At 37.1% G+C, this 57,671-nt stretch carries 49 protein-coding genes and 1 tRNA gene (1 of these 50 running past the window's edge); 21 read left to right on the top strand and 29 right to left on the bottom strand.

Going from position 1 to position 57,671, the window contains the following annotated elements; all coding sequences use genetic code 11:
• Nucleotides 1-776: the 5' portion of an acyl-CoA reductase gene (locus BLR30_RS04070; RefSeq protein ID WP_089855160.1), read on the bottom strand. 259 nt of this gene lie to the left of the window's left edge; the window shows 776 of its 1,035 coding nt (coding positions 1-776); it begins with the start codon at nucleotides 774-776; its stop codon lies off the left edge, out of view.
• 59 nt (nucleotides 777-835) lie between these two features.
• Between BLR30_RS04070 and BLR30_RS04065 the strand changes: the two genes are divergently transcribed.
• The 7 genes from BLR30_RS04065 (at nucleotide 836) to BLR30_RS04035 (ending at nucleotide 8,074) form a co-directional block, all read left to right on the top strand.
• Nucleotides 836-1,186 carry a 4Fe-4S binding protein gene (locus BLR30_RS04065; protein ID WP_089855157.1) on the top strand — a complete coding sequence of 117 codons (351 nt, stop codon included), beginning with the start codon at nucleotides 836-838 and terminating at the stop codon, nucleotides 1,184-1,186.
• Nucleotides 1,187-1,304: 118 nt separating this feature from the next.
• Entirely contained in the window at nucleotides 1,305-2,369 is a 1,065-nt protein-coding gene (gene serC / locus BLR30_RS04060; RefSeq protein ID WP_089855154.1) for a 3-phosphoserine/phosphohydroxythreonine transaminase, read from the top strand.
• A 111-nt stretch (nucleotides 2,370-2,480) separates the two neighbouring features.
• Nucleotides 2,481-3,443 (top strand): D-2-hydroxyacid dehydrogenase, encoded by a 963-nt coding sequence (locus BLR30_RS04055; protein ID WP_089855151.1) that lies wholly within the window; start codon nucleotides 2,481-2,483, stop codon nucleotides 3,441-3,443.
• A 3-nt stretch (nucleotides 3,444-3,446) separates the two neighbouring features.
• Entirely contained in the window at nucleotides 3,447-4,691 is a 1,245-nt protein-coding gene (locus tag BLR30_RS04050; RefSeq protein ID WP_089855148.1) for a DUF1015 domain-containing protein, read from the top strand.
• 53 nt (nucleotides 4,692-4,744) lie between these two features.
• The gene (locus BLR30_RS04045) at nucleotides 4,745-6,151 is read left to right on the top strand and encodes a M28 family peptidase (RefSeq protein ID WP_089855145.1); all 1,407 of its coding nucleotides are present in this window, start codon (nucleotides 4,745-4,747) and stop codon (nucleotides 6,149-6,151) included.
• A 75-nt stretch (nucleotides 6,152-6,226) separates the two neighbouring features.
• Nucleotides 6,227-6,694: a hypothetical protein gene (locus tag BLR30_RS04040; protein WP_228400704.1), complete on the top strand. Its 468-nt coding sequence runs from the start codon at nucleotides 6,227-6,229 to the stop codon at nucleotides 6,692-6,694.
• A gap of 24 nt (nucleotides 6,695-6,718) precedes the next feature.
• On the top strand, nucleotides 6,719-8,074 hold the full coding sequence (locus BLR30_RS04035; protein ID WP_089855142.1) for a M20/M25/M40 family metallo-hydrolase: 1,356 nt from the start codon (nucleotides 6,719-6,721) through the stop codon (nucleotides 8,072-8,074).
• A 193-nt stretch (nucleotides 8,075-8,267) separates the two neighbouring features.
• Here the strand turns inward: BLR30_RS04035 and BLR30_RS04030 are convergent, their stop codons facing one another.
• From BLR30_RS04030 to BLR30_RS04020, 3 genes are all read right to left on the bottom strand, one after another.
• Entirely contained in the window at nucleotides 8,268-9,002 is a 735-nt protein-coding gene (locus tag BLR30_RS04030) for a DNA-binding domain-containing protein (protein ID WP_089855139.1), read from the bottom strand.
• Nucleotides 9,003-9,043: 41 nt separating this feature from the next.
• Entirely contained in the window at nucleotides 9,044-10,489 is a 1,446-nt protein-coding gene (locus tag BLR30_RS04025; protein ID WP_139164584.1) for a hypothetical protein, read from the bottom strand.
• Between the two features lie 284 nt (nucleotides 10,490-10,773).
• Nucleotides 10,774-11,319 (bottom strand): hypothetical protein, encoded by a 546-nt coding sequence (locus BLR30_RS04020; protein ID WP_089855131.1) that lies wholly within the window; start codon nucleotides 11,317-11,319, stop codon nucleotides 10,774-10,776.
• 536 nt (nucleotides 11,320-11,855) lie between these two features.
• On the opposite strand from BLR30_RS04020, the gene BLR30_RS04015 reads away from it, so the two are divergent.
• Both BLR30_RS04015 and BLR30_RS04010 read left to right on the top strand, forming a co-directional pair.
• The gene (locus tag BLR30_RS04015; RefSeq protein WP_228400703.1) at nucleotides 11,856-12,911 is read left to right on the top strand and encodes a sodium:calcium antiporter; all 1,056 of its coding nucleotides are present in this window, start codon (nucleotides 11,856-11,858) and stop codon (nucleotides 12,909-12,911) included.
• A gap of 118 nt (nucleotides 12,912-13,029) precedes the next feature.
• Nucleotides 13,030-13,470 carry a DUF305 domain-containing protein gene (locus tag BLR30_RS04010; RefSeq protein WP_089855125.1) on the top strand — a complete coding sequence of 147 codons (441 nt, stop codon included), beginning with the start codon at nucleotides 13,030-13,032 and terminating at the stop codon, nucleotides 13,468-13,470.
• 59 nt (nucleotides 13,471-13,529) lie between these two features.
• Here the strand turns inward: BLR30_RS04010 and BLR30_RS04005 are convergent, their stop codons facing one another.
• Entirely contained in the window at nucleotides 13,530-14,561 is a 1,032-nt protein-coding gene (locus BLR30_RS04005; RefSeq protein ID WP_175443597.1) for an AI-2E family transporter, read from the bottom strand.
• 434 nt (nucleotides 14,562-14,995) lie between these two features.
• Here BLR30_RS04005 and BLR30_RS04000 point away from each other — a divergent pair, with 434 nt between their 5' ends.
• Complete coding sequence (locus BLR30_RS04000; protein ID WP_089855120.1) at nucleotides 14,996-15,367, top strand: YidH family protein; 372 nt, start codon at nucleotides 14,996-14,998, stop codon at nucleotides 15,365-15,367.
• Between the two features lie 105 nt (nucleotides 15,368-15,472).
• Nucleotides 15,473-16,366: a cation diffusion facilitator family transporter gene (locus tag BLR30_RS03995; protein WP_089855117.1), complete on the top strand. Its 894-nt coding sequence runs from the start codon at nucleotides 15,473-15,475 to the stop codon at nucleotides 16,364-16,366.
• 100 nt (nucleotides 16,367-16,466) lie between these two features.
• Here the strand turns inward: BLR30_RS03995 and BLR30_RS03990 are convergent, their stop codons facing one another.
• The 7 genes from BLR30_RS03990 to BLR30_RS03960 form a co-directional block, all read right to left on the bottom strand.
• Nucleotides 16,467-17,708, bottom strand: a complete 1,242-nt coding sequence (locus BLR30_RS03990; protein ID WP_089855114.1) for an RNA polymerase sigma factor — start codon at nucleotides 17,706-17,708, stop codon at nucleotides 16,467-16,469.
• Nucleotides 17,695-18,051 carry a YciI family protein gene (locus BLR30_RS03985; protein WP_089855111.1) on the bottom strand — a complete coding sequence of 119 codons (357 nt, stop codon included), beginning with the start codon at nucleotides 18,049-18,051 and terminating at the stop codon, nucleotides 17,695-17,697. The genes BLR30_RS03990 and BLR30_RS03985 overlap by 14 nt, the downstream gene beginning before the upstream one ends.
• A 398-nt stretch (nucleotides 18,052-18,449) precedes the next feature.
• Nucleotides 18,450-18,537 (bottom strand) — tRNA-Ser (locus BLR30_RS03980).
• A 145-nt stretch (nucleotides 18,538-18,682) separates the two neighbouring features.
• Nucleotides 18,683-20,482, bottom strand: a complete 1,800-nt coding sequence (locus BLR30_RS03975; RefSeq protein WP_089855108.1) for a hypothetical protein — start codon at nucleotides 20,480-20,482, stop codon at nucleotides 18,683-18,685.
• A 218-nt stretch (nucleotides 20,483-20,700) separates the two neighbouring features.
• On the bottom strand, nucleotides 20,701-21,696 hold the full coding sequence (locus tag BLR30_RS03970) for an SDR family oxidoreductase (protein ID WP_089855105.1): 996 nt from the start codon (nucleotides 21,694-21,696) through the stop codon (nucleotides 20,701-20,703).
• Nucleotides 21,697-22,152: 456 nt separating this feature from the next.
• Entirely contained in the window at nucleotides 22,153-22,371 is a 219-nt protein-coding gene (locus BLR30_RS03965) for a hypothetical protein (protein WP_139164583.1), read from the bottom strand.
• 89 nt (nucleotides 22,372-22,460) lie between these two features.
• Nucleotides 22,461-23,075, bottom strand: coding sequence for an alpha-ketoglutarate-dependent dioxygenase AlkB family protein (locus BLR30_RS03960; RefSeq protein ID WP_089855099.1), 615 nt, complete (start codon nucleotides 23,073-23,075; stop codon nucleotides 22,461-22,463).
• Nucleotides 23,076-23,248: 173 nt separating this feature from the next.
• Here BLR30_RS03960 and BLR30_RS03955 point away from each other — a divergent pair, with 173 nt between their 5' ends.
• Nucleotides 23,249-23,482 carry a hypothetical protein gene (locus BLR30_RS03955; protein ID WP_089855096.1) on the top strand — a complete coding sequence of 78 codons (234 nt, stop codon included), beginning with the start codon at nucleotides 23,249-23,251 and terminating at the stop codon, nucleotides 23,480-23,482.
• 2 nt (nucleotides 23,483-23,484) lie between these two features.
• On the opposite strand, the gene BLR30_RS03950 is transcribed toward BLR30_RS03955, so the two are convergent.
• Nucleotides 23,485-23,949 (bottom strand): NUDIX hydrolase, encoded by a 465-nt coding sequence (locus BLR30_RS03950; RefSeq protein WP_089855093.1) that lies wholly within the window; start codon nucleotides 23,947-23,949, stop codon nucleotides 23,485-23,487.
• A 4-nt stretch (nucleotides 23,950-23,953) separates the two neighbouring features.
• Nucleotides 23,954-24,703 (bottom strand): NUDIX hydrolase, encoded by a 750-nt coding sequence (locus BLR30_RS03945; RefSeq protein ID WP_089855090.1) that lies wholly within the window; start codon nucleotides 24,701-24,703, stop codon nucleotides 23,954-23,956.
• Between the two features lie 549 nt (nucleotides 24,704-25,252).
• Here BLR30_RS03945 and BLR30_RS03935 point away from each other — a divergent pair.
• From BLR30_RS03935 to BLR30_RS03910, 6 genes are all read left to right on the top strand, one after another.
• A complete protein-coding gene (locus tag BLR30_RS03935) occupies nucleotides 25,253-27,517 on the top strand; it encodes a TonB-dependent receptor (protein ID WP_089855085.1) in 2,265 nt (754 codons plus the stop codon).
• Nucleotides 27,518-27,528: 11 nt separating this feature from the next.
• On the top strand, nucleotides 27,529-29,820 hold the full coding sequence (locus tag BLR30_RS03930; protein WP_089855082.1) for a glycoside hydrolase family 3 protein: 2,292 nt from the start codon (nucleotides 27,529-27,531) through the stop codon (nucleotides 29,818-29,820).
• Between the two features lie 253 nt (nucleotides 29,821-30,073).
• A complete protein-coding gene (locus tag BLR30_RS03925) occupies nucleotides 30,074-31,240 on the top strand; it encodes an esterase (protein ID WP_089855079.1) in 1,167 nt (388 codons plus the stop codon).
• A 208-nt stretch (nucleotides 31,241-31,448) separates the two neighbouring features.
• Complete coding sequence (locus tag BLR30_RS03920; protein WP_089855076.1) at nucleotides 31,449-32,327, top strand: alpha/beta hydrolase; 879 nt, start codon at nucleotides 31,449-31,451, stop codon at nucleotides 32,325-32,327.
• 217 nt (nucleotides 32,328-32,544) lie between these two features.
• Nucleotides 32,545-35,001, top strand: a complete 2,457-nt coding sequence (locus BLR30_RS03915; protein ID WP_089855072.1) for a glycoside hydrolase family 3 N-terminal domain-containing protein — start codon at nucleotides 32,545-32,547, stop codon at nucleotides 34,999-35,001.
• A 214-nt stretch (nucleotides 35,002-35,215) separates the two neighbouring features.
• Complete coding sequence (locus BLR30_RS03910; protein WP_228400702.1) at nucleotides 35,216-36,637, top strand: sugar MFS transporter; 1,422 nt, start codon at nucleotides 35,216-35,218, stop codon at nucleotides 36,635-36,637.
• A 211-nt stretch (nucleotides 36,638-36,848) separates the two neighbouring features.
• On the opposite strand, the gene BLR30_RS03905 is transcribed toward BLR30_RS03910, so the two are convergent.
• Nucleotides 36,849-37,142 (bottom strand): hypothetical protein, encoded by a 294-nt coding sequence (locus BLR30_RS03905; protein ID WP_089855065.1) that lies wholly within the window; start codon nucleotides 37,140-37,142, stop codon nucleotides 36,849-36,851.
• A 391-nt stretch (nucleotides 37,143-37,533) separates the two neighbouring features.
• Between BLR30_RS03905 and BLR30_RS03900 the strand changes: the two genes are divergently transcribed.
• Nucleotides 37,534-38,226 (top strand): DUF6261 family protein, encoded by a 693-nt coding sequence (locus BLR30_RS03900; RefSeq protein ID WP_089855062.1) that lies wholly within the window; start codon nucleotides 37,534-37,536, stop codon nucleotides 38,224-38,226.
• A gap of 86 nt (nucleotides 38,227-38,312) precedes the next feature.
• On the opposite strand, the gene BLR30_RS03895 is transcribed toward BLR30_RS03900, so the two are convergent.
• From BLR30_RS03895 to BLR30_RS03875, 5 genes are read right to left on the bottom strand one after another with little or no spacing between them, the layout of a single operon-like run.
• Nucleotides 38,313-39,026, bottom strand: coding sequence for a lycopene cyclase domain-containing protein (locus BLR30_RS03895; RefSeq protein WP_089855059.1), 714 nt, complete (start codon nucleotides 39,024-39,026; stop codon nucleotides 38,313-38,315).
• Nucleotides 39,026-39,481 (bottom strand): sterol desaturase family protein, encoded by a 456-nt coding sequence (locus tag BLR30_RS03890; RefSeq protein ID WP_089855055.1) that lies wholly within the window; start codon nucleotides 39,479-39,481, stop codon nucleotides 39,026-39,028. The genes BLR30_RS03895 and BLR30_RS03890 overlap by 1 nt, the downstream gene beginning before the upstream one ends.
• A gap of 18 nt (nucleotides 39,482-39,499) precedes the next feature.
• Nucleotides 39,500-40,336, bottom strand: coding sequence for a phytoene/squalene synthase family protein (locus tag BLR30_RS03885; protein WP_089855053.1), 837 nt, complete (start codon nucleotides 40,334-40,336; stop codon nucleotides 39,500-39,502).
• A 5-nt stretch (nucleotides 40,337-40,341) separates the two neighbouring features.
• Nucleotides 40,342-41,811 (bottom strand): phytoene desaturase family protein, encoded by a 1,470-nt coding sequence (locus BLR30_RS03880; RefSeq protein ID WP_089855050.1) that lies wholly within the window; start codon nucleotides 41,809-41,811, stop codon nucleotides 40,342-40,344.
• 2 nt (nucleotides 41,812-41,813) lie between these two features.
• Nucleotides 41,814-42,482: a MarR family winged helix-turn-helix transcriptional regulator gene (locus tag BLR30_RS03875; RefSeq protein ID WP_089855047.1), complete on the bottom strand. Its 669-nt coding sequence runs from the start codon at nucleotides 42,480-42,482 to the stop codon at nucleotides 41,814-41,816.
• Nucleotides 42,483-42,647: 165 nt separating this feature from the next.
• Here BLR30_RS03875 and BLR30_RS03870 point away from each other — a divergent pair, with 165 nt between their 5' ends.
• Nucleotides 42,648-43,097 (top strand): PA2169 family four-helix-bundle protein, encoded by a 450-nt coding sequence (locus BLR30_RS03870; protein ID WP_089855044.1) that lies wholly within the window; start codon nucleotides 42,648-42,650, stop codon nucleotides 43,095-43,097.
• Between the two features lie 167 nt (nucleotides 43,098-43,264).
• On the opposite strand, the gene BLR30_RS03865 is transcribed toward BLR30_RS03870, so the two are convergent.
• The 3 genes from BLR30_RS03865 to BLR30_RS03855 all read right to left on the bottom strand — a co-directional run bounded on the left by BLR30_RS03865 (nucleotide 43,265) and on the right by BLR30_RS03855 (nucleotide 46,431).
• On the bottom strand, nucleotides 43,265-44,317 hold the full coding sequence (locus BLR30_RS03865) for a UDP-glucose--hexose-1-phosphate uridylyltransferase (RefSeq protein WP_089855041.1): 1,053 nt from the start codon (nucleotides 44,315-44,317) through the stop codon (nucleotides 43,265-43,267).
• Nucleotides 44,301-45,488 (bottom strand): galactokinase, encoded by a 1,188-nt coding sequence (gene galK / locus BLR30_RS03860; RefSeq protein WP_228400701.1) that lies wholly within the window; start codon nucleotides 45,486-45,488, stop codon nucleotides 44,301-44,303. The genes BLR30_RS03865 and galK overlap by 17 nt, the downstream gene beginning before the upstream one ends.
• A 70-nt stretch (nucleotides 45,489-45,558) precedes the next feature.
• Nucleotides 45,559-46,431 (bottom strand): AraC family transcriptional regulator, encoded by an 873-nt coding sequence (locus BLR30_RS03855; protein WP_089855038.1) that lies wholly within the window; start codon nucleotides 46,429-46,431, stop codon nucleotides 45,559-45,561.
• A 162-nt stretch (nucleotides 46,432-46,593) separates the two neighbouring features.
• Between BLR30_RS03855 and BLR30_RS03850 the strand changes: the two genes are divergently transcribed.
• Nucleotides 46,594-47,190, top strand: coding sequence for a hypothetical protein (locus BLR30_RS03850; protein ID WP_089855035.1), 597 nt, complete (start codon nucleotides 46,594-46,596; stop codon nucleotides 47,188-47,190).
• A 120-nt stretch (nucleotides 47,191-47,310) separates the two neighbouring features.
• Here BLR30_RS03850 and BLR30_RS03845 read toward each other — a convergent pair whose 3' ends face one another.
• The 6 genes from BLR30_RS03845 to BLR30_RS03820 all read right to left on the bottom strand — a co-directional run bounded on the left by BLR30_RS03845 (nucleotide 47,311) and on the right by BLR30_RS03820 (nucleotide 57,462).
• Nucleotides 47,311-49,296 (bottom strand): alpha-glucuronidase, encoded by a 1,986-nt coding sequence (locus BLR30_RS03845; RefSeq protein ID WP_228400700.1) that lies wholly within the window; start codon nucleotides 49,294-49,296, stop codon nucleotides 47,311-47,313.
• Between the two features lie 185 nt (nucleotides 49,297-49,481).
• The gene (locus tag BLR30_RS03840; RefSeq protein WP_089855029.1) at nucleotides 49,482-50,453 is read right to left on the bottom strand and encodes a glycoside hydrolase family 43 protein; all 972 of its coding nucleotides are present in this window, start codon (nucleotides 50,451-50,453) and stop codon (nucleotides 49,482-49,484) included.
• Nucleotides 50,454-50,567: 114 nt separating this feature from the next.
• On the bottom strand, nucleotides 50,568-51,683 hold the full coding sequence (locus BLR30_RS03835; protein WP_089855897.1) for an endo-1,4-beta-xylanase: 1,116 nt from the start codon (nucleotides 51,681-51,683) through the stop codon (nucleotides 50,568-50,570).
• Between the two features lie 8 nt (nucleotides 51,684-51,691).
• Entirely contained in the window at nucleotides 51,692-53,140 is a 1,449-nt protein-coding gene (locus BLR30_RS03830; RefSeq protein ID WP_089855026.1) for an MFS transporter, read from the bottom strand.
• Nucleotides 53,141-53,168: 28 nt separating this feature from the next.
• On the bottom strand, nucleotides 53,169-55,079 hold the full coding sequence (locus BLR30_RS03825) for a sialate O-acetylesterase (protein WP_089855023.1): 1,911 nt from the start codon (nucleotides 55,077-55,079) through the stop codon (nucleotides 53,169-53,171).
• Nucleotides 55,080-55,089: 10 nt separating this feature from the next.
• Nucleotides 55,090-57,462, bottom strand: coding sequence for a glycoside hydrolase family 127 protein (locus tag BLR30_RS03820; protein WP_089855019.1), 2,373 nt, complete (start codon nucleotides 57,460-57,462; stop codon nucleotides 55,090-55,092).
• Nucleotides 57,463-57,671 lie beyond the last annotated feature (209 nt).

Here is a 57,671-nt window from a genome sequence, read left to right as displayed (position 1 = left end):
TCCTGATTTAAAAGATAGACAGCTCTGTTATAGTCGTAATTATTGGCGTATTTATTATGGTTAATAATATCCTGGAAATCCAGGAAACTTTCAAATAATCTGTCGATTACATAATCCTGAGGAATAAAAAGTCTCGTAACATTACGGCATCCCAATCCGAAATACCTGAAAATATCCTCTGCGAGAAGTCTCAGTTCCTCTTCGGTTTCGTCTCCTTTTAAAACAGCTATTGAAGTTCTGTTTTTTCTGATAATGTTCAGATGATTTTTAAAGTAATATTCCAGATATCTAGCGGTATTATTACTGCCTGTAGCAATAACTGCGTCAAAGTTTTCAAGCTTTTCAACAAATTCAAACTTCACATTTCCATCGGAAAATTCATTCCACTTTTTAAGAAGAAATGGGATCATGTATCGGTCTTTTGATGATAATTTAATCACCGGAATATGATTGCTTAAAATGACTGAAATCACATCATGAAATCCAACCAAAGGAATGTTACCCGCCAAAATAAGCCCTACTCTTTTTGATGTTTTTGAGATAGAATACTCTTTAAGCCAGTTATTTATATTTTGCTCCGTAAGCAGATCTGACCACTGTCTCAAAGCAAATTTCTGATTTTCAGCTGTAAACCACGGATTCTCAATTTCAGACTTTTTTATTAAAAGTTCAAAATCAACATCATTTTCATTATAATCCTCGTTTTTTTTTGCTAAAAATTCCGATATATAACGGCTAAGTTCTATAAGTCCTAAAACTTTATTTTCAATATTCATAAGTACTGTAAAATTGGGGAATATTTTGTAATTTTGTGCAAATTTAAAAAAAATTAGCGATGGCTATTAAAATAACTGATGAATGCATTAATTGCGGGGCATGCGAACCAGAATGTCCGAATAATGCAATTTATGAAGGAGCAGTAGATTGGAAAGCTTCAGAGGGTACCGAATTGAAAGGTACCGTAACATTGCCATCAGGTCTTACAGTTGATGCAGATGCACCACAGGAACCTGTAAGTGATGATGTTTATTTCATTGTAACAGATAAATGTACAGAGTGTAAAGGATTTCATGAAGAGCCTCAATGTGCCGCAGTATGTCCGGTAGACTGCTGTGTTCCGGATGAAGATCATGTAGAATCTGAAGAAACACTGCTAAATAAAAAAGCATTCTTACACGGAGAATAAAAACTGCCGTCTCATACAGCATGAGACGGTTTTTTATATACTGAAATCTGTAATTATTACCAACAACTATAAATGAGGCCGTAAGTTTATCCTACGGTCAATCAAAAAAAATAAAAATATGAGCAAAAAGCACAACTTTAGCGCAGGGCCATGTATCTTACCTCAGGAAGTTTTCGAAAAATCGGCACAGGCCATTTTAGATTTTAACGGAATCGGTTTGTCACTTCTTGAAATTTCACACAGAAGTAAAGATTTTGTGGCCGTAATGGATGAAGCCCGCGCCATCGTAAAAAGACTGATGAACTTAGGTGATGATTACGAAGTTCTATATTTAGGCGGTGGAGCAAGCTTGCAGTTTGCCATGGTTCCATACAATTTAATGAAAGTTGGTGGAAAAGCCGCTTATCTTGATACGGGAACCTGGGCTGCCGGAGCTATTAAAGAAGCAAAAAAAGTAGGAACGGTAGATGTTGTAGGATCTTCAAAAGAAGAAAATTATTCATTTATTCCTAAAGACTATAAAGTAGGTGCTGAATACGATTATTTCCACTGTACTTCCAATAATACGATTTATGGAACGCAGATGAAGTCATTCCCTGAAGTGGATACTTTAATGGTTTGCGACATGAGTTCCGATATTTTTTCAAGACAGCTTGATTTCTCAAAATTTGATTTGATCTATGCCGGAGCTCAGAAGAATATGGGACCTGCAGGAGTAACGTTGGTTGTTATTAAAAAAGAAATTCTGGGTAAAACAGGAAGAGAAAATATGTTCTCTATTCTTGATTATTCACAGCATATTGCCAAAGAATCGATGTACAACACACCACCGGTTTTCCCTGTTTATGCTTCTTTACTGACACTGCAGCATCTGGAAAACAATGGAGGAATTGCTGGTGCTGAAGCAAGAAATGAAGCCAAAGCAAAACTTCTGTATGATGAAATCGACAGTAATCCCCTATTTGAGACGTTCTGCGTAAAAGAAGACCGTTCTTTAATGAATGTTTCCTTCAAAATTACCGATGAGAGTAAAAAAGAAGAATTCGACAATGCATGGAAAGCAGCAGGTATCAGCGGACTGAACGGCCACAGAAGCCTTGGAGGATACCGCGCAAGCCTTTACAATGCCTTACCGATCGAGAGCGTTCAGGTTTTGGTAGACGTAATGAAATCTTTTAAGTAAGTAATTATTAAACCAAATTTCAGCAGATTATTGAGCATTATTATAAAATTTCTTAATTTGCGCAACTATTTAAAATTTAATCATTGAATTTTTAAATTAAATAAAAAATCCATGAAAGTTTTAGCTAACGACGGTATTTCAAAAGCAGGCGAACAGGTATTGAAAGATGCCGGGATTGAAGTTTTGGACAACAGGGTTGCTCAGGATCATGTCATTAAATTCATCAACGACAATAAGGTTGATGTTCTGCTGGTAAGAAGCGCCACTAAAGTAAGACAGGATCTTATTGATGCCTGCCCCGGGCTTAAAATCGTCGGAAGAGGCGGTATCGGAATGGACAATATTGATGTCGAATACGCTATCGAAAAAGGATTATATGTCATCAATACACCTACAGCATCATCAAAATCTGTTGCAGAGCTGGTGTTCGGACATTTCTTTTCTTTAGCCCGGTTTCTTCACGAATCCAACAGACTAATGCCGCTGGAAGGAGAAACTCATTTTGATGCCATGAAGAAATCCTTCAGCAAAGCATACGAACTTTCAGGGAAAACATTAGGGGTTATCGGCTTTGGAAGCATCGGTCAGGAAGTCGCAAAAATGGGAATTTCTCTGGGAATGAAAGTCATTGTTCTTACCAGAAAACCTCAGACAAAAGTTCTTACGCTTGAATTTTTCGACGGACAGTCGGTACAGTTTGAGATTACTTCCACCAATGATATGGATGCTTTTTTAAAAGAAGCAGACTTCATTAGCATCAATACCCCAAAAACAAATGAATATATCATAGACACGCCACAGTTTGAAAAAATGAAAGACGGAGTCTATATTGTAAATACTGCAAGAGGCGGCGTGATAAATGAAGTGGCACTCATCGATTTTATTGAATCGGGAAAAGTGGCCGGCGCTGCACTGGATGTTTTTGAAAAAGAACCCAACCCGGAAGTACTACTGCTCATGAACCCAGCCCTCTCGCTCTCACCGCACGTAGGAGGAAACACGGTGGATGCTCAGGAAAAAATCGGAGTAGAGCTTGCAGAACAGATTATCAAGATAAAAGAAACTATACAATAAAATATGCCTGTTTTTAAACCTTTTCGCGGAATAAGACCTCATAAAGACTATGAGAGTACTTTCCCTACTCATCCTTTGGACAATTTTACACAGGAAGAGATAGCGGAAAAAGCTCAAGTTGAAGATACTTACATCAATATGATAAAACCCTATGTAGTAAGTAAATCTAAAGATATCGACCGGAATCTGAGAAAAATCAGGTCGACGTTTGAAGAATTGATGGATGAGCATAAACTCGTTCAGGACAATTCGGCATATTATCTTTATGAGCAGATCTATCCCGACAAACAGGTTTTCAGGGGGCTTTTAGGGCTTGCCAGCATTGAAGATTTCTGGAACGGAAAGATCAAAAGGCACGAAAGTACCATTCCGCAGAAAAAAGAAAAGCTGGCTCATTATCTTGAAAAAGTTAATCTTCAGGCAGAACCTGTGTTACTCACCTACCCTGCCAATTCAAAGATTGAGCTTTTAATGAACCATGAAGAGAAGAATGTTCCGATCTTCAATCATGTAGATACCAAAGGGATCAGGCATAAGATATGGAGAATAGATAACCGTCTTAAGCTACAGCAGTTTAAAGAAGTAATCGATCAGATTGATGCATTTTATATTGCCGACGGTCACCACAGAATCGGGTCGACGGCCCTGAATGCCAAACATCAGAAAGATAAAAACAAAAGACATAACGGAACCGAGCTTTACAATTTCGTCTACAGCTTTATCGTATCCAACCAGTCCATTAAAATTCATGATTACAACAGGATTGTGACTGACCTTAACGGACTTTCCAATGAAGAGTTTTTAAGTGAACTGGAAAAATACTTCCTTATTCACGAAAAAGGAGAAACGGCATATTTCCCTTCACAAAAATTCCACATATCAATGTATATGGATGGTAAATTTTATTCCCTTCACGTAAAGCATGATCTCCGCTCACAGGAAATGTCTCTGGATAATCTCGATCATCACCTTCTCGACAAGTATATTTTTAAAAATATCTTACAAATTGAAGATCCCGACAGTTCTGAGAAAATAGATTACATAAAAGGAACTTCAACCATTGAAGGCATCAGCTATCTTAAAGAAAGAATAGATAACGGAGGAGGAAAAGCAGGATTCGGGGTGTATCCCGTAAGCTTTAATGATATGATTAAAATTTCTGATCTCAAGCTTATCATGCCGCCCAAATGTACCTTTATAGAGCCTAAACTCGTTACAGCTCTTTTAATGTACGATATGAAACAGTAAAAACTGACCAATTTTTCATACTTTTAGCATGGAAAAAGAAAGGTAAAAAATAAATGAAAAAGATCTTCATTATCATTCCACTCTTTTTGAGTGGATTTTTATTTTCTCAAAAAAAACCACTGAGGAGACCGGTAAAGAAAACCGGCATTACGGAAAAGTTTAACTATCATGATGAGTTTAAAAAGATCTCGGATGAAATCATGATGAACGGAACCGCCTATAATAACTTGGGCGAACTTACAAAAGGGATCGGGCCACGATTCAGCGCTACTCCCGGTTATACGAAAGCCGTGCAATGGGCAGAAAGAAAGCTCAGAGAAATTGGTGTGGAAAAGATCTGGAGACAGGAAGCCAAAGTTCCGGTATGGATAAGAGGAAAAGAATCACTACAGATAAAGACAGAGAACGGAACATGGAAAAATATCAGGATGCTGTCTTTCGGAAATTCCGAAGGTACACAGGGAAAAGACCTTACCGGAGAAATCGTACTCATTAACACGACTTCTGACTTTAACGAAATGTCCTGGGGACAGCTCAAAGACAAAATAGTATTTGTAAATCTTCCCCTGGATCCGAGAATTATCAATACCAGCGATTCTTACCTGATTACTGCAAAATCAAAACTCATTTCCCCTTCCGTCATTGCAACTACAGGCGCAAAAGCTTTAATCATACGGTCATTAACTACGGCGAACGATGATATCCCACACGCCAAAATGATCTACTATGAACCGGATGATAAAGTAAAAATCCCTGCCATGACCATCGGGGCAAAATCTGCGGATGAGCTTGAGAAACTGCTCAAAAAACAAAAAGTAACCGCTAAAATCAATATGACCGCCGAAGCAAAAGGGGAAACAACCAACCCAAACATCATTGCCGAAATACCGGGAAAGAAAGACGATAAAGTGATCGTACTCGGCGCGCAATTAGACTCCTGGGACTTCGGGGAAGGTGCCATCGATGACGGAACCGGAGTGGTACAATGTATAGAAGTTTTGAGAACTATAAAATCTCTCGGCATCGACAACAATCATACGATCCGGGTTGTGTTATATGCCAATAGTGAAAACGGTGGGCAAGGCCGTGAAATGTATGCTGCATATGTAAAAAATAAAGATGAAAAGCATGTTTTTGCACTGGGAACCGATGCAGGAGGGTATTCTCCGAGAGGATTTTCATTAGATATGTCTCCCCAACGAAGAAGACAGATCTTTGAATGGAAAAACTATTTCCTTCCTTATGGAGTTTATGATTTTGACCAGACGGAAGCCATTCAGGATATTTCTCCGTTAAAAAAGATCAATGTCCCTCTGGCTGAACTGGTCGTAGATACCCAAAGATATTTCGATTACCATCATTCGGTAGAAGATACTTTTGACAAGGTGAATAAAAGAGAACTTCTGCTCGGAGCCGTTGTCATGACACAGATGATCTTTATGATCGATAAAAACTGGTAGTATATACAGCCAATATTCAATTTGCGTTTAAATAAAACCAGATATAGCAAAATTCAAACACCATAAAACAAATACATGGAAATTATTAAACCAGATCTGGAACCCGAACTCCTTACCGATACAAAAACCAATGCGCTTTATGAACAGTTGCAACAAATCCTGAGTGAACTGGAGCAAAAGAAAGTTTCAGCAGAAACCGTTGCGAAGATTAACAGCGAGACGGCAATAATCAATTCCACTACATTGCGTGGCAAAGATTTACACAAAATGCTGAAACAAAAGCAAAACAACATTATTAAACTTCTGGAAAAAGAACATAAAATCGCACCTAAAAATTACTACCGCAATTTGTGGCTGGCTGCAGGAATGGGTGCATTCGGATTGCCAATTGGAGTTGCATTTGGCCTGCTCATGGGAAACATCGCACTCCTCAGTATTGGATTACCGATCGGAATGGCCATCGGAATAGGCATCGGGTCTTCCATGGATAAAAAAGCAGAAACAGAAGGAAGGCAACTGAATATTGAAATCAAAAACCACTAAGTTAATTTACTGAATACCTTTACAATGAAACATATAATAACCGCTGCTCTGTTGCTTGGAAGTATGGCTATTTCCGCACAGGAAAAACAAGATTCTGTACGGTTTGCAGAAATTTCTACAGAGATATTAAATAAAGGAAAAGCCTATACCGAATTAAGAGATTTAACCAAAAACATCGGCCATCGTCTCAGCGGTTCTGAATCTTACGAAAAAGCAGTAAAATGGGCAGAACAAAAACTTCGTGATGCAGGAGCCGACAAAGTATGGCTGCAGGAAGTGATGGTTCCAGTCTGGGTGAGAGGAAAAGAATCGTTACAGATAAAAGCCTCCAACGGAAAATGGAAAAATCTTAAAATGCTTTCCCTCGGGAACTCTGAAGGTACGGGCGGGAAAGACATTTCAGGAGAAATCATCATGGTACGCTCAATGGAAGAATATGAAAAACTTACACCGGATCAGGTGAAAGACAAGATCGTTTTCTTTAATTATCCGTTTAGCCAGTCATATATTGAAACGTTCAGAGGATACAGTGACGCTGCGAAATACAGATCCACGGCTGCTTCTTTAACGGCAAAAAAAGGAGGGAAATTTGCCATCATCCGCTCACTTTCATCTGCTTTCGATGATGTTCCGCATACCGGAGCGATGCGCTACGCAAATGATAAGAAAATACCTGCGGTAGCCATCGGAAGCAGTACTGCCGACGAGATGGCCGGGCTTTTAAAGTCTCAAAAGATCATTGCCAAACTCAATTCCAATTGTGGAATGAAAGGCGAAAAACTCTCCCACTCTGTGATTGGAGAAATTACTGGTAAGAAAGACCAAAGCGTAATCGTTGTTGGCGGACATCTGGATTCGTGGGATGTAGGCGAAGGTGCTCACGATGACGGAGCAGGAATCGTGCAGAGTATTGAAGTATTACGAACATTTAAGAATTTAGGAATTAAAAATAACCATACAATTCGGGTAGTCTGTTTTGCCAATGAAGAAAACGGGGTGAAAGGCGGTGTTCAATACGGTAAAACAGCCAAGGAGAACAAGGAAAAACATATTTTTGCTATCGAAACAGATGCCGGAGGTTTTACCCCGAGAGGAATTTCCCTGGATATGAATGAGGAAAAAAGAAAACAGATCCAAAGCTGGTCGGGTATTTTCCTTCCTTACGGGATTTATGATTTTAAAAATACCTATTCCGGAACCGACCTCTACCCGCTTCATGATATGGGAATTCCAACCGCAGAACTCGTTCCCGATTCGCAACGGTATTTCGATATTCACCACACGGAAGAAGATACTTTTGAAAAAGTAAACCGGAGAGAACTGTTGCTAGGTGCCGTTGCCATGACGCAGCTCATCTACATGATCGATAAAAACTGGTAAATAGCAAAGCCGCCCCAACAAAGGGAGCGGCTTTTATGATTGGCTCTTACACCAATGCTGTACACTATTAATTTCTAACGGAACCGTTATATACACCCCCTTAGCCTCGTAAGTGGGAGTCACTTAGCACCGTAAGGGCATGTCACTTAGCTACCTAAGTGTCCTCCGCTTAGGTACGAGGGAAGCAGTCGCTTTACTGAACCGTCAGCTCACGCTCGAAAACTGCCGTGCGGGGTTCTTTCAGCAGATAGCTGCCGGTGAACTGTGTGGCAATCTCCAATCGATACGCTCCTGCGGGTAATGCAGGAATCACTACGATAACCTCTGAGGGGTTATTTGTCACCAGATCATTTTCTTCTACCATAATTCTGGCATCGGTTGCCATGTTCACGAAGAATACCCCTACCGAAGCATCTTCACCTGCTACCTTAATCTTGTTGCCCACGATCTTCAGGTTTCTGCCTGGAGTGAGCAGATCATTCACTGAACCACTCTTCACATCCGTTACCTGAAGAATAACCGAAGAAGCTTCTGCCACGCCCAGGATTTCGACTTCAATGTTTGGAACCTCTGCCCGCAACTTTTCTCCCTGGTTAAACTGGAAAATGATGCTGTGCTTGTCTTTGTTAAAAGTCTCCGATGGACTATCGAATACCCCTCGAATCGTCGTACTCGCCGTAAAATACCCGGTATTGACCGAAAAGCCATCGCAAAGCTGATACGCCATTTCTTTGAGGAAGAGTTCGGTCGCATGTTCCATCGAAGAAGCAGAGATATCTGCACCACCACGAGTAACGGCTGACTGACAGATCTGCTGGACATTAAGGCTTCGCTCACTGGTTGTACGTGCCGTGAAATCATTGGGATTGTCTTTGGTTAAAACGTTATCGTAGAGATACGCTTTGATTTTGTGTAAGATGTTTGACATTACTTTATAAAATATTGATTGTTATTATTTTTTATATACACTTAATATTTAGTAATTACGAGAACATATGTTCCAGAACTTCCCGCAGCAAATCGAGTAGCATATATCCTATATAAAGTATTTCTATTTGGAATAATCAATTCTGCATTATATTCAAGATCTTGAAAGTTATTAAAAGCGGCTCCCACACTCCCTAATCTTATCCAATTAGCTATATTTGAACCATTTGCAGTTACTGAATTAGTTGCAGCAGATGGTGTAATAGTAACAGATTGGGCTAAATAGTTATTAGTGGAATAATACCACTTTGTTAAGCTGTTAAAATTTGTGGATAAAGAAGGATCTTGTTGAAATCTGAAATAAACTTGTTCATTGTAAATAGAAAACTCTAAGTCGTCAATTTTTATACTATATGAAAAATTTGAATTTGCAGAATTATAGATTATTTTCTTTGTCGTTACATTCGTCCCCACTCCATCTCCTACCGATGCTGTACAACCTGTAACTCCAAAAACTGTTGATCCTAAATTGAAGCTTGCTGCAATCGGGCTATTTTGTAATGGTGTTCCGCTTACTGTATAGCTCAATACCCCCGAACCGCTTTCAAGTTCTCCACTATTCAAGGTTGCCGTTAATCCTGTATTAACTGTTGAGTTTATGACTGTTCCTCCGGAAAATAAACCTGCATTTCCACCTGTATAAGGTACTTTAAGCACTCCTGTGTAGGCTACCCCTGCTGAAAATGTATTGGGCTCAAGATAGGCATCCGTACATTTAAGGCTCGTAATGGCAGGAGAGATCGTAGGGTTATTATTCACTGACCTCCATTCTGTACCATTCCAGAATACGAAACCTTTAAAGACCAGACCTGCTGCTCCTGTGTTATATGCCATTAATCCGGTAGCAGGAGAAGGTATCGTGGTTTGGTCGGTAGAACCTGTCAACGATACTCTTGGAATTAACATTCCTTTGTTGGTTGAAGCAACTTCTAATGCTGCACTTGCATCCGGGCTGCTTGTTCCGATTCCGATCTGTCCATTATCTTTGGCGACAAAATCGGTTCCTGCTGCTCTTGTTGTTCCATCTGCTTTGGTTCCTAATTTTACCATACTGTTGGTGGTGTCATTGATCCACGCATCGTTGGTGGTATCACCCGCTGCTGCACCTGCCATTTTCTGCCATACACTTCCATCGAAATAATAATATCCCGCAGCGGTAATATTAGCTGTTGCACTTGTAGGAGAAGAGTCAGCAGAGGTTGCATAGATGATAAGTCCTTTCTGGTTTGATCCGTAGACTCCTGCTACTGTCGCGGAATGGATATTACTACCGGATAATTGAGGGATGATGAGTCCTTCCGGTTTGCTGCCGTCGGTTGTTTTGGCGGTAATATCGAGGGTTGCTTTTGGGGAAGTGTTATTAATCCCCACCTGAGCGAATGCTGTCATGCTGAGCAGCATTGCGGCGGCTGTAAATAAATGTTTCATTGTTTTGTATTTATGTTATTATTATATTCTTCATTGTGAACACGAAGCCCACAAAGATTTTTTTAATATGTTATGTTTTTAAGTTTCACAAAGGCGTTACACTTATAAGAGCTAGCTAAGATTATTATTCGTTATTCATTTTGATTCACCCCGTCACTTCGAGTAGACTTTATAGAAGTCGTATCGAGAAGTTTATGAGTTTGAGGATCAATGTCATTCTCGATACATTTTTTCTTCACCTTGTTACGAAAAAACACTCGAATTGACGACGAATCCAATATGACTTATGTGTTAAAAATCTTTGTGCCTTCAAGTGGAAGTGCAGGCGGAGGACGAACGAAGTGATTGATGATGATATTTGTAATTTGAAATGGATAAAAAGCACTATCTATAAACTTATTTCTATCCCTACCTATTTCTTCAAGTGCGAGAAATAAAGGTTTTATTGTTTTATCAAGAAGCTTCACAGAAGCGCTTCCTATAATCCCCAACATTGAGGTACGAGAAATGCGTCCGGGGTCATGATGACTCCCCGGACTTCCTGTATAGCAAGCCTTATTAGCTGCAATAATGACTGATTTTTGAGTAGAAAATGGTAAAGATGATCTCTTAAGAAAATCTCTGGACTTTTTAGCTGATGTAAAACCTTTATTCTGTTCAGAACCTGCAATAAATACAGACGTTTCTGAATAGACATACGAGTCTTCAGCTACGAAAATAATGGAATCTCCCGGTACAAACGAACCGGAATATGCTTTTGAAGGAATGAAAATATACCACCATACTACGCAAAAACGTAGTAATGGAAAAGATCTAAAATATTTCATCATAGTGTTCATTCCGTGCTATAGTAAAAAGTAGTCTTGGTTGGACTACTTTTCCTAGGTAATGAACACTACATCACAAATATATAAAATAAATCAGGAAAACTGTATTGTAAGTTTGTGCGATCTTGTGGTTTTTGTTGTCAAAATGTAAGAAATTAGAAAATAAAAGGTTAGTGTTTGGAAGTGAAAATATTTTGTTTACATTTGTAGCTGTAAAAGTAGTCCAACCAAGACTACTTTTGGGGTATTGCCGTTTTCATGGGCAATTACGGGTAATCCCTACTCTATTTCATTTAATCTTTTACACTAATTTTCGATAGCAATCCTTTTCTGCTCTCAGCGACTTAGAATATAATTGTACAGCATTTTCTTTCCGAAACAGCAAAAACGAAACGAAAGATATTTTACAATAATAAAGAAGCAAAATATTTGGTGAGTTTACAGCAATATCAATAATCATGGTCTTAATTTTGAAGATAAGTGTTTAAAAAGTTTAGTATCATTCAGAATACAAGCTATAATGTATAATTACTAAGTTTATGATGGAACTCAATACTTTATCTTTACCCGTGCTTCTTCTCGTCTTTACCGTTGCGGCGGCGGTAATCTGGGTGGCGGGAGTACACCTCTCGAAATCAGTTGACATTTTATCCAGGCATTTTCATTTGGGCCAGGCACTAGGCGGGGTTATCCTGCTGGCAGTGGTAACGAATTTACCCGAGATCGCCATTACCGTAAGTGCAGCACTGAAAGGAAATCTGGATATGGCTGTTGGTAATATCTTGGGAGGAATAGCCCTGCAAACCGTCGTTCTTATGTTTCTTGATGCCTTTGTACTTGGAAAGAAAGGCGCGCTAACTTTCATGGCTTCATCAATGTCACTCATATTGGAATCTATTGTACTGGTCATGATTCTTATCCTTGTGGTAATTGGCCATCAGCTGCCCGACTCTTTATCGGTCTTTCATATCTCACCGGCAAGTTTTGCGATTCTTCTGGTATGGATCTTCAGTCTTATCCTTGTTGATAAAGCTGGAAAGGGACTTCCCTGGAAGAAAGAAAATCTTTCACAAAATGGTTCTGCTAAAGACAAACAATCCTCTCAAAATAAAAAAGCAGGAAAGCATATTGGTAAAACAGTATTTATTTTCGTGCTTTGTTCGTTGTTTACTTTATTCGCCGGTGTAACGCTTGAATCGAGCGGCGATGCGATCGCCCAACATTTTCATATGAATGGATTGATTTTTGGCGCAACCGTTCTGGCACTGGCGACTTCACTCCCGGAAATTTCTACTGGTGCAGCGGCTATCAAACTCGGAGATTATGAGCTTGCAATAAGCGATATTCTCGGGGGCAATGCCTTTTTACCGGTACTCTTTCTTGTCGCTTCTGTTATTGCAAAAAAATCGGCATTACCCGAAGCTCAACCTGCAGATATTTATCTTACAGGAGTCGCTATACTGCTGACTTTAATTTATTGTATAGGTTTGATTTTCCGGTCAAAGAAACAGTGCCTGCGCATGGGTATGGATTCGCTAGCTGTCTTTCTAATCTATCTGCTGAGTATAGCCGGCCTTTTCTTTATTGCAAGCTGACAAAAAATATAATTTGTTTTTTGAAGGAAATGCCCTATCGTTTTTTCAGATGATTTAGAAATAAGAAATTAAAGGTTTGATTTTTGGATGTTTATCAATAACTTAAAATATTTAAATTATGGAATATAAAAAATTCAGTCTTACGATTCTTTTATCGTCGATCATTATGTATGTGATAATGTTTCTGAATATGGATAAAATCGAAGACTACTACACCAGTATCACGAGAATATACATGACCTTATTAATGGTTGCTCCCATGGCAATTATTATGATTCTGATGATGAGAAAAATGTATACAAATAAAAGGATAAATACCGGAATTATTACCGTGGCAACCTTTGTGTTTATTATAGCCCTTATCGGTTTAAGATCACAGACACCTGTGGGCGATGTTCAATATTTAAGAGCAATGATTCCTCATCATTCTTCAGCTATAATGACGAGCAAAAACGCATCAATCAAAGATCCTGAAGTACGACAGCTGGCAGACAGTATCATCAAATCGCAAGAAAGAGAAATCCGGCAAATGAATAATATATTGAAAAGACTTGACTAATAGCTGTATCTTTTAAGCTTTTCCTTAGGGCTACTTCAACCAATTCTTTAAGTTTTAGTTTATAAGGCACAAGAGTTTTCCTTTTTCAGGTAACCTTTTACATACAGGTCGTTAACGAGTACAAAGATAACAGCCAGCAGCGGTGTGGCCATAAATAATCCAAGGCCGCCTAAAAATATTCCTAGAAAAACCTGCCAGGCTAATGTTAATGCAGGGGGAAGATCAACTGCCTTTTTATTGATGTATGGTGTGATAAGATAACTTTCCAGGGTTTGAACAATAATGTAAAGTGCAGCAGCGTAAAGTGCTTGCTCGGGGCCATTTACCATTCCTATAAGCATTGCCGGAATCATCGCAATGATCGGCCCTATATTAGGAATAAATGTAAGAATCATTGCAATAAGCGAAAGTACTAGAGGAATGGGAAAATCCAGCAAAATCAATCCTATATAAGTAAGTATTCCTACGACCAGCATTGATAAAAATTTACCTTTTAGCCAGTTGGCCAGTGTTTCGTAGCATTTATAAATCAATTTATCAGCTTTCGGAACAACTTTATCCGGCAGCAGACAAAGAAATCCTTTTTTGTAAAGTTTCGGATCTACGGCAAAAAATAATGCAATCACGATAACAACGAATGTGTTTGCCAATGATGACAAAGTAGTAGAAAATATTGCAGTTGTACTGTTTACAATATCTTCTTTATTGTCTTTTACGAGTTCTTTCGGGTTTTTAATATTTTTCAGAAGGTCTTTTCCCCAAGAGGTATGAGATAAATTCTCCTGAAGTTTGCTTATTGATTGTGGTATATCTTTTTGCAATTGCGAAACCTGTTCGTCCAGTGAAGGATACATCAACAGGCCGATTCCTGTAATAACAATAGTGATTAATAATACAGTGATGGCTAATGCTCCTGCATATTTTATGGTAAGCCACTTTTTGATTTTTACCGTTATAGAGATCAGTAATACGGCTAAAACAACGGAGGCGAACAGCATAAAAAAGAAATCAATTCCGAACGCTAATAAAAGCGTCGCAACAATAAGAGAAATTATAATTATAGAACGCTGTACAAAAATTTTAAAACTCAAAATGATAATATTTAATTATTATGTAATTATGATAGTAGAAATGAAGAGGATTAATTTCTATAAAAAAGATACCTCTTCAATAAAGCTTTTCTGTAAATGAATTGTATTAAACGCTAAATATCAGGCCATTATTCATGTTTTAATTTTACTTAAATCCTCAATCGGAATAATATGGTCTAAAAATCCAATAATCTTTTTTATACAATTACCATGCCTGTAGAATCTATAATGAGATAATCTGAAATTTTGAAAATTATTCTACAAATAATCATAATATCAATAACTATTTAAAATTTGATTTGAATTTTGCCTGATCTTTAAACTTAGCCGTCAGAAAATCATAAATTATCTATTAAAAATTCTGATGTTGGATTATGGTTTGCATTCATATTGCATCACTGAATTTTAGACTAACGTGAATAGGATTATGAATAATGAAAAAAAATAAGACAAGCGACCATCTCGCTAATGAGCGCACATTTCTTGCCTGGCTAAGGACATCAGTAGCATTAATGGGTTTCGGATTTATACTGGTGAAATTTTCCGTATTTCTAAAACAGATTTCACTGCTTAATGCAGAAAAGCATATCATTCACTCACAGAAAGAATACTCCGATCTTACAGGTCTTATCCTTGTTGCTACAGGAGTTGTGATCCTTATTTTATCCTATCTTAATTACAGAAAGACTCAAAAAAAGATCACGGAAAACATTTTTGTCGGAAACAATTCTTTAATACTAACCGTAACGGTTCTTATTGTATGTATCAGTATCTTTCTTATAGCCTATTTTTTTAATAATTTGTAATCATAGTGATTTTATAAAATATTATTTACAATATTCAAATCATACTGAAAATGGTAAATTGTATTAAAAATTCATTCTTCTTTTTCATATTTATACTAGAATTAAATGGCCAACAATCGTAAATCAATTTACAGTGCACTTGCTGCTAATCTGCTGATAGCTGTAACAAAGTTTATAGCAGGAGCATTTACAAACAGCTCATCAATGATCTCGGAAGGCATACACTCAACCGTTGACTCCACCAACCAGCTGCTACTTCTGTACGGAATAAAAAGAAGTAAAAAAGCGCCAGACGAATCGCACCCTTTCGGATATGGTAAAGAATTGTATTTCTGGTCTTTTATCGTTTCTATTCTCATTTTTGGTTTAGGTGGTGCCCTATCAATTTATCAGGGAATTTTACACATTATCGAACCAGAAGTGATGAAAAATCCATTCTGGAATTATATAGTATTGGTTCTTTCTCTAATTTTTGAGGGAACATCTTTGCTTATATCCTTAAAAGAATTTAATAAAACGCGTAACGGTGCAGGATGGTGGGATTCTATTATCAAGAGTAAAGATCCTTCCAGCTTCCTTGTTGTCTTTGAAGATGGTGCGGCAGTAGCGGGTTTGATTATTGTCATGATTTTGATGAGTATAAGCTATTCTTTTCAAATTCCGGAATTGGATGGAATTGCGTCTATACTCGTGGGATTAATACTTGTTTTTGTGTCCTTAATTCTGGCTCGGGAAAGCAGAAGCTTACTAATGGGGGAAGGAATATCGCCTGATACAAGAGAAAAAATCGCAAAATTAGCCGAACAGGATACCGCAGTACTAAGAACTAAAAATATATTATCCACCTATCAATCACCTGAAGAGATCGTATTGATGCTTATTATAGACTTTCAAGATCATCTGGATACAGAAGAAATTACTATGGCTGTTCAGCGTATTCGCGAAAATATAAAAAAAGAGTTTCCTTTGGTTCGATTTGTTATTATTCAGCCGGATTAATCACACATTCTTATTTGGACTGGACAGAACTTAATCAAGTATTTTTTGATTTGATAACGAAAGTAGCCAAAATGAAAATTTTCGGCAGTGAACTTAATAATCAACTTCCTCCCAATTCTGAAATTTTCCTTTTCAAAGTCTGTTTTTCAATCTTTGATTTTGAAAGTTTAAAAGCTTCGTGATAATGCGCCAATGATGTTTTTATATTTTCTTTCTCGTACAAATATCCGAGCAGGCTGTGATAATTGATTCCATCGTTAAGGTTAAGCTTTTCCGTTTCGGAAATACCCATTGCACAACCATATACTTTTGCGAAAGCAAAGGCTCTGTTCAATGCAGCTAAGGGAGAATATTCTTTAATGAGCAACTGATTGTAAAGCTGTAGAATGGATGTCCATTTCAAGTTTTCATCGGCTGCTGAAATGTGCCAATACGCAATAGCCGCTTCAAAATGATATTTAGATTTTTCTCTTTCTTCAAAAGCTTTAATCAGATACAAATTACCTTTTTCAATAAGAAAACTGTCCCAAAGACCTTTGTCTTGTTCTTCAAAAAGAACGGCTTCTCCATTAATATTGATCCTAGCCTCCAGACGCGAACTCTGAAAACACATCAAGGCAATCAATGCGTTGGTCTCAGGAATATTGGTAAATGAATTCTTTGTAAGTTCCAAAGTCAATCGAAGCGCCTCTGAACAAAGTTCTTTTCTTATCATTTCATTATTTGATCTGGAAAAATAACCTTCGTTAAAGAAAAGATACAATGTTTTCAGAACCATTGAAAGTCCGTTTTCTATTACTTCTTTATCTACTCTACATATCTGAAATTTCTCTTCACGAAGCTTATTTCTGCCACGTTGAAGACGTTTTTTTATCGTTTCAGGTTTAGAAAGAAATGCATCCGCAATTTCCTGCACACTGAAACCACAAAGAATCTGTAGCGCCAGGCAAATCTGCGTTTCTTCAGAATGAGAGATATTACAAACCGCAAAAATCATCGCCAACTGACTGTCTTCTATTATTTTTTCTGTGAAATCCAGCTCAATATCAGACTTTTCGGAAGAAAGATGGTTCTTTATCTTAGATTCAAAAATCGAGTTCCGTCTGAGATGGTCTTTTGCTTTATTTTTGGCAACTGTGTACAACCATCCCACAGGATTTTCCGGAATACCTTTCTGCATCCAGTATTCCGTGGCCTTCAAAAAAGTTTCACTGGCTACATCTTCTGCAACTTCAATATGTTGTAGGCCGAAATGACGGCACAAAACGGCCGTCATTTTAGCATATTCCTGTCGAAAAAGATGCTGCAAAAGCCTATTGTTTTGTCCGTTAGCTATGGTCATCTGGCGTTACCACTTTTCTCACTTCCACATTACCTCCGATGTTGAGAATCGGACAAGCAGATGCAATCTCAACAGCTTTATCAATGGTTTCTGTTCTCACAATAATGTAACCGTTAATAAATTCTTTAACCTCCGTATAAGGACCATCTGTGATAATATTACCTGGTTTTACGGTTTTGCTTTCGCTCATAGAAAGGCGATTACCTTTATCCGCCAGTTTATCCTGTGCAGCGATGCTGCCCATCCAATCCATCCAGTCGGTTAATAATTTCTGCATTTGCTCAGGGGATGGCTTAGCACCGCCGTTTTCGCTGTTTCTGAAAATTAAAACAAATTCTTTCATTTTATAAAAATTTAAAGTTCATTCTAATGACGATTGATTTTCCGGAATGAGGACATTTTTCAAAAAATTATTTCAAAGAATCAATATTTCTAATGCCAATACCGAAAAATCTAAATTACAGTATCACCTTTCAAAATTAAATTTAAATTCTGTAATCTTACATTTATAATTTTATAAAACTAATTTTAAATCATAAGTTATACTTCACTCAATATCGTTTACCTATTGATCGGGTTTTCCTTGATTTTTCGTGACCCATTTTTGTAATTTTTTGAATGGGACACGAAATAGGTCATATAAATCGTGACCTATTTTGGTTTTTTTTGATACTGCACTAAAACAAAAAACGCTGTAAACATTGATGTTTACAGCGTTTTAGCTTATTTTGGTTTCCCAACTGGCGGAGAGTGAGGGATTCGAACCCCCGGACCTGTTACAGTCAACAGTTTTCAAGACTGCCGCAATCGACCACTCTGCCAACTCTCCTTAAACTCCGATGATATCGTCGTTTTCAGTGGTGCAAATATAAAAAAAATTTTAATATTGCCAAAACATTTTTAATAGTCCATTATCAACCTTTAAAAATGAATGAAATACAAACCCTCAAATGTATATGAAGGCTTGTATTATTTTAATTTTCAGGGATTATAATTTGGGATACTATTAATTTATAGTGTTGTAAATGACATCTGATATTCAAATCTGCTTTGAAATAATCAGAAATTACCAAAAGATTTTCGTAATAATTAATTCCACTCAACAGGTTTTCTTTGAAATTTTTCCATTTTTTAATCTGACCTGCCGTGATGCTTCCCGTGAAATTATTAATGTCATTCTTTAGATGATCGATGTACATTTTCATCTCGTTAATAAACATATTTGGCCTGGCTTTATGGGAAATAACATTTGTTTTTCCATAAATATGCTTTACCATTTCGGATAATGAAATTTCCTTATCGAAATACGCCAGGTTTGGCCCGGGACAAACAACAACCCCTTGTTTTTCACCTTTTATTTCAATCCCGTTTTCAATGTAGGCAGCATTTACCAACCCTACACAAAGACAGGCTTTTTCAGTGATATTTTCTTTTTTCTTTTGATAGATTTCTGGTGATATTTCCTGTCTTTCAGACTCCAGTTCATGGAGTTTCAAATCCTGATATTTTTTTGATGCTGTACAAGTTCCCTCCGGCGAATATTCTTTACTTAAAGCAAGAAGCTTTTTGGGGCAGGAACTTCCATAACGGTGTCTGGCCTGTTTTTCATGTCTGAGAACCTCATTGGAAGATCCTTTAACGGTATTAAACGGAACACCAAGCGGCGAAAGATTACTGATGTAAAAATCATTTTCTTTTGCCTGTGTGAGAAGCTGTCTGGTTTCGTTGTCCATAGATGTTGCTTCAGGAACAAGCAGAAAAGGTGATCCCCAACCGATACTGTCAACATCATAAGTCTTTAAAAGGAATTCATGTTCTTCGGCAGTTCCTACTCCACCCTGTACGGTTATTTTCATTTCCAGTAGTTCGTTTACAGTACATCTTCCTTTCTGTTCGAGAATTTTATTCATCATCACATGTGCAGATTCTACAAGCTCATGCTTTTTCTGTTTAAACTCTTCAAGAATTGGCCCAAGCAAAAGCCCTTCCGTAGCAAAAGCATGTCCTCCACAATTTAATCCTGATTCTATCCTGTATTCTGAAACCCAAAGTCCTTTTTTGGCTAAAAAATTCCCCTGAACCATCGCCGAACGGAAATCGCTGACTTTAAGAATGATTTTCTTTTTAATATTTCCGTTTTCATCCGGATAGAAGTCATCAAATTCTTCAATATAGCTGTATAAACGTGGATTCATTCCTGCAGAAAGAACCATTGATGATGAGAGCCTGCTTTTCGCAAATCCGCGCAGCGAGGCATGAGCATCATTATACATTGTTGGCAGCTGATGATGATTTTTAAAATTATCCTTATCGACTTTTGTCATGATATTGACATCGATACTTCCTGGGGAAAGATGTTTTTCGACAAAGCTTTTTATCGATGAGGCAATTCCTTCTTTTTGGTTTAGAAGATTCTGTAAACCTGCTGTAAGTTCTGATGTGTTGGGAAGCATTTCCACAAAATTCATCAGAGCCGTTTTATTTTTTGAGATTTCTTCTTTAAAGGCTTCAAATTTTTCATTAACGATGTCATCCAGCATATCAAGATAAGCGGTGATCCTTTTGGCACGGTAATCTTCAACCCTTGTAGAAATACTTGCATAATTCAGGTTGAATTTAGTACTGTAAAAATTTTTCATTTTTTCTATAATCTCATCATCAATTATAGACACTACGGATGAAATACCGTATTGCGCTACACGAACAGGGCTGTCTATGGTGTACGCTAATCCCATTACGGGAATATGGAAATTGTGTAAAGGCTTTTTGATCATTTCGATATTGATTAAAATAATTTTATGCCTAAATTCCCATCAACTCATTCACTAGTGCAAAAATACCAGTTTAATATTAATTATGCATACAATAACACGTTAATTTAACACATTATTTTTAAAATCAAATTATTGAGGCTTTTTGATAAAAAAATCGGATAAATCTACTGTCTATCCGAATTAATTTTTATTTGTTATAAAACTTTAAATTATTTTTTTTACTCCTTGCTTGAAGATTTTACTTTAAGAAACATAAATGCAAGCCCGAGACCAAGCCCTGCCATAAGCGCTAAACGTGTTTTCTTTGATGGCACCGGCAATATTGTTTCACCGTAAATTCTGTGTGGTTCTGAAGAAGGTTCCAAAACATTTCCTGAATCGGAGGGTGCATTTTTTAGTTTCATCATAAGTCTCATCCATGCCGAAGCTGTATTGATAATCGGTTTGGGGAACAGTCCATATAATCCGGTGAGAATTCTCGAAGTAATATCCGGAAACATTTCCTTTTGGGGATTTTTTGCCAATTCTACAAATTTAGCTGCCGTATCTCTGGGATCTGAAGCAAATGGCGGAATTTTAAAATCCAGTCCTGAAAATTTTGCAGAGTGCATATTACCCGTAGAACGTTGGATTTGGGGATAAAGATTGCAGATATGTACATTTGGAAAATCAGAAATTTCACCATGAAGACATTCCATCATACCACGGATTCCGAATTTTGTAGAAGAATACACCGCACTGTAAGGTGCCGGCATAAAACCTCCGATTGAAACATTATTAATTAATATTCCTTCATTCTGCCTTTTAAAAACAGGTAAAACACTATAAGCGCCATGCATATATCCGAAAAGATTGGTTTTTATAACCTGCTCGTTAATATCCATCGGTATTTCTTCAAATTTTCCACTTGCCATTACCCCTGCATTATTGAGCCATATGTCTATTCTTCCGTTGAATTGTAATGCTTTGTTGGCAAGATTCTGCACATCAGCAGCCACAGAGACATCCGTCGGTACTCCTAAGGCAGCGACTCCCAAATCTCTGCATAAAGACATCGTCTCGTCCAGCGCTTCCTTTCCTCTTGCTGCTACAACGATATTACACCCCTCTAAAGCGAAGGCTTCTGCTGCTGCTCTGCCTACTCCACTGCTTCCTCCGGTAATGACCACTGTTTTCCCTCTAAGGCTTTGTTGAATTTCTTTATTAGATTCCATTTTGTGATTGGTTTGGTTAGTTGTCTATAAACCACCTATTATTATGCCATAAACAATTAAAATTTTCATGATTAATGTTCAAATTATAAAATAAAAGTATCTGAATATTAAGTAAAAGTTTACTCTGGATAAAATTGTTTCCTTTTCAAATTAATCAGATTATTATTTTTTCTTAAATTATGTTAAACAATACTAAAAATTTCGTTGAAGAAAATCATTTGGCATAATATTTTAATGTATTCTAGTACTCATGTTTAATTTGAGTTTTCATGGTTATTAGTTTTTATCCTCAGTTTTCTGAGGATTTTTTGTTTTTAATAATAATTACATATTAATTTCATAAAATTGCCTTCTAAATTAATTATATGGATAATAAATTCCTCTGAATATTAATTTTAATGCAATAAAAAAAGCAGCCAAAAGCTGCTCATGTATATGTTGATTTGTTAATAGTAATTAAACTGAATACGCTCCTTTATTTTGAAATACGTTAATCCCTTCCACTTTATTTTTCTGGGTATTATAAATCATTTCAACGGTAAAATGCGAAATTTCATAGAGAACATATCTAAGCGTATTAACGGTTCTTTCATTCATAATACGTCCTTCATTCATCACTAAACTGAATTGATCCTGATTAGGCATATTTTTAAAATCGTAATAAGAAATATTCATAGCTGATGTTTTAATGCTTTGTGTATCAATAGACAATTTCTTTGCCAAATTACATTGCCGATATCATTTAATTAAAAAAATAATTCTTTTCATGATATTTCCTTAATAAATCTAAACGTAAGATTGATCCGGGGCTTCATTAGCCTGGATGATTTTGCAATACGGTGTTCCCAACCTTTCTGCAAATCACCTTTCATAATCAACAGTGAGCCATGTCCCAAAGCAAGACTGTATTTTTGCTGATGGTTATCAACTTTTCTGAAATCAAAATTTCTCACTTGCCCCAGGCTTAACGAGGCAATTGCAGGCCTTTCTTCCAATTCACTATCCTTATCCCGATGCCATGCTACCGAATCATTTCCGTCGCGATACAAATTGAGCAGGACAGAATTAAATTTATACTCCGAATATGTTTCAATTTTTTCTTTCAACGCAAGTAATTCCGGCGACCATTCATTCACGGTAAAATCATTATTTCCCAAATTATACATTTTGCTACTGTCGCCATACCATGCCGTTAAACGCGGAGTTAGTACCGTTTTGTCGTACATTTTCTGCGTATTCTGCTTCCAGGGTGTTACAAGAAGAAGTTTTTCCTTAAGCTCAGATGCTTCTTTATCACTTAAAAAATCTTCAGTATATTCCAGCAGTTCTTCAGGAAACCTGTAATATTCACTCGCATCGAACAGATTTAATTGGCTCATAACACATGTTTATTGTATTAAATTTAATTAGTTTGAGTGTGAAAACCTGCATCTAAAATTAAGCCATCGATGAATTCATTCTTAAAATCAATACCACAAAGATTTACTCATTATTAATGATTATTTAGGATGGCATAATTTATTCATTAGCCAAAAAACTTAAATATTTTATTATGAATTTTAAAGAAGCTCTGCAACATAAAAAAGAATCACTGAAAAATGCTGATGAATCTGTATTAAACCTTTTTCATGTGATTATAACTCCATCCAAAACCGATGAAAGCGCCAAATTTATTGAAGATTTTCTGAAATCTCCGGAATCCTTCAATGATGAAAGCTGTCAACAATACTGCTCAGACGAAAACTATGAAGTCGTTAGCTTTAAAAAAGAAGAAAACGATCGATAAAATTATTTTTGAGCCGAAAGAAGTTCTTCCAATTGCAAAATAAATCCTGCCTGTGCGGGATTTATTCTTTTTTTTGCCTCATCAGAAGAAAACCATTCCCAACGGTTTAGTTCAGGAATCTCTATTGTCTTGCCAGATTTTGGTGGCCAGTCTATCGTTATGACATTGCTTTTCATATCATAAGTTTCAATATCTCCCTCCACAGCCCATGCAAAAACAGTTTTTCCTGCTTTTTGTCTGATGGGTTTTAGTTCAATAAAATCTCCATCAACACCTTTTCCTGTCTCTTCCTCGAATTCTATTTTGGCTCGTTCCAACAAATTTTCACCTTCAGAAACTTCTCCTTTAGGTATAGACCACGCTCCCAGATCTTTATTTTTCCAGAAAGGACCTCCGGGATGCACAAGAAAGTAAAAGAAATTTCCTTCTTCTCTTTTAAATAATAGAATTCCGGCACTTGTCTTCATGAAATTACCAGCTGCTTAATCCGTTTTCCAGCGCTTTTGCATAATTTTCTTCATCAAATGAATACAGATCTGGTGCTTTATGCGCGCCTCCTTTTCGTCTTTCATCCAATTTTTTCAGAATCCCAAGATTTTTAATTTTTCGGTAGAAATTTCCTCTGTTAAGCTCTTTTCCTAGTATCACTTCATATAATTTCTGAAGCTCAGAAAGTGTGAATTTTTCAGGCAATAAATTATATCCTATCGGCTTATGCGAAATCTTTTCTCGTAATGTCAATAAAGCTTTTTCAATAATATCTCTGTGATCCATTGCCAGTTCTATCTCAGACAGTTCGCTCAGATAGATCCATTCGCAGGTTTCACTGTATTCATCCGCAATGAGTTTAAAACGGTCCGGATTATAAAGCGCATAATAGCCTATTGTAACAAATCTTTGTTTGTGAAAGAGCGTTTCATCAAAATCTTCGAAATAAAACTCGCTCCTGTTCTTTTTTCCAAAAACACCGAATTCTTCAAGGTAAACATCGGTAATTCCGGCCCTTTCTTTTAAAATTCTTACCACCGCTTCATCAAGATCTTCATCTTTGCGGATGTACCCGCCGGGTAAAAGCCATTGTTTACGGTAATTCATTTTAAGAAGCAGAACCTTCAACTCATTCTGATCAAATCCGAAAATAACAGGATCTGCAGAAAGATGGGGTAAGAAAAACTCTTTATGTTCATTCGACTTGTCTAAAATCTTTTGTTTGGAATCCATTTGGAAAAATTAGGGAGAATTTTATTTAAACAAATCTAGTAAAAATTTTGAAAAAACTTAAAAAGGGACATATTGTGATCGTTTTTGGGGAAAAATTTGGTTAATCATAGCCATTGTTTCAATAAGAAACATTAAAAATGATTTTAAAAATAAAAATACAAAACACTAATTATCAAATTATTAAATCTAATTATTAAATTTTATTAACATTTTTTTTGGATAATTGGACAAAAGAATGTAGTATTGTATTGCTTCATGAGGAAGCAATGAATTTAAACACTAATCTGAACGAAATTGCTTCGACGATTACAATTTCTTGGAATAAAGAAATGAATCGAAAAGACAAACGTCTTTTACACTGAATCGAAAGCAGATCAGTACAAGCAAAAGCTGCTGACCCATTTCGAGAAACCTGATGCTGAGGAAAACCGGCTTTAAAAACAACCCGGTGCTGAAATAAAGTTTCATCCATACATTTTTTGGATGCAGGATAAGCTATGCCTTTAAACATGTACGATAACAACTATATAAAATTTAGAAAACTAAGCAATGAAAAAATCAACTCTTAAGATTTCAGCATTGGCATTGGTGCTTTCCTTCACAACCGTTTTTGGACAGGAAACCGACAGTGCTTCAGTGAAAACAGCAGTAAAAGCAGTGGTTAAAAATGAAGAAGGCGTAAAAACCGTTACCACTTCGTCAAAAGAAGACAACAACAGAAACGTAATGTTGAATGCAGCCAACAATACAAGTCCGAGAGACGTAAATATCGGTTTGCCATCAACAGTGGGTGGAATCACAATTCTTGAAAACGACCTTCCGGCAGTCTATTTCTTCTGGCCGGAGCTTCCCAACAAAACATGGAGACAAAGTGTAGGCCTGGAAAAAACAGGACTTTTGAAAATGGACCAATTAGCCAACACAATGGGTGACTTGGGATTTGCAGTGAATTCTTATTCTCAAACGGGAACAAAGGATTTTAAGCTAAAAGGAAAATTAACAACGAGTACTTTTGGTTGGCTGCAAGGTGACGTAAATGCTTCCGGACCGATTTCAAAAAACGGCTGGACTTATACCGTAGGTGCTTTTACCAACTTTGACCCGAGTACATACAAATTAGGCTTTGCCAGAAATGCCGATGAAACCAAAATTTTCAGAGCAGGTATTACCAAATATTTTAATAATGATAAAGGTAAAATCTCTCTTTTATACAAATATGCAGATTCTTACAGCATTACCAATTATGCCGTTTTCCAATATGGTGCAGAAGGAAAAGTAACCGAGCTGGATAATTTCAAAATTGGTAGAGATTCTTATGTGGTGAGAGACGGACTGATGAAAGTAAAAGATATTCTTACCGGTGAATATTCATGGCGCTCAATGAGTGGAAATGATAACAGGTCAAAATCGCATAATATCGACATTTTTGGTAATTATCTTTTAGACAACGGCTGGAATTTTAAATTCTCCACAAGAGCGCATTTTTCCAAGGTGAAAATGGCAAATATGATTCCTTTAAGTATTTTCAATGCAGATTCTTCAGCAGGATATACTTTAGCTTCCACTGGTCAGCCTTATTCAGGACAGGTAGGAACAATTCTGGGAATGTACACTCCGGAAACTCCAATTACCAGCGTTGCCGGTCGTTTTTCTTTAAATAAACAGCTTGGAAATCATAATGTGACATTCGGAGTATTGGAACAATATTATCACGTTAACAAATTCACATCCGATCGTACTTTCTTCTTCCAGACTGTTGAACCACAGCCTCAGAGACTGATTGGTCCAAATACGGATGCTGACGGATTCTACAACTACAATGCAGGTGGAGAATACCATAGCGGAACAGAAAACAAACTTTCAGTCTATGGAACGGATGAGTGGAAAGTTAGCGATAACTTTAATCTAAGCTACGGCTTACATTTGAGAAACCACATCCTTGACGGAGAATATTCTTTGACACCAAGAACGGTTGGTTTTAATTTTACAGATCCTGCGCAGTTCGATCATATCAGCCAAAGTTTCTTCCAGATTGCAGGAAGTTTAAACGCGACTTATAACATTACCAAAAACTTCGGAGTTTTAGCCAACTTCTTATACACAGAAGAAAACAGAAGACTGGAAAGTTATTCTCAGGCTTTCGAACCAAATACCAATAAAATTAAAAGCCCGTTGGGAGCATTCGGAGTCTTCTGGAACACCAACTGGATTCAGCTGATTTCTCAGGCGACTTATCTTAAAAAGAACAACAACCTGAACAGATACAACCTTGTAAACCCGGCGAATAGCTCTCAGGCTCAAACGACAACGGTTTATTACGATATTCAAACGTTGGGATGGACAACCGATTTCGTGTTGAAACCTTTCAAAGGATTTAATTTACATTACTTAGTGACGTTCCAAAATCCGGTGTATAAAAAATTTAATTTCAATGCTTTCGGAAAAGATTACAATTACAGCGACAATAATGTGTTAGGTGTTGCTAAAGTTTTGATGGAAATCGATCCTAGCTATACCATTGACAAATGGAGATTTTGGGCGAGTTTCAGATATTTCTCAAAACAATATGCGAACCTTACGAATGCCTTGTACTTTGCTCCAAGATGGGAAACTTTCGGAGGTGTGAGTTATACAGTTAACAAAAACATCAATGTTGGCGCAACGGTTATCAACTTCCTCAATCAAAGAGGAGCAAGTGGAACCATCAACGGTGCTGAACTCATTACCGATGCAAGCCCTTACTACGGAAAACTGTTGACAGGAACCTACATTATGCCTTTAACAGGTCAGCTATCAGTAAACTTTAATTTCTAAAATGTAAAACAATGAAAAGAACGGTTTTAAATGTTGCCGCATTATTTTTAGGAATAACAGCATTTTCACAGAATATTCAGACGGTTACGAATTCAAAAGGCCCGGTTTTAGGATATTCCGCAGATTCAGGCGTAAAAATCCTTACGATTGGCGGAAATAAATTCAAAGATTTAAACAAAAACGGAAAACTCGACAAATATGAAGATTGGAGACTTCCTGTTGATGAGCGTGCAAAAGATTTAGCTTCAAAAATGTCTATCGAACAGATTGCAGGCTTGATGCTTTATAGCGGTCACCAATCGGTTCCGGCGCCACCAGATGGCATTAGAGCAGGAAAATATAACGGGAAATTTTATAAGGAAAGCGGTGCAAAAGCCTCTGATTTAACAGACCAGCAAAAGAAATTTTTAAAGGAAGACAATCTTCGTCACGTTTTGGTAACGACGGTTGAATCTCCTGCAATTGCAGCACAATGGAGCAATAATATTCAAGCTTATATTGAAGGTTTGGGATTGGGAATTCCAGCTAATAACAGTACAGACCCGAGACATTCAGCAACGGTAACGGCGGAATTTAATGAAGGTGCTGGCGGACAAATCTCTCTTTGGCCGGACGGTTTAGCAATGGGCGCAACTTTTGACCCGGAATTAGTTAAAAAATTCGGAAATATAGCCGCTCAGGAATACAGAGCATTAGGAATTTCAACGGCTTTATCACCTCAAATCGACTTAGGAACAGAACCTCGTTGGTACAGAATTGCTTATGTTTTTTCTGAAAGTCCAGAATTGACAGCAGACATGGCCAGAGGCTATATTGACGGTTTCCAGACAACAACCGGGAGCAAAAACGGTTGGGGAAACAAAAGCGTAAATGCAATGGTAAAACACTGGCCGGGAGGCGGACCTGAAGAAGGCGGTCGTGATGGTCACTGGGCGATGGGAAAATTTGCGGTTTATCCTGGAAATAATTTTCAAAACCACGTAAAACCTTTTACAGAAGGAGCATTTAAACTTAATGGAGGAACGAAAGAAGCTGCTGCGGTAATGCCATATTACACAATTAGCTTTAACCAGGATACCAAAAACGGAGAAAATGTCGGAAACGGATACAGTAAATATTTAATCACAGATTTACTTCGTGGAAAATATAAATATGACGGTGTAGTCTGTACCGACTGGTTGATTACAGCTGACGAACCAAAAACGCCAGGCGGATTTGCCGGAAAACCTTGGGGCGCTGAAAAACTTTCCATTGCGGAACGCCATTATAAGGTGTTGGAAGCCGGAGTTGACCAATTTGGAGGAAATAATGATAAAGGGCCTGTTTTGGAAGCCTATCAGATGGGCGTAAAAGAACACGGCGAAAAAGCGTATCGTGCTAAATTTGAGCAGTCTGCGGTTCGTTTGCTGAGAAATTTCTTCAGAACCGGATTGTTTGAAAATCCATACGTCAACATTGAAGAAACCAAGAAAATCGTTGGAAATCCTGAATTTATGAAAGCGGGTTATGAAGCTCAGGTAAAATCCATCGTGATGCTGAAAAACAAAGCCAACATTCTTCCGATTAAAGAAAGAAAAACGGTTTACATTCCGAAAAGATATTCTCCGGCAACGTTCAACTGGTGGGGAATTTACACCGCTCCGTCTTTAGATTATCCTATTGACATTGAAAAAGTAAAGAAACATTATAATGTCACTGAAGACCCCTCAAAAGCAGATTTTGCATTGGTTTTCGTGAAAAGCCCACACAGTGAAGAAGGCGGTTACAGCGATATTGATGCCGCAGAGGGCGGAAACGGGTATCTGCCGATCTCGCTTCAGTACCAGACTTATACCGCAACAGAGGCTCGTGAGAAAAGCATTGCAGCCGGCGATCCAGTCGTTGCCCCAAATGTACACGACAGAACCTATAAAAATAAAACCTCAACAGCAACCAATTTCACAGATTTATTAACAATCCAGAACACTTACAAAGCAATGAACGGAAAACCTGTTATTGTTTCTGTAACGGCCTCAAAACCGATGATTTTCAATGAATTTGAAAAACATGCTGATGCAATTTTAATGAATTTTAATGTTTCAAATCAGGCCGTTTTAGACATTGTTACAGGAAAATACGAGCCTTCTGGACTGCTTCCTCTTCAGATGCCTGCAAATATGGTGACTATTGAAAAGCAGAAAGAAGATGTTCCTTACGACATGGAAACTCATAAAGATTCTGAAGGTCATAACTATGATTTCGGATACGGAATGAACTGGTCCGGTGTAATCAAAGATGCCAGAACAGAGAAGTATAAAAAATGATTCATCATAAATTGATTCGTAATTGATGTCTAAAACCGGGCATTTTTTGTCCGGTTTTTCTGATTCAAACTTATTTTTCTTAATCAAAATAAACGGAGTTATTCTTAAAAATTCAACATTAAGGCTTTAAGAAAAATATTAACGATGAAAAATTAAGAAATCAATACATTGATTTTTATTAAGATACATTAAGCAACTTATTATTTAAAACTTAATTTCTTAATGTTTAAAATTTTAAAAAATAGAATTTAATATGAAAATCAGATACACAATCTATTCATTAATGCTGGGTTCATTAATGTTCGCACAGGAAAACCTTGATTTCAGTGGAAAGAAAGTAATTGTTTCTCCTGAAATTAACGGCAAGAATGTAACATTCCGATTACTGGCTCCCGAAGCCAAGACGGTAAAACTTCAGGGAAACTGGATGCCGGGAAAAGGTTGGGAAGCAGGAACTGTTGAACTACAGAAAGATCAGGACGGAATCTGGTCATTTTCAAAAAATGATCTGAGCGCCGATATCTACACCTATTCATTTATTGTGGATGGCGTGAAGGCTAATGATCCGAATAATGCTTATCAGGTTCGTGATGTATCTTCGGTGATGAGTATGTTTTTGGTTGACGGCAAAGAATCTGAAAACTATCAGGTTCACAATGTCCCTCACGGAACAGTTTCCAAAAGATGGTACAAATCAAACGGACTGAAAGAAGACAGAAGATTAACGGTTTACACACCTCCGGGTTATGAAAATTCCAAAGAAAAATATCCTGTTTTATACTTATTGCATGGAATGGGCGGCGACGAAGAAGCATGGATGACGTTAGGAAGAGCTTCCCAGATTTTGGATAATCTTATTGCTCAGGGAAAAGCAAAACCGATGATCGTCGTAATGCCAAATGGTCACACCAGCAATTCCGCTGCACCCGGAGAATCTTCGAAAGGTTTTTATAAAATCGATATGAGAACTCCTGATATTTTCAGTGGAGATATGGAAACGTACTTTAAAGAAATCATGGATTTTACCGAAGCAAACTACCGCACAAAAGCCGATGCTAAAAATCGGGCAATTGCAGGACTTTCAATGGGTGGTTTTCATTCACTGTACATTTCCGCTAATCAACCGAAAACATTCGATTATGTAGGTTTATTTTCCCCGGCCATTCTTCCGCCAGATGAAAAGAAAAGTCCGGTTTACCAGAATTTAGACCAAAAATTGAAAACCCAGCAGAACAATTCATACAAACTGTATTGGATCGGAATCGGGAAAACAGATTTTCTGTACAAAAATGTATCAGATTACCGTCAGAAGCTCGACAAAATGAATTTCAAATATGAATACATAGAATCCGAAGGCGGTCACACATGGAGCAACTGGAGAACATATCTGAACGAGTTTGTGCCGTTATTGTTTAAATAAAATAAGTATTTGGACAGCTATTTCCGCTCAAGTCGGACTGCGTGAGATTCGCTGTTAAAATTGACTTTAAAATCAACACAATGTTTGTCAATACTGTCAGTTTAGTGCGGCCTTCGCTGAGTGAAACGCCTTTGCGAACGAAAAATTTGCATAACAATATCAAAAAAATCTTAGTGCTCTTTGCGTTAAAATTTAAAATCAAATCAAAATGAAAAAATTAATCCTAGCAAGTATCTTCCTTTTCGGATTAAATACCATCAATGCTCAAAAATCAATTCCATTATACCAAGGAAAAGCACCAGGCTCAGAAAACTGGACGTATTCTGAAAAAGAAATGGATTCTGATTTATTCAAAACCCATTTGGTTTACAACGTTGCCGCTCCCGCAATAGAAATATTCGAAGCACCAAAGGCAAAAGCCAACGGAACTGTAATTGTTATCGCTCCCGGAGGTGGTTTTCAAAGTCTTTCTATTAATAAAGAAGGAAGAGATTTAGCAAAAATTCTTCAGGAAAAAGGAATTACAGCAGTCGTTTTAAAATATCGTTTGCTTGAAACCAAAACTGGTGACCCGGCTCGCGAAATGATGGAAAACATCAAAGACAGAAAAGCTTTTGACGCAAAAACAGCACCGATCAAAGTAATGGCTGGTGAAGACATCAAAACTGCAATTTCTTACATTAGAACCCATGCAAAAGAATTAAATATTAATACAGAAAAACTGGGCGTTATCGGCTTTTCTGCCGGAGCGAGTGTTATTTTGGAAAGTGTGCTTCACAGCAAAGATGCTTCCACGTTACCCAACTTTGCCGCTTCCATTTACGGAGGACCAAGTGAAGAAATTTTAAATACAGAAATACCGAACACTACGCTACCGCTGTTTATCTGTGCAGCCAGCGATGACCAGCTGAAGCTCGCTCCAAAATCAGTTTTGCTTTACAGTAAATGGCTACAAGCGAGGCAACCGGTAGAACTGCACATTTATGAAAAAGGAGGCCACGGCTTCGGAATGGCAAAACAGAATTTACCGGTTGATAAATGGTCGGATATCTATCTGGATTGGTTGAAATTCCACAAGTTCTTATAGTTTTTATTTCCGCAGATATAAAAGATTAAGCAGATTATTCATCTGCAAAATTTGCAAGATTTGCGAGAGCTACTAATCATAAAGTCAACAAAACTTTTGTGGTTAAAATTAAACAACAAAATCAATTTTAATATATAGTTTCTTTTTTTGCGGCAATGACTATATCTGAACAGTTTGTTGCCGTGATTTTAGAATGTAATCAATAAAAAAAAGAATTATGAAGAAGAATATATCAACATTAATAACACTTTCTCAGAAAGCAAAATACACAGGATTGTTCCTTGCTTTATTAGCAGCCTCACCTCTTGCCAAAGCCCAGAATAATCCGACAATAACGGTTAACGGAAAAATATTTAAAGACCTCAACAAAAACGGAAAGCTTGATGTTTGGGAAGATACAAGACTTTCAGACGATAAAAGGATTGATGCGATTATAAAACAAATGACCAATGCAGAAAAGGTCGATCTGTTGGTAGGAACAGGAATGCCTGGAATTGAAGTCCTTACCGGGCCTGTAGGAGATTCTAAGCAAGGACTTGTTCCCGGTGCTGCGGGAGGAACTGCGGAATTGACAAGATTCGGAATTCCGGCAACGGTAGTAGCAGACGGGCCTGCAGGACTTAGAATTGCACCGACCAGAGCAAATGATTCCAAAACTTATTATGCTACTGCATTCCCGGTAGGGACCGCTTTGGCTTCGACATGGAACAAAACGCTTCTTGAGCAGGTAGGAAAAGCCATGGGAAATGAAGTAAAGGAATACGGCGTTGATGTATTGCTCGCCCCAGCCCTTAATATCCACAGAAATCCTCTTAACGGAAGAAACTTTGAGTATTATAGCGAAGATCCTTTAATTTCAGGGAAAACTGCCGCGGCAATCGTTAATGGAATTCAATCTCAGGGTGTAGGAACTTCCATCAAACATTTTGCTGCAAATAATGAAGAAACGAATCGTTTGACGATCAACGCCCACGTTTCAGAAAGGGCAATGAGAGAATTATACCTGAGAAATTTCGAAATCGCCGTTAAAGAATCCCAACCCTGGACAGTAATGTCATCTTATAACAAAGTGAATGGGGTTTATACATCAGATTCAAAAGATTTATTAACTCAAGTCCTAAGAAATGAATGGGGCTTCAAAGGAATTGTGATGACCGACTGGTTCGGAGGTTTCCCGGGATTTGAATCTATCCGGAGTGGTGGAATTTCTGATGTTGTAAAACAGATGAATGCCGGGAATGACCTTTTAATGCCGGGAATTCCTGCACAGAAAAAAGTATTGCTGGAAGCTCTTAATTCAGGTAAACTGTCACAGCAGGTGGCTGATTTAAATGTAAAAAGAATTTTAGAATACATTTTTAAGACACCGACTTTCACACAATATAAATACAGCGACAAGCCAAATCTGAACGACCATGCTGCAGTTACAAGAAATGCCGCGACAGAAGGAATGGTTTTACTTAAAAATGAAAATAATGCTTTGCCTTTTGCCGATAAACAAAAAGAAGTTTCATTATTCGGGGTAACTTCCTATGCATGGATTACCGGAGGAACAGGAAGCGGAAGCGTGAATAACAAACATACCGTTTCTCTTCTGGAAGGTTTAAATGCTGCCGGTTACAAATTAGACAAAGAATTAGTCGATCTATACAAACCTCACGCTGAAAAAGAGGTTGCCGCCGAAAAAGAACGGAGAAAAGCAAGAGGAATTCTAGCTTTGCCCGAAAGACTTCCTGAAATGAAATTAGACGATGCTTTCTATGCTAAAAAAGCTGAAACTTCCGAGATTGCATTCGTTACGCTGGGAAGAAATTCCGGGGAAGGTGGAGACAGAGTTGTTGATAATGATTTTAATCTCGCAACAGAAGAAATCGAAATGCTGGACAAGATCTCCAAAGCATTCCATGCTAAAGGGAAAAAAGTTGTTGTTATTTTAAATATTGGTGGCGTTATAGAAACTGCTTCATGGAAGGATAAGGCAGATGCTATTTTACTGGCATGGCAACCGGGTCAGGAAGGTGGGCATTCCGTGGCAGATGTGGTTTCAGGTAAAGTAAATCCTTCCGGAAAACTGACGATGACTTTCCCGGTGAACTACACAGATCATGCTTCAGCAAAGAATTTCCCGGGGGTACCTGCTGATAATCCGAAAGATGTGACCTATCAGGAAGGCATTTACGTCGGATACCGTTATTTCAATACATTTGGAGTAAAACCTTCGTATGAATTCGGTTATGGAAAATCTTACACCGATTTTGCTTATTCCAATATTAAAACAAATTCAAAAACTTTTAATAATAAGCTGGAAGTTAGTGTTGATGTTAAAAATACCGGAAAAGTAAACGGAAAAGAAGTGGTAGAATTATACCTTTCCGCACCCAACAAAAGTATTGACAAGCCAACATCTGAGCTGAAAGCGTATGCTAAAACCAAAGATTTAAAGCCGGGAGAATCACAAACTATTACTCTGACTTTAGAACCAAAAGATCTTGCATCATTCGTACCATCAAAAAGCGCATGGATTGCCGAACCAGGAAATTACAAAATTTCTATAGGAGCCTCTTCTCTGGATATCAGACAGACAATTGATTTTTCAGTTCCTAAAGAAATCACGGTAGAGAAAGTTCAGCATGTATTTGCTGCCGATACAGAATTTAAAGATTTGAAACCTTAAATCATTGTAACATTAGAGAAGCTGTAGTTTTTGAGTTTAGATCTTATTTAATTCAATGCTTTATACAAAACCCCATAAACTTTTTTGAATTTAATTACTCAGCTTCTTAATTTTTAATACAAAGTACTATTTTCATGATAAGTTTAATGTCTCAGATTAAGATTTTATCCGTAAAATAGGTATCTTTAACCACTTTTTTAAATAAATGAATGTTATGAGCAATGATGTAAAGGCTAAAAGCAGGAATTATACAGTTCCTCTTGTTACCATCACCCTTTTATTTTTCATGTGGGGATTTATCACCTGCATGAATGATATCCTTATTCCTTATCTGAAACAGCTCTTCAGCCTGTCGTTCTTCGAATCGATGCTGGTACAGTTCTGTTTCTTTGGAGCTTATTTTATCGGCTCGCTGATCTATTTTTTAATATCGACCACACAGGGCGACCCGATTGATAAAGTGGGCTATAAAAAAGGAATCCTTTTCGGGATCTTTCTTGCGGCATTAGGCTGCGTACTCTTTTATCCTGCGGCAAGCTTTGCTTCTTACGGATTATTTTTAGGGGCACTGTTCATTTTAGGATTAGGATTTACAGTCCTTCAGATCACTGCGAATGCCTATGTTTCCCTGCTTGGTCCGGAAGATTCGGCGTCCAGCAGACTGAATATGACCCAGGCTTTTAATGCGTTCGGAACAACGATCGCACCGGTTTTGGGCGGACATCTTATTTTTGAATTATTTTCTGCACCGGACGGTTCTTTCTCTGCAGCAGCCACCAAGATTCCTTATCTGATCTTTGCAGGAATCCTTTTACTGGTAGCTTTATTGATTTCAAGAGTGAAGCTTCCTGACTTTCAGGTAAAAGGTGAAGAAATTGTCAAGGGTTTTGGAGCCCTGAAACATAATCATCTCATCTTTGGAGTGGTAGCCATGTTCTGCTATGTGGGCGGAGAAGTAGCCGTGGGAAGTTTCATCATCAGTTTCCTTGAGCAGCCACAAGTGATGAATCTATCCGAAGTGGTAAGTAAAAACTATCTTTCCCTGTATTGGGGCGGGGCGATGATCGGCCGTTTCTTAGGGGCTATTTCATTGAACCATTCTCTCAGTCAGGGTAAAAAAGCGTTGTATATGCTGGGAGCAGCGGCGGCTGTGTTTTTGGTGATCTTCAGTATTGTAGATCTTACTTTTGCACAAATCAGCTTCTTCCTTGTATTTATTGCTTTGAATTTTGTGGCGTTCTTCATCGGGAAAGCAGCTCCGGCAAGAACACTATCTATCTTTGCGGCAGTGAATGTCGTTCTGTTAATTTCTGCTATGTTAAATCATGGTGAAATGGCAATGTACAGTATTCTGGGAATCGGAATATTCAATTCCATTATGTTCTCGAATATTTACACGTTAGCCATTTCAGGATTAGGTAAATATACGAGTCAGGGTTCTTCATTAGTCGTAATGGCTATCTTGGGAGGAGCTATCGTACCTATCTTCCAGGGATATCTGGCTGATGTTTTCGGAGTACAGCATTCGTTTATCATTCCGGTATTCTGCTATGTCGTAATTCTGATTTTCGGAGCTTACTGTACCAAATATCTGGGGCATGTAAAGCAAGATGCCGATGCGAAATCAGGACATTAAATATTATTTTTTATATAGGGAAAAACCTGCCGTCTGGCAGGTTTTGTTTTTTATATTTAATAAAATTATATCGAAACTGTTTTTGTTTTGGTATTATAAATAATTACCGCTAGCGCGAGCGTCCCGCTCGTGCTTATGCTATAATAATGATATTTTATATTGAACACGAGCGGTACGCTCGCGCCAGCAAAGGAAATTTAAGATTTTAATATTATAAATTAACATCAATCTTTAAAACTCCATCATAATCATCACAATAATTGCGAGCACTACTGTATTTCCATTTCCACGGCTCCATAACAAAACCGGCTTTTACAGGGTTTTTTTGTGTATACATAAGCTCCTGCTCAAATACTTTAAGTGACCATATTTCTATAGGATGATTATGCTGTTGCCAGAATTGATATTCCGTCACATTAGATCTTCTGCTTCCCGCCTTTTTAAACATCCATAACATCCATTCTCTCCTGCTTTCCCGAAGATTTCCCTTAATGGCATTTAGCATTTTTTTGAATTTTCTTTAAGGCCAATAAAAAATTAAAAGTTTAAATAACTTCTTTAATTAAACTCTGGACTTTCTCATAAATTATTTTGAATATTCAAAAACAATCATTTTCCATCTTCCCCACTTTCCATTTCTTTTTAAACCATCAGTTTAAACAAAATCAGAACTCCGTTTTAGTCTAAACCGCCAGATTAAAGAAAAACAGGAAACCGTGAGAGTCCAAACTGACAGATTAAATTAAAACAGCAATCCGGGAAAGTCTAATCTGCCAGAATAGAAAGAAACGGCAAACTGTTTTAGTTTAAACCAACAGATTTGGTTTGAAATGGCAATTTATTTATATTTAAACCTTAAAATTTAATAAGTATTCACAATTAAAAACGCAGATGTTATGAAAATCACATTGTCAGATTTAAATACAAAAGACCTGGCCACCTTGGTACAGAGAACGATTACAGCTTCCGATTCGGGAAAATATGCAGTAATATCCAATCACCCCCTATTTTCTGAACTTAAAACAATTTATACAGAGTATGATGCTGTTTATACAAAATCTGCTTTCAGTGGTAAAGGAAATGACGTAGCAAGCTCAGACAGGGATAGGGACATTAGTTTCCGAGCATTAAAGAATTTCCTGAACGGATACAGAAAAATGCCCTCGTTGTCCAATTATCAGTTTGCAGAAGATCTGTACCAGATCTTTAAACTGTATGATTTAAGTCTGGACAAAATGAGCTACTCTTCTCAAACCGCCCAAATGAAAAAATTGATCGAAGACCTTGAGAAACCGGAAAACACTCAAAAGCTCAATGCTCTTTCTTTATTTCCGGCTTTCGATGATATGAAGTCTAAGCAGAACGCATTTGAACAGATATTTGCCGAACAGGCAGGAGCAAATGCAAACCTCCGAAACATGAAAAGTGCCTCTTCGATCCGTAAAGATCTGGAAAAAGCCTTAAGATCTTATCTCAATTTCATCACGGTAATGAAAGATATCACAGGTTGGGAACTGTTGTATGCAGACATCAATGAAGTGGTAAAAGCGGCGAAAAACTCGAAAGCGGCTAAAGAAGAAAAGAAATAGTATTAATCAAAAGGCTATCCAACTTACGGATAGCTTTTTAAATATGTAAAATATCAATGAAGTTTTGTTTTGCCTTGCAGATGAAATCAAGCTTCAACTTCGACAACAGGTTGTTTTTCTGTTTTTCTGAACAACTCAAAGAAAAAGATGTTCCACAGAATAAGCTCATAGCCATAGACTGTATCCTCAACAGGGATTGTTAAGATTCTCAATCCGATAAATTCATCAGGGTTATAATTGACGATGGGAGATTCGAGTCCTGTACCTGTCAATATTCCGTTAACCATCAGAAAGCCCGGCATAAGAAGAAGATAGATGAACGAAACTTTACCGATCCATTTTACTTTAAGTATATAATGAAGGATGAAAAGGCTGCCTGCTGTTGATAAAAATGTCATTAAAGTGTAGATTCTTTCACGGAAAAAATAGCTGATGACTAAAGATGCTGCAATGCATACGATCACAAAGATATTTTGGGGCAAAGGTTTCCAGTCGAGTTTAAAAAATGTAGTAAGACAGAAGTAAGTAAATACACAGGAAAAAGGAATGCAGATAAAAAAGAGCAGTTCTTCTATGGGTAATCCGAAGAGTCTTATTCCCAACAGATATTTATCGTTGAACCACCAGACTCCTATTTTTGTGAACCAGGCATCCCAGGCAATAAAAACAATTCCTACAAGCAGTGAAGCCCATAGAAATTCTTTGAAATATCTGCTGAATTGTATCTTCGGATGAAAAGAAAAAATAAAGCAGACGATGACGGTAAAAAAGTTGATAAGGAGATATAGGTAATGTTCCATTATTTATTTTTATTAAAGTACATTTTAAAGTATTTTACAGGAACCCACAGAAATCCGAAGCACTCCCCTTCTTCTTTTCCGGTATGTTTGTGATGTTGCTTGTGCGCTCGTCTTATGGCTAAAAGATATGGGTTTTGGGTGTCACGAAGCAATTTTATCCGCTGATGAATAAAAATATCGTGTACAAAGAAATACGCCATTCCGTAAAGGGCAATTCCTAATCCAATATAAAACCAGTGATTAAATCCATTCATTGTTCCGTAATACATAAGAATAATGGTAGGAACTGCAAATATGACGAAGAAGTAATCATTCTTTTCCATATGTCCTTCGTTGCTATGGTCATGATGATCTTTGTGCAATACCCAGAGCAGACCGTGCATGATGTATTTATGAATAAGCCATGTCATGCCTTCCATCACGAAAAAAGTTGTTACTACAATTAGAAAGTTCATTATTAATGGTATAAATGATTATAAAAAAGAGGTTTTGTACTGAACGTAACAGCTCATCATCAGGGAAATTTTAGCACCGTTGGATATTCTGATTCTTTCACTCATAATCGTCTGGGCAGATTTTCTTTTGATCTTTTTAAATAAAGAAACATAATATCTGTAAGCAAGATAAACCCCAAATCTTGAGGATGGAGGAAGCATTTTAATCCCGATGAGCGCCTGTCTGAACTCTTCTTCTATTTCTTTTTCAATGGAACTTTTTATATTATTATCAAATAAAGTCATGTCAAGATTGGGAAAATAGCTTCTTCCCAATGTGTAATAATCATCTTTCATATCTCTTAAAAAATTGACTTTCTGAAAGGCAGAACCTAAAATCATGGCATAAGGTTTAAGGTTTTCAAATTGATTTCTGTCGCCATTCACGAAGATATGCAGACACATAAGACCTACCACTTCTGCTGAACCCAGAATATATTCTTTGTAGAGGTCAGAATTATAGTCTATTTTTTGAAGATCCATTTCCATACTTTTCAGAAACTGATGAATAAGGTTCTGATCGATGTTGTATTCATGCACCGTTTCCTGAAAAGACTGAAGAATCGGGTTTAGTGAAATCCGATCTTCCAGCGCCTGAAAAGTTTCTTCTTTAAATTTTTTCAGTAGTTTTTCTTTGTTAAAATCATGAAAGCTGTCTACAATTTCGTCGGCCAGTCGTACATAACCATAAATGGCATAGATAGGATTTCTTATCGTACTGGACAAAGCTAAAATTCCAAGGGAAAAACTTGTGCTGTATTGTTTGGTAGTCTCTTTACTGACTTTGTAAGAAAGTTCGTCGAATAGTTTTTTCATAGCAATTAATTTTTGTTGGCTTCGTTTGCAGCTATTTTTCCAGAGATGATGGATGGTGGCACACCCGGACCCGGTACGGTAAGCTGCCCCGTATAGAAGAGATTTTTTATTTTTTTGTTTCTCAGTGACGGTTTCAGGACTGCCGTCTGGGACAATGTATTGGCAAGACCGTAGGCATTTCCCTGATAAGCATTGTAATCTTCTTTAAAATCTCTTACGCAATAGCTTCTTTTATACTCTAAGTTCTGCAGTAGACCCGATGTTCCGGTATGTTTTTCAAGTCTGAGGATCATTTCATTGAAATACTTTTCCCTTATTTCATCAGAATCTTCAATTCCCGGTGCTACAGGCATCAGAAGAAACACATTTTCACAGTTTTCGGGAGCTACGGAAGGATCTGTTTTTGACGGACAACATAAATAAAACAGAGGTTTCGTAGGCCATTTTTTATCTTTATAAATTTCTTCGGTATGAAGATCCAGATCGTTTTCAAAAAATAAAGTATGATGCTTTAAGTTAGGAATTTTTTCCTTAAACCCAAGATAAAAGATAAGACATGAAGGCGCGAAAATTCTTTTCTCCCAGTATTCCTCATTGTAATTCCTGAATTCTTCAGGCAAAAGTTTAGATTCTGTGTGGTGATAATCTGAAGCGGCAATCACAACATCAAAGTCTATTTCTTCCTGATTTACGGTCAATGATGAGGCTTTTTTGTCTTTTACATTGATCTTTTTAACATCAGCATTTACGTAAAAACGGGTTCCCTGTTTTTCCGCAATATTTTTCATTGCATCAATAATTTTCGAGAAACCGCCCATCGGATACCATGTCCCTAACTTGTATCCTCCGTAGTTCATTAAGCTGTACAACGCAGGAATATCCTTTGGTGCAGCACCCAGAAAAATAACAGGGAACTCCATTAAAACAATCAGTTTAGGATTTTTAAAATATTTTCGTACAAAGCGCTGAAAATTCGTGAGAAGATCAAGTTTTAAAGCGCTTTTAGCAATTTTAGGGGATACAAATTCAAACCATGAATGGCAGGGTTTGTTGACGAAATCCTGCATTCCCACTTCATATTTGTATTGGGCATCTTTCATGAATTCGTCGAGTTTTTTTCCGGCTCCGGTTTCTGTTTTTTCAAAAAGATCTTTCATCTCTTCGTAACTATGCGGAATGTTCATTGTTCCGTCGGAAAAAACCATTTCAAATTGCGGGTCTAAAGGAACGAGTGTATAGAAATCTGATGCTTTACTTCCAAAATCATTAAAAAAAGATTCAATGATATCCGGCATCCAATACCAGCTTGGCCCCATATCAAAAGTATAACCGTTTTCAGTTTTGAATTGTCTGGCTCTGCCTCCTATGTCATTATTCTTTTCAAAAAGATGAACTTCATGACCATGCTTAGAAGCATATGCCGCAGCAGAAAGCCCGGAAAATCCTGATCCTATTACTGCAATTTTCTTTTTCATAGTTAATTTTTAAATGAATATTCTTCGTAAACAGTTTTAATCAGATCTTTGCTGTCGATATTTCTTGAGAAAATCGGGTAATGAAAGCGATCGAGTTTATTCAGAATTCTTATAAGTTCCATTTTTTCATGATAAGAAAGGTTTCCGGCAACAATGTCTGTTGCTTCCCTTATTTTTTTCATCTGCTTTTCAAGAGCCTGCTTACCTTTTTCAGAGATAAATATGATTTTATTTCTTTTATCGACATCAGATTCAGTCTGTTCAATCCAACCTTGCTTTAAAAGTCTTGTGATAATGAGCATTCCTACAGGCTTATCATGAATATTTTTTTTGATAAGTTCCATTTTCGTCATTTTGCCGAAGGCTTTAAGATTAATGAGATAAATGAAATCTTCCTGTGTAGTAAAATCAGATTCTGAAATAGCTGACTTCGAATATGTTTTTGCATATCGGTTTACATGAACCAATAATGTGCTTATAGCACTTTCGGGACTTCTCCCGGTTTCTTTTCCTTCCCAGTAAGGCTCTTGTTTTTGTTTGTTTTCAAATGAGGATTTATCACAAAGCCAGTCTTTAAAACCATTCATGCTGGCCTGATAATGACCATTAGTATTTTCGATTTCAAACTGTTCAAGAAGATCAATGACTTCTTTTGTCATTTTGTAATTCATGATGTTGAATTTAATTTATAAATACACTAATAATAAAAAAAATAGTATAATTATAAACCAACATCATTTTTTATGCCAAACTTTCATTTTAAATTTTAAACAAAATTAATGTGACAAGGCATGCTTATTGTAACTTACAAAGCACATCACTAAAAAAAATTTAATATGAACAACGAAAAAACAGTATCAGTACTTAATGATTTGCTAAACATTACGAATGACAGAATTGAAGGATTTTCTAAAGTTGAGGACAAAGTATGGGATACACATTCTACTTTGAAAGCTGATTATGACCAAATGGTTTCCCAATCTCAGACTATGAAATCTGATCTTATCAGGTTAATCAATGAATGTGGAGGAAATGCAGATAATACAACAAGTACTGCGGGAGCATTACACAGAGCGTGGATCGATGTAAAAAATTCATTAAGCGGCGATAAAGACGAATCTACATTGGGAAATGTTGTCTTCGGAGAAAAAGCAGCTATTGATGCTTATCAGGATGCGCTGGATAGCGGAGATCTAACACCGCAAAGCGCACAGGTTGTTTCTGACCATCTTCATCACCTGAAATCTTCTTACGCAAGATTTGAAAATCTGGACGAATTGAATTAATACAAATTGTTTCAAATAGTATTAGGAATAAGAGAACTCTTTACAAGGGTTCTCTTATTTTTTTGTTTTAATGTTTAATAAAGCTTTTAAAGTGAAGAATCAAGATATTGATTTTATGAAGACTATTAAGTTATATTTCTAAATCTTAACTTCTTACTAATAAAAATTTAGTTTCTACTTTTATAATGTACCGTTGAAAGATTCTTCAGAATTTCTGCACTCTGTTCTGGAGTAATGTCTCTCTGTGCTTCGGCAAGCATTTCATAGCCTACCATAAATTTTTTCACTTCGGCACTTCGCAGCAGCGGCGGATAAAAATGCATATGAAAATGCCATTCGGGATGTGCCAGACCATCTGTCGGAGTCTGGTGAATGCCTGCGGAATAAGGAAATGATGTTTCAAAAAGATTATCATACTTCGTTGTAAGATCTTTTATAATCTCTGCAAACCATCTTTTTTCTCCTTCCGAAAACTGAAGTATATTACCTATTTTTCTTTTACTGATAATCATCGTTTCATATGGCCACACTGCCCAGAAAGGAACCAATGCTGCAAAATTTTCGTTTTCAAGAATAATCCTTTCATCTGCCTCCAACTCTTTTTTTAGGTAATCTTCTAAAAGTGATCTTCCGGTTTTCTCAAAATAAAATCTAAGGTTTTCCTGCGTTCTTACCACAGCAGAAGGAATAGATGACTGCGCCCAGATCTGCCCGTGCGGGTGAGGATTGCTGCAACCCATAACCTGCCCTTTATTTTCAAATATCTGAACATGGTTGATAAAATCTTGACTTCCGAGTTCCTCGTATTGTTGTTGCCACGTATCCACAACCTTTTCTATATCTTTTACTTCCATTTCCGGTAGTGTAAGACTATGGTTTTCCGAGAAACAGATTACCCGGTTAATTCCACGTTCCGGTCTGATGGTGAAAAAATCTGAATGATCTTCAGAGAATTCAACTTGTTCGTTGAGCAAAGACCCAAAATCATTATCGAAAACGTACACTCCTTTATAATCCGGATTCCTCTGACCATTCACGCGAACATTCCCAGAGCACAGGTAACATTCAGGATCATAATGCGGAAGTTTTTCTTCTAAGGACTTTTCAGTCTGTCCCTGCCAAGGCCTTTTTGCGCGTTGGGGAGAAACCAAAATCCATTCGTCCAAAAGCGGATTATACCTTCTGTGAGGATGCTGTTTACTGTCAAATGCTGAACTCATTAGTTGTATATTCTTTTATTCCTTCGGAAATTTTAACCTGATATATTTTCATCTGAATATTAAATTCAGCCTGATATTTTTCACTTATTGTTTTAATGATCTTATCTACGCAATCTTCTTTAATAAGATTGATGCTGCAGCCGCCAAATCCTCCGCCCATCATTCTTGCGCCGAGAACGCCATTTTCTTTTAAGGTCTGTTCTACTAAAAAATCAAGCTCATCGCAGCTTACCTCAAATTCTTCGGAGAGTCCTGAATGTGTTTCGATAAGAAGCTTACCAAGATTTTCCATATTGTTTTCAGACAAAGCTTTTGCGGCCTGCTCTACCCTTTTTATTTCTTTTAAAAGATAGAAACATCTTTTGTACGAAGTTTCGCCGATTTCTTCACGCACTTCATCAAGCATTTCAAAACTGAAATCCCTGAATTTCTTTACCTGTGGAATTTTTTTCCACAAAGCTTTTTTACCGTGGTCAACATCATTGCGGCGGTCATTATATCCTGATGTGAGATGCGTATGTTTTACACAGCTATCGAACAATACTAAACTGTAACCTTTAAGGTCAGCATTAAAATATTGATGATCCAGGGAATGGCAATCGAGCATGATAACCTTTCCGTCTTTTCCGAAAACGGAGGCAAACTGATCCATAATTCCGCATTTAACGCCAACGAAAGTATGTTCCGATTTCTGACCAATCAGGGAAATTTCTTTTTTAGAATAGCCAAGATTAAAAATCTGATTGAGGATAAAAGCAAAACCGCATTCCAGTGCTGCGGATGAAGAAAGTCCGGAACCCATAGGAATTGTACTGCTGAAAGCAATCCTTAGTCCCCCGATTGTCTTTCCTTCTTCCTGAATAGCATTGAAAACACCGAGTAAATAATTCACCCACATCTGTGAAACCGGAGATTGCTTTTCTCTTACATTAAAGCTAAAAGTTTCATTAAAATCCTTTGCAAAAAAAGTACAGGTTTCAGAATCTACCTTTTCTACCGCAAAGCAGATGTATTTATCGATTGCCGCGGGTAATACAAAACCGTCACTGTAATCAACGTGCTCACCAATAATATTAATTCTTCCGGGTGAAAGAAAAACATGATCCGGTTCTGACCGGAAGGCAAACTGAAATGCCGCTTTTGTGTCATTAATTAGTTTTTCCTGAATCAAAATAAGAGTATTTTCTGCTTAAAAATTATAAATGTTAAATTTACACGTATATTTTAAATAAACAATATCATTATTCCATAAAGTAATTGAATTCTTTTCTGTACTGCGACGGGCTTTTCTTAATGTATTCTTTAAAGGTTTTATTGAAATAGCTGAAATTGTTGAAACCAGATTCAAAACAAACTTCAGTAATGCTCAAAGGCTGTTCGGCAAGAAGTTTCAGGGAATGTGTAATTCTGTATTCATTCACGAATTGCGTAAATGTTTTATTGGTTATTTTCTTAAAATAACGACAGAAAGACGGCACTTTCATATTGGCAAGATCTGCAATTTCTTCCAAAGTAATCTGTTCTTTAAAATGATCTTTCACATAATTAAAAATATGATTGATTCTTTCATTGTCTTCCACCTGGGTTTGCAAATAGTATTTTCCGGCGTTCAAAATCCTGTAATCCTGTGTCGTGGCAAGTTCTTCCAGTATTTCCAGAAAGATAATGAGTTTACCAAGTAATGATGACTCGTGCATATCGGTTATTTTTTTACCGACAGTTTTTTTAAGATTTTCTCCAAAAACAATTCCGGCTTTTGATTTTTCGAGTAAAGCTGAAATTCTTTGCATTTCCGGAGTTTCCCAAATATATTCTCCCAGAAAATCAGGTTTAAACTGTATCACCATTTCATACTCATTATTGGTATTTTCATTGGTAAGACCACAATGCGGAAGATTACTCCCGATGAGTACAAGATCACCATCCGAAAAGTAGGAAATATTACTTCCGATCTGTCTTTTTCCGGAACCTCCGCAAACAAATATCAGTTCTACCTCAGGATGATAATGCCAGACATGAGATTTTATATTCTCATTGCCTAGGAACTTAAGGGTCGTAAAACTACTGCCAATATTGGGTTTTATGGCTTCAAAAGCAGGATGTGAATGTTTCATCTTTAGATAATTATTTACATGTGTAAAATTAACAATTAATATTTAATTAACACATAACATAGGTTAATATTGTGCATATATGTGAAAATTGTATTGTAGATCCGAATAGATAAGTGCTGTAGATTTGCAGTATAAATTATTGATAACAAAAAACTTATCATTATGAATACATTATTAAAATCCAGTTTTCTTGTAGGCTTCTTATTGATCTCTGCAAGCCTGATGAGTAAAGACAGAGACTTTTCGATTTCTTTAGGAAATGTGAATGCAAAAACATTAAACTTTGAAATATCAAATGCTAAAAATGTTTCATTGTTTGTTTATAACGATATTGACGGTGAATTATTTTCTGAAAAATTGGATACGGAAAATTCGGTATCAAAATCTTATGATCTGAAAGAATTTGCTTCAGGAACTTATTATCTGGTTGCAGAATCTGAAACAAAGGTTGAAAAATACAGAATTAATATCACTAAAAACAATGTGATGGAGGTAGAAAAAACTCCGGTAAGCGTAATCAATAAACCTGAATACACAATTACAGATAATCTGGTGAAGCTTCATTTATCGAATACGAAAAATCCGGTGAACATTTCTGTAATGGATCTTGCAAACAACAGTTATTACAATCAAACGAAACAATCTGTGAACGGAGAATTGGATTTGACATTTGATCTTAACCGAAATACATCAGAAAATTACATCATCCGAGTGGAAGAAAATGGAAATATTTTTAACAAGGTGATTTCCCTAAAATAATCTTAAACTAAATTATTTATATAGTTAGTCCGATTAAAACCGGATAAATTTTACGTACAGTTATTTTTTTATGAGGCAACTCTTCTTTTCAAATTATGGAAAAAGAGTTGCCTTATTTTTTTAATTATGATGACCCATATTAAGTTTTATTTTTTTCAGATCTTCCAATTCATGCACAGGTCTTTCGATATCGTAAGGAATAGGCATTTTAGAAAAAGTCTGGAAATACAGTAAACAGGCATCTTTCCACCAAACGGCATCTTTTGCCTGAATTTTCAGTTTTGACTGTACTTCTGTAAATCTTTGCTCATCGATGTAAGGTTCCATCTGATCCCAGATTTTCTGATAATCTCTTACCTCATGAACACCAGCATCATATTTATAACAAAGTTCTTCCCACAATGTTTTTCCATCTTTCATTTTATAATCCCACGGCACATGGTGAAACCAGAGAATAAGATTTTCAGGACAGGTTTTTATATTTCCATAGATATCATTTAATGGAGGAAAATATTGTGAAACAGCATTGCTTCCCGTTTTAGTTCTGTTGAATCCTACTCCATTTTTATCGGCCTGATGATAATATACCGGCGACCAGTCCGGTCTTCCGCCTTTGTAATCTCCCCAAGGTTCGGGACCGTAATGATGTCCTCCTGCAAAAATATGGTGAAGCCCAAGAGGCATCATATAATCAACAGCAGTTTCTCTTGAAGTCAGCATCATTTCTTTTACTGGATTAAGAAACTTTTCATTATCGGTAAAAGTCATGGTGATCCATTCCTTTGCGATCTGATCTGCCGTAAGCTCATGATTCCAGGCAAGACGACCGAATGCGTACCAGTTGGACTGTGCAAAATGATGACCCGTCCAGTTGGTATCCTCTCCGATATTCGCCACAGCGGAAATGGCTGTAATTTTTCCAGGTCTTAATGTTCCGTCCGTAATTTTAGCAATGGTAGAACCCTTTCCATCTGAATAAGTATCACTTTCCAACGTTTCTTTAAACAAAGGAGCGAGATAAACCAGATGATTAGCCTGCCCCAAATACTCTTGAGTAATCTGAAATTCTATCATTTCAGGAGTTTTTCTTAAAGCTCCAAAAAGCGGATTAAAAGCTTCTCTAGGCTGAAAATCCACCGGTCCGTTTTTAATCTGAATAATCACATTATCCCTGAATTTCCCGTCAAGAGGAACAAATTCCAGATAGGCCTGCTTGGCACGGTCATCTTTGCTTGGGCTGTACACAAAAGCTCTCCACATCACAATTCCTCCGTAAGGTTTCAAGACATCTGCCATCATATTGGCTCCGTCGGCATGGGTTCTTCCGTAATCCTGAGGTCCGGGCTGACCTTCTGAATTGGCTTTTACCAAGAAACCGCCGAAGTCAGGAATTAATTTATAAATTTCTGAAGCTTTATCTTTCCACCATTTCTGAACATTTTTATTTAAAGGATCTGAATTTTCGGTTCCTCCAAATACTTTAGGTGAGGCAAAATTTACCGAAAGATAAACCCTGATTCCGTAAGGTCTGAAAATATCTGCCAGTACTTTTACTTTTTTAAGGTAATCTTCACGAAGCATATTCGGGGAGGCATTCACATTATTCAATACTACAGAATTGATTCCGACAGAAGCATTCGCTCTTGCATATTCTTCATATCGGGGAGAAATTGTATTCGGTAAATCTTTCCATTTCCAAAGTGAATGTCCCGCATATCCGCGCTCGATGGTTCCGTCAAGATTATCCCAATGGTTGAGAATTCTTACATCGTATGAAGGTTTTTCTGTAATATTTAAATTTAACGTCGAAACATGAGTTTGTTGAAGTCTTAAAATATGATAAACTCCATACAGCAAACCTATTTCTTTTCCGGAAGAAATTACAATTTTATTCTTAACAGATTTTATCGTGTAGCCGTCTTTCTGGATTTTTAATGATTTATCAGTTCTCAGTTCCACAGTCTGTCCCTGCCAATGACTGGTCAATTCTTTTTTGGCAATATTTAAAGTCGGACTGTTTCCTTTGGCAATAATCTGATTTGCCGATATCCCATTTTTTGCAGGAAATCTAAGCCAAAGTTGACTTCCGTCTTCCGCAAAGATCATTAACGGAATTATTAGAAATAGTATAAAATAAGCTCGGAAATGTTGCATTTGGATTTACTTAATTAATTTTTATTTTCCATAGGTTTTACCTACGCCTATTGTTGTTGAACCTTCGGGTTCTGCTGATGAAAATTGGTTTAAAAACTTTGTCAAAGTTTAGTTATTATCTTACGAACTGAAGTTTATTAATTTTCGTCCAATCCTTCGATGGTTTTTATTTTACCGTTTTCATCATATTCCAGTTCCACAACTTTCATACTTCTTAGCCATGTTCTTCCACCGCTTGGAACGCTGTCGTGAAAGAAAAGGTACCATTTTCCTTTAAACTCAACAATACTGTGATGAGTGGTCCAGCCGACAACCGGTGTTAATATTTCACCCTGGAAAGTAAATGGTCCATAAGGATTATCGCCTATTGCATAGCAAAGCAAGTGAGAGTCTCCTGTTGAATATGAAAAATAATACTTGTCGTTATATTTGTGCATCCAAGAAGCTTCAAAGAATCGATGTTTGTCTCCATGAAGCAGTCGATTTCCGTTTTCATCGAGAATAAGAACATCTTTAGGATCTTCACCAAATTCCATCATATCTTCACTTAACAAAGCAACTTTAGATGAAATGGCAGGTTCATGATCCTGAGGAATTACAGCAGATTCCAACGCTTTATTGTTTCGGTAACGCTGTAACTGTCCGCCCCAGATTCCTCCGAAATACATATAATGTTTTCCGTTTTCTTCAAAAATACACGGATCGATGCTGTAACTTCCCAGCATCGGATGTTTTTCAGGAACGAAAGGTCCGTACGGTTTATCGCTCACTGCAACACCTATTCTGAAAATATCGTTTTTGTCTTTCAATGGAAAGTACATATAATATTTGCCGTCTTTAAAAGCAACATCACAATCCCACAACTGTCTCCCCGACCACGGAATATCTTTAACAGAAAGTACAACTCCATGATCGGTAATTTCTCCGTTTTCTATATCATCCAGAGAAAATACATGGTAATCGTTCATATCGAAATGATCGCCGTTGTCATTTTCTTCAATTCCGCTTTCGCGATCATGGGAAGGATAGATATAAATTTTCCCCTCAAAAACGTGTACGGAAGGATCTGCCATATAGTCGCTCGGGAAAAGATATTTTGCTTTTTTCATTGTTTAGATAAGATATTTAGATAATAGAATGATAGATGATAGATGATAGATTTATAAAATTATAATTGATGATTGATGACTATAATTATAAATTGTCATCACAACAAATACTATTTATTTTTTCTCTTTTGTTAATTGAATGATTTTTTGTACAACGGGTTTTGCCTTATAATTGCGGTCGAAAAGTAGTGGATAATCGGTTCGTCCTTTTACCGGAAAATCATTTTTCCAAGATTGATTATCGGTCACACCCCACAATGTCACTCTTCTGATTTTATCCTGATGCTTGATAAACAGACGGAAGAAATCAAGGTAACGGTTTTCCCATTCTTTCTGCACATTTTCAGGAAGACCTTTGGTATAAGGATTCATTTTTGCCTGATATTCAACTGTATCGGAAACGTTGGCAGAAGTTCCCCATGGTGAAGGCAACGCACTGATTTCCATTTCTGTGACATTCACTTTCACTCCTGCAGCAGCGTAATCTACTAGCGCTTTCTCATATTCTGCGAGTTTCGGAGTATCTAGTCCAACGTGGGTCTGCATACCAACACCGTCAACTCTTATCCCTCTGGATTTCATCTTTTTAACAATATTAATTACCGTTTTTACTTTTTCAGGAAACCATTCGTTGTAATCATTGTAATATAATTCCGCATTCGGATCGGCTTCCTGCGCATACTGGAACGCCAAAGGAATAAATTCTTCACCAAGAATCTCATAAAACTTGCTTTTTCTGTAAGTTCCGTCTTCCATAATGGCTTCGTTGACAACATCCCAGCCTTTCACGCGACCTTTGTATCTTGAAACAACGGTGGTAATATGATTTTTCATTCGTTGCTTAAGGACTTCCGCAGAAACATCTTTTCCGTCTTTGTCCACGAAAAACCATTTGGGTAACTGCGAATGCCAGATAAGCGTGTGACCAATGATGAACATTTTATTCTTTTCACCAAAAGCCACAAAACGATCGGCATCATCAAAGAAGAATTTTCCTTCCTGAGGTTGCAGAAACATGGACTTCATACAGTTTTCAGCAACAATTGAACTGAACTGTGAGGTAATAATCTGATCCGATTTCACATCTGTTCCATTGATTTGAGGAAGGCTCATGGCCGTTCCGATGTAAAATTTATTTTTAAAAGCTTTTTTCAGAGAATTCTCAGATTTTTGAGCCGTTATATTTGAAACAGCCAAAGTCATTAAACCAAATAAAATAATACGCTTCATATTCATAATTATTGTTTTCTTCTTTCTGCCAGATCTTTCTCGATCTGAACTTCCATTTTCTTGTTAATTTTGTAAAATAAAAGCAGTCCGCACGCGATGAAAAACGGTATCGAAGGGAAAATACTCACCAGCATTTTGGCACCTGTTGCTACTGTTTCGGGCTGAATTACATTTACGCTGCCTTCTGTTGAAATATAGCCGTATTTACCTATAATTAATGCGACTAAAGAACTTCCGATACTTAAACCTACCTTTAAACCTACCATCATGGCAGAGAAAATAATGGCTGTAGCTCTCCTGTTGTTTTTCCATTCGGAATAGTCGGCTACATCGGCAATCATCGCCCATAATAAAGGTGTGCTGATTCCGTAAAAGAATCCATGTAAAATCTGCGACAGGAACATAATTCCTACATCTTTTGGAGGATAAAAAATAAAGAACAGAACAAATAAAGTGGAAATGAAAAGCGATGCAATGAAAGTATCGCGCTTTCCGTATTTATCTGCAAACCTTTTAGAAAAAGTGATTCCGATAATCATCATGATAATTCCTCCTGCGTTGAACAGTCCGAAACCAGCAGATTTAGGATCTTCACCGAAGAAATTCATTCCGATGGAGTTGAAAAAAGAGGTGATCGGAGAAATAAAGCTTTTAAGCGAGGTTTCATCTACATAATTGTTAAAATAATATACATAAGCCCCTCCTTTCATTGCCAGTGTGATGAAAATAAAAGCAGTAACAGTGAGCATAATAATCCATGGTCTGTTCTGGAAAATATCTTTTAAATCCTCTTTTAAAGTAGATTTCTGTTCCGGTTTAGGAATAATTCTTTCTTTTGTGGTGAAGAATGTAATCAGTAGCATGACAGAGCCTATCACAGCAAGCCAGGTCATTACCGTTTCGATACCGGCAGCTTTATCACCATGACCAACGGATAAAATAATTGGCAACATAAATACCTGAACAAAAAACTGAGCAAACATAACCGCTACAAAACGATACGAAGAAATACTGTTTCTTTCCCCCATATCCCCTGTGATTACCCCACTTAAAGCTGCATAAGGTAAGTTATTAGCCGCGTACAATAACAACAATAATGAGTAAGTTGCCGCTGCATAAATCATTTTTCCCTTATAAGTAAAGTCTGGTGTACTGAAAGCCAATAATGCGGCCAGACCAAGCGGAACCGCAGTAAATAAAATCCAAGGACGAAATTTCCCCCATTTTGTGCTGGTACGGTCGGCTAACGCTCCAACCATCGGATTGAAACCGAAACCGGCAATTAATCCTACAATAAGTGTGATTACCGAAGCATCTTCTGCCTTTAATCCGTAAATATCCGTATAAAAATATGCGAGATAGGTTACCAACGTCTGAAAAACCAGATTAGCAGCCAGATCACCTAAACTGTAGCCTACTTTTTCTATAACCGATATTTTTTGTGGCTGATTATTCATTTCAAATATTTGATTTCTTTAAGTTATTTTATTCTGTTGTAAAAGGCGAAGCAGGAAGCCCGGTTTTGTTTTTTAAATTTCCGTCGGGGTTGTCAGCCCAATCATAACGGACTGCAACAGGCTTTTCAACGGAATCATTCCAAACGACGATTTTTCCACCTTCTGCCCTGGCTTTTGCCCATACCCAGTTTCCATCGGCATTTTTGACAGCAAAACCTTTTAATTCTGAAACTTGTGCAAAATCATCAGTCCCTTTTTTGAAGGAAAGGATAATCTTATTTCCATCAACTTTCATTGATTGGTAAACCGGTCCGTCTGCAATAATATTTTCTTTATCTGCAATTTTTAAGGACTGTAAAGCGAGTCTGTCACCGACTGTTTTTTTATTGAGAGGATGAATATCATTCCATTCTCCGATATCTATGATTACGGCAAGTCCTGTTTGAGGGAGATTGAGCGAAACTTTACGCTGCTGATCTCTGAGTTCTGCCCAGTTACTTTCCACAGGCTGATTTTTAGCTTCCATAAAATTAGCAAGCTGAACAATCAGGAACGGTGCTTCTTTTTCCTGCCATTTGGAACGCCAGTCGGTAATCATTGTTGTCAAAAGATCACCATACTCTTTTGGTTTTCCGGTATTGCTCTCCCCCTGATACCAAAGAAATCCTTTCACTTTATAATTAATTAACGGATTAATCATCGAATTGTAAAGTCCGGTCGGTTTCCAACGAATGAAAGTCTGTCCCGGAGCCATTTTTCCCATTTTAGCACCAATTCTGTATTTCCATTGACCTTTAAGATCGATTTTTTGTCCGCCAATTTCAAGATAATAAGGTTTATCCGCAATGAATTGTCCTTTTCCGCTTCCGTTTGTTACTCTTACGGCAATGATATTTTTTCCGTCCTTTAAAACGCCGGCAGGAATATCGTACCATCTCGGAGGATATTCGTACGTAACATTTCCTACTTTTACCCCGTTGATATAAGTCACATCAGCATCTTTTATTCTTCCCAAATTGAGAAAAGCTGTTTTCTGAGCAGATCCTTTAGGCAGAATTATTTCTTTTCTAAACCATACCGAACCCTCAAACGAGCCTTCCTGATCTTCCCATGAGCCGGGAACATTCATTGTTTTCCATGAAGAATCATCAAGATCGAAATTTTCCCAGTGCTGATGAAGTCCGATGTCACTTTGATCGAGCTCTGCATACCACGCTTTGCTTAGTGCTTGCTCGCCGGATTCCGTAGATTTAATTAAATCATCATTTTTCCATTTTTCGGCTTCGGCTAAATATTCAGGGTATTTTTTAAGAGAATTGGCATCCATCCATGCCTGCACCGGCGACCCCCCTAAACTTGTATGAATGATCCCTACAGGAACTTTGTTTTTTTCATAAAGATTTTTAGCAAAAAAATAGGCTACTCCTGAAAAGTTAAGAATCGTCTGCGGATTGGTTGCTTCCCATTTTCCTCCGTTTAAATCATTCTGAGGAGCTTTAAAATTGTATTGCTGCGGAACGGTAAAAAATCTGATATTCTGGTTATTCACCGTTTTCATTTCTTCTCCGTAAAGCGGTGTAAGCCTTCTCATAGGAAGTTCCATATTCGACTGTCCTGATGCCACCCATACATCACCAATTAAAATATCTTTAAGCATGATATCATTGATTGTCATTGTAAAAGGACCTCCTGCTTTAAGCTCGGGAAGCATAACATTCCAGTTTCCTGTGTTGTCAGCTATTGTAGAATAGGTTTTATTTAAAAATTTAACCATTACCTTTTCTCCCTTATCGGCGTATCCCCAGATTTTCAGTTTCTGGTTTCTCTGAAGAATCATTCCGTCTGAAACCAATGCCGGCAGCTTTACTTTAGCATCAAATAAACAAACACTGAAAATAGCTATAATTAAAAATAAAGTTTTAGAACAATATATTTTCATGGGATTTTTTTTAATTTTTATAATCTTTATTCAACAAACGCACTTCAATAATTTTTGAAGTCATTGTCTGTTCATCTGCATAAAATTTTACCGTAAGAATTTCTTTATCTTTCTCAGTTTCCGGGATAGATAAAAGCATAAACTGAGGTGAGTTTCCGGATTTCCCTTCCAGCTTCCGGGCAGAGACTTTCTTACCATTGATATCGATATTTAAAGAACGGTTGGTATTGGCATCAAAATATAAAATATAAAGATAAGCAGCGTCTTTAGCCGGATTTTTCATTCGGTAGCTGAACCATCCCTTTGCATCACGGAAATGACGGTCTTCCATATAGCCCGTATTCGAATCTTTGCTTTCAAAATAATGATCAGATTCAGGTTGCTGCTCGCCAAGCTGAATTTTATCTACAGTAATAAGATCTAGTTTTCTGGTTTCAGCTTCTTCAGCAGCTTTCTTTTTTTGGATAGTTTCTATTTTATCCTGATCCGCCTGTGGCCAGTACAAAATATATCTTTCTTCCTGAATTTTATAAAATGGCACAAGCTGAAATCCTTTATCAAATTTTCCCTTAGGATAAAGTCCTGTAAGACTGAACGTAAGATTTTTATCATTAACCGGCTTCACATGATTAATAACTTCGCCTTCATTTCCTAAAATAACAGGAATATCATTTAACGGAATTTGTGGGCCGTGCGCAATATGCCCGCCGCGGCTGTCATCAGCTAATAATCCCTGCTGATTTTCTGTTCCGTAAGTAGCTGCAAGAACAACAGGCCCGTATTTAAAAGCATAATAGTCTGATTTATCAGGCAATTGCTCTGCGGAAATATGCATCGGAAGGTTCATTTCGATCACATCTCCTTTTTTCCATTTTCTGCTGATGCTAAAATATCCATCTTTATCAGCGGTCACATCCTGCTTTTTTCCATTAACGGTTATGGCAACCTCAGAAGGATGAGTCCATTCAGGACAACGAAGTTTTATATTGATTTTTGATTTTCCGGTATGTTCAAAAACAAGTTTTGTTTTAGGAGTTTCCGGGAAATTATTTTCCTGACGAAGCAGTATTTTTTTCTCAGCCCAGTTAAGCGTTGATGGAATGAACAGATTAACATAAAGATCATTATCTGAATGCGCATAAATCATTTCTCCATACTTGGCATGATTTTCCAGTCCGGAGCCTACGCAACACCAGAAACTGGTCTGCGGCTGCGAGTACACGCGATAATGTCCGGGACGCATCGGCGTGAAATACACAAAACCTCCTTTATCATGATTTTCAGTGGAAAGTATATGATTATAAAGCGCTTTCTCATAATAATCCATATAATATGATTTCGGCAAAGTCGCAAAAAGAGCTTTTGTGAGTTTCAGCATATTATATGTATTACAGGTTTCCGGTCCTTCAATACTTTTAATCATGCTGCTGAAATCATTGACAGGATTAAAATGTTCACTCACACTGTTTCCTCCGATAACGGAAGATCTTTTTTCAGTGACATTGTGCCAGAAAAAATCGGCTGCATTATTCCATTGCTGATTATTTTCAAGATCAGCGATGCGTTTGTATCCAATCACTTTCGGGATTTGAGTATTGGCATGAATTCCTGTTAGCTTGTCTTCTCCCAGAAGTAATGGATTAAGAATCGCCTGATGTGAAAATCTGTGCGCAAGTTTTAGATATTTTTTATCTTTCGTAATATCATAAACATCTGCAAAAACTTCATTTAATCCTCCGTGTTCACTTCGAAGCATATCCTGAATCTGTTCATCCGAAAGTCCGGAAACTTCGTTCGCCATCCAGTCGGTAAGCTTAATGAGCATTTTTTTTGCCTTTTCGCTTCCGGCATACCAATAAGCATCTCTAAGCCCTGCATAAATTTTATGAATATTGTATAAAGGCACCCATCGGTCATTCAGTCCGAAACTGGAAGCACGAATATTACCTTCCGAAATTTCTTTCCAGATTTTTTTTCCGTTAGGAACTCCCGAAACATAACCGTTCACAGATGAATTCTGACAACGGTCAAGTTCATCAATCATGTAATCCAGTCTCTGTTTGATTTTCGGATCTCCTGTAGAGGCATACATCAGTGCTAATGCTGAAAGATAATGTCCTCCGATATGTCCATCTAATCCTGTATTTTCCCAATTCGGATAATTTTCAGCTTTTGGTTTTAAGCCTGCTTCTTTGAGGTAAGGAGCCAAAAGCCTATCAGGTTCCATGGAGAGAATATAATTCTTATCCGCTTGCATTGCCTTGTTGAAAATGCTTTCCGATAACTTCACATCTCTAAGCGGAAAATAATGAATCTCCTGCTTTACCTGAGCAAAGGCTAATGATGCAAAACCTAATAATATAACAGAGAGTTTTTTATTCATTAATAAATGTTATTTCAACATTTCTAAAATAAAGGAAAGAATCTATATACAAAACATTTTTAAAATTTTGAAGGTAAAATCTATCTTAAAGCACTAAAAATAAAATCAGATAATCGAATATGAAAAGATATACTTATCATAAAAAATAAGATTATGAATCAGTAAGAAAATCAGATTGATAAAACTAAATGATTGTCTACAAAATGAAT

Source organism: Chryseobacterium taeanense, from assembly GCF_900099685.1.
Taxonomy (GTDB): domain Bacteria; phylum Bacteroidota; class Bacteroidia; order Flavobacteriales; family Weeksellaceae; genus Chryseobacterium; species Chryseobacterium taeanense.
The sequence above is the reverse complement of the archived record's forward strand: the minus strand, read 5'-3'. Positions and strand labels throughout refer to the sequence as shown.

Excerpts from the sequence above, each read along its gene's own strand:
- BLR30_RS04065 (WP_089855157.1), top strand. The coding sequence starts at position 836 with ATGGCTATTAAAATAACTGATGAATGCATTAATTGCGGGGCATGCGAA.
- serC (WP_089855154.1), top strand. The coding sequence starts at position 1,305 with ATGAGCAAAAAGCACAACTTTAGCGCAGGGCCATGTATCTTACCTCAG.
- BLR30_RS04055 (WP_089855151.1), top strand. The coding sequence starts at position 2,481 with ATGAAAGTTTTAGCTAACGACGGTATTTCAAAAGCAGGCGAACAGGTA.
- BLR30_RS04050 (WP_089855148.1), top strand. The coding sequence starts at position 3,447 with ATGCCTGTTTTTAAACCTTTTCGCGGAATAAGACCTCATAAAGACTAT.
- BLR30_RS04045 (WP_089855145.1), top strand. The coding sequence starts at position 4,745 with ATGAAAAAGATCTTCATTATCATTCCACTCTTTTTGAGTGGATTTTTA.
- BLR30_RS04040 (WP_228400704.1), top strand. The coding sequence starts at position 6,227 with ATGGAAATTATTAAACCAGATCTGGAACCCGAACTCCTTACCGATACA.
- BLR30_RS04035 (WP_089855142.1), top strand. The coding sequence starts at position 6,719 with ATGAAACATATAATAACCGCTGCTCTGTTGCTTGGAAGTATGGCTATT.
- BLR30_RS04030 (WP_089855139.1), bottom strand. The coding sequence starts at position 9,002 with ATGTCAAACATCTTACACAAAATCAAAGCGTATCTCTACGATAACGTT.
- BLR30_RS04025 (WP_139164584.1), bottom strand. The coding sequence starts at position 10,489 with ATGAAACATTTATTTACAGCCGCCGCAATGCTGCTCAGCATGACAGCA.
- BLR30_RS04020 (WP_089855131.1), bottom strand. The coding sequence starts at position 11,319 with ATGATGAAATATTTTAGATCTTTTCCATTACTACGTTTTTGCGTAGTA.
- BLR30_RS04015 (WP_228400703.1), top strand. The coding sequence starts at position 11,856 with ATGATGGAACTCAATACTTTATCTTTACCCGTGCTTCTTCTCGTCTTT.
- BLR30_RS04010 (WP_089855125.1), top strand. The coding sequence starts at position 13,030 with ATGGAATATAAAAAATTCAGTCTTACGATTCTTTTATCGTCGATCATT.
- BLR30_RS04000 (WP_089855120.1), top strand. The coding sequence starts at position 14,996 with ATGAAAAAAAATAAGACAAGCGACCATCTCGCTAATGAGCGCACATTT.
- BLR30_RS03995 (WP_089855117.1), top strand. The coding sequence starts at position 15,473 with ATGGCCAACAATCGTAAATCAATTTACAGTGCACTTGCTGCTAATCTG.
- BLR30_RS03990 (WP_089855114.1), bottom strand. The coding sequence starts at position 17,708 with ATGACCATAGCTAACGGACAAAACAATAGGCTTTTGCAGCATCTTTTT.
- BLR30_RS03985 (WP_089855111.1), bottom strand. The coding sequence starts at position 18,051 with ATGAAAGAATTTGTTTTAATTTTCAGAAACAGCGAAAACGGCGGTGCT.
- BLR30_RS03975 (WP_089855108.1), bottom strand. The coding sequence starts at position 20,482 with ATGATCAAAAAGCCTTTACACAATTTCCATATTCCCGTAATGGGATTA.
- BLR30_RS03970 (WP_089855105.1), bottom strand. The coding sequence starts at position 21,696 with ATGGAATCTAATAAAGAAATTCAACAAAGCCTTAGAGGGAAAACAGTG.
- BLR30_RS03965 (WP_139164583.1), bottom strand. The coding sequence starts at position 22,371 with ATGAATATTTCTTATTACGATTTTAAAAATATGCCTAATCAGGATCAA.
- BLR30_RS03960 (WP_089855099.1), bottom strand. The coding sequence starts at position 23,075 with ATGAGCCAATTAAATCTGTTCGATGCGAGTGAATATTACAGGTTTCCT.
- BLR30_RS03955 (WP_089855096.1), top strand. The coding sequence starts at position 23,249 with ATGAATTTTAAAGAAGCTCTGCAACATAAAAAAGAATCACTGAAAAAT.
- BLR30_RS03950 (WP_089855093.1), bottom strand. The coding sequence starts at position 23,949 with ATGAAGACAAGTGCCGGAATTCTATTATTTAAAAGAGAAGAAGGAAAT.
- BLR30_RS03945 (WP_089855090.1), bottom strand. The coding sequence starts at position 24,703 with ATGGATTCCAAACAAAAGATTTTAGACAAGTCGAATGAACATAAAGAG.
- BLR30_RS03935 (WP_089855085.1), top strand. The coding sequence starts at position 25,253 with ATGAAAAAATCAACTCTTAAGATTTCAGCATTGGCATTGGTGCTTTCC.
- BLR30_RS03930 (WP_089855082.1), top strand. The coding sequence starts at position 27,529 with ATGAAAAGAACGGTTTTAAATGTTGCCGCATTATTTTTAGGAATAACA.
- BLR30_RS03925 (WP_089855079.1), top strand. The coding sequence starts at position 30,074 with ATGAAAATCAGATACACAATCTATTCATTAATGCTGGGTTCATTAATG.
- BLR30_RS03920 (WP_089855076.1), top strand. The coding sequence starts at position 31,449 with ATGAAAAAATTAATCCTAGCAAGTATCTTCCTTTTCGGATTAAATACC.
- BLR30_RS03915 (WP_089855072.1), top strand. The coding sequence starts at position 32,545 with ATGAAGAAGAATATATCAACATTAATAACACTTTCTCAGAAAGCAAAA.
- BLR30_RS03910 (WP_228400702.1), top strand. The coding sequence starts at position 35,216 with ATGAGCAATGATGTAAAGGCTAAAAGCAGGAATTATACAGTTCCTCTT.
- BLR30_RS03905 (WP_089855065.1), bottom strand. The coding sequence starts at position 37,142 with ATGCTAAATGCCATTAAGGGAAATCTTCGGGAAAGCAGGAGAGAATGG.
- BLR30_RS03900 (WP_089855062.1), top strand. The coding sequence starts at position 37,534 with ATGAAAATCACATTGTCAGATTTAAATACAAAAGACCTGGCCACCTTG.
- BLR30_RS03895 (WP_089855059.1), bottom strand. The coding sequence starts at position 39,026 with ATGGAACATTACCTATATCTCCTTATCAACTTTTTTACCGTCATCGTC.
- BLR30_RS03890 (WP_089855055.1), bottom strand. The coding sequence starts at position 39,481 with ATGAACTTTCTAATTGTAGTAACAACTTTTTTCGTGATGGAAGGCATG.
- BLR30_RS03885 (WP_089855053.1), bottom strand. The coding sequence starts at position 40,336 with ATGAAAAAACTATTCGACGAACTTTCTTACAAAGTCAGTAAAGAGACT.
- BLR30_RS03880 (WP_089855050.1), bottom strand. The coding sequence starts at position 41,811 with ATGAAAAAGAAAATTGCAGTAATAGGATCAGGATTTTCCGGGCTTTCT.
- BLR30_RS03875 (WP_089855047.1), bottom strand. The coding sequence starts at position 42,482 with ATGAATTACAAAATGACAAAAGAAGTCATTGATCTTCTTGAACAGTTT.
- BLR30_RS03870 (WP_089855044.1), top strand. The coding sequence starts at position 42,648 with ATGAACAACGAAAAAACAGTATCAGTACTTAATGATTTGCTAAACATT.
- BLR30_RS03865 (WP_089855041.1), bottom strand. The coding sequence starts at position 44,317 with ATGAGTTCAGCATTTGACAGTAAACAGCATCCTCACAGAAGGTATAAT.
- BLR30_RS03855 (WP_089855038.1), bottom strand. The coding sequence starts at position 46,431 with ATGAAACATTCACATCCTGCTTTTGAAGCCATAAAACCCAATATTGGC.
- BLR30_RS03850 (WP_089855035.1), top strand. The coding sequence starts at position 46,594 with ATGAATACATTATTAAAATCCAGTTTTCTTGTAGGCTTCTTATTGATC.
- BLR30_RS03845 (WP_228400700.1), bottom strand. The coding sequence starts at position 49,296 with ATGATCTTTGCGGAAGACGGAAGTCAACTTTGGCTTAGATTTCCTGCA.
- BLR30_RS03840 (WP_089855029.1), bottom strand. The coding sequence starts at position 50,453 with ATGAAAAAAGCAAAATATCTTTTCCCGAGCGACTATATGGCAGATCCT.
- BLR30_RS03835 (WP_089855897.1), bottom strand. The coding sequence starts at position 51,683 with ATGAAGCGTATTATTTTATTTGGTTTAATGACTTTGGCTGTTTCAAAT.
- BLR30_RS03830 (WP_089855026.1), bottom strand. The coding sequence starts at position 53,140 with ATGAATAATCAGCCACAAAAAATATCGGTTATAGAAAAAGTAGGCTAC.
- BLR30_RS03825 (WP_089855023.1), bottom strand. The coding sequence starts at position 55,079 with ATGAAAATATATTGTTCTAAAACTTTATTTTTAATTATAGCTATTTTC.
- BLR30_RS03820 (WP_089855019.1), bottom strand. The coding sequence starts at position 57,462 with ATGAATAAAAAACTCTCTGTTATATTATTAGGTTTTGCATCATTAGCC.